The 56,613-nt window shown below is 72.7% G+C and carries 49 protein-coding genes, 1 tRNA gene and 1 pseudogene (1 of these 51 only partly in view); 34 read left to right on the forward strand and 17 right to left on the reverse strand.

Annotated elements, in window-relative coordinates:
- The first annotated feature begins 297 nt into the window (after nucleotides 1-297).
- From ACERUN_RS11425 to ACERUN_RS11450, 6 genes are all read left to right on the forward strand, one after another.
- Nucleotides 298-1,494: an SPFH domain-containing protein gene (locus ACERUN_RS11425; protein ID WP_370290082.1), complete on the forward strand. Its 1,197-nt coding sequence runs from the start codon at nucleotides 298-300 to the stop codon at nucleotides 1,492-1,494.
- 1 nt (nucleotide 1,495) lies between these two features.
- Nucleotides 1,496-2,758: a TFIIB-type zinc ribbon-containing protein gene (locus tag ACERUN_RS11430; RefSeq protein ID WP_370290084.1), complete on the forward strand. Its 1,263-nt coding sequence runs from the start codon at nucleotides 1,496-1,498 to the stop codon at nucleotides 2,756-2,758.
- The gene (locus ACERUN_RS11435; protein WP_370290086.1) at nucleotides 2,755-3,063 is read left to right on the forward strand and encodes a hypothetical protein; all 309 of its coding nucleotides are present in this window, start codon (nucleotides 2,755-2,757) and stop codon (nucleotides 3,061-3,063) included. The genes ACERUN_RS11430 and ACERUN_RS11435 overlap by 4 nt, the downstream gene beginning before the upstream one ends.
- A gap of 114 nt (nucleotides 3,064-3,177) precedes the next feature.
- Nucleotides 3,178-3,891, forward strand: a complete 714-nt coding sequence (gene pyrH, locus ACERUN_RS11440; RefSeq protein WP_370290088.1) for a UMP kinase — start codon at nucleotides 3,178-3,180, stop codon at nucleotides 3,889-3,891.
- 108 nt (nucleotides 3,892-3,999) lie between these two features.
- Complete coding sequence (gene frr, locus ACERUN_RS11445; protein ID WP_370290273.1) at nucleotides 4,000-4,554, forward strand: ribosome recycling factor; 555 nt, start codon at nucleotides 4,000-4,002, stop codon at nucleotides 4,552-4,554.
- Nucleotides 4,555-4,592: 38 nt separating this feature from the next.
- Entirely contained in the window at nucleotides 4,593-5,501 is a 909-nt protein-coding gene (locus ACERUN_RS11450) for a phosphatidate cytidylyltransferase (protein ID WP_370290089.1), read from the forward strand.
- Nucleotides 5,502-5,530: 29 nt separating this feature from the next.
- Here the strand turns inward: ACERUN_RS11450 and ACERUN_RS11455 are convergent, their stop codons facing one another.
- Entirely contained in the window at nucleotides 5,531-6,412 is an 882-nt protein-coding gene (locus ACERUN_RS11455) for a tryptophan 2,3-dioxygenase (RefSeq protein ID WP_370290090.1), read from the reverse strand.
- Between the two features lie 47 nt (nucleotides 6,413-6,459).
- Here ACERUN_RS11455 and ACERUN_RS11460 point away from each other — a divergent pair, with 47 nt between their 5' ends.
- Both ACERUN_RS11460 and rlmN read left to right on the forward strand, forming a co-directional pair.
- The gene (locus ACERUN_RS11460) at nucleotides 6,460-6,831 is read left to right on the forward strand and encodes a hypothetical protein (RefSeq protein WP_370290091.1); all 372 of its coding nucleotides are present in this window, start codon (nucleotides 6,460-6,462) and stop codon (nucleotides 6,829-6,831) included.
- 64 nt (nucleotides 6,832-6,895) lie between these two features.
- Nucleotides 6,896-8,026, forward strand: a complete 1,131-nt coding sequence (gene rlmN, locus ACERUN_RS11465; protein WP_370290092.1) for a 23S rRNA (adenine(2503)-C(2))-methyltransferase RlmN — start codon at nucleotides 6,896-6,898, stop codon at nucleotides 8,024-8,026.
- 218 nt (nucleotides 8,027-8,244) lie between these two features.
- Here rlmN and ACERUN_RS11470 read toward each other — a convergent pair whose 3' ends face one another.
- Nucleotides 8,245-9,822, reverse strand: a complete 1,578-nt coding sequence (locus ACERUN_RS11470; protein WP_370290093.1) for an alpha/beta hydrolase — start codon at nucleotides 9,820-9,822, stop codon at nucleotides 8,245-8,247.
- Nucleotides 9,823-9,951: 129 nt separating this feature from the next.
- A complete protein-coding gene (locus ACERUN_RS11475) occupies nucleotides 9,952-11,721 on the reverse strand; it encodes a TIGR03767 family metallophosphoesterase (protein WP_370290094.1) in 1,770 nt (589 codons plus the stop codon).
- A gap of 158 nt (nucleotides 11,722-11,879) precedes the next feature.
- Here ACERUN_RS11475 and ACERUN_RS11480 point away from each other — a divergent pair, with 158 nt between their 5' ends.
- Nucleotides 11,880-13,148 (forward strand): glycosyltransferase family 4 protein, encoded by a 1,269-nt coding sequence (locus tag ACERUN_RS11480; protein ID WP_370290096.1) that lies wholly within the window; start codon nucleotides 11,880-11,882, stop codon nucleotides 13,146-13,148.
- 19 nt (nucleotides 13,149-13,167) lie between these two features.
- Here ACERUN_RS11480 and ACERUN_RS11485 read toward each other — a convergent pair whose 3' ends face one another.
- Nucleotides 13,168-14,136: an LOG family protein gene (locus tag ACERUN_RS11485; protein ID WP_370290097.1), complete on the reverse strand. Its 969-nt coding sequence runs from the start codon at nucleotides 14,134-14,136 to the stop codon at nucleotides 13,168-13,170.
- A 106-nt stretch (nucleotides 14,137-14,242) separates the two neighbouring features.
- Here ACERUN_RS11485 and ACERUN_RS11490 point away from each other — a divergent pair, with 106 nt between their 5' ends.
- From ACERUN_RS11490 to ACERUN_RS11520, 7 genes are all read left to right on the forward strand, one after another.
- Nucleotides 14,243-15,529, forward strand: a complete 1,287-nt coding sequence (locus ACERUN_RS11490) for an O-acetylhomoserine aminocarboxypropyltransferase/cysteine synthase family protein (RefSeq protein WP_370290098.1) — start codon at nucleotides 14,243-14,245, stop codon at nucleotides 15,527-15,529.
- Nucleotides 15,530-15,533: 4 nt separating this feature from the next.
- Complete coding sequence (locus ACERUN_RS11495; protein WP_370290099.1) at nucleotides 15,534-16,664, forward strand: homoserine O-acetyltransferase; 1,131 nt, start codon at nucleotides 15,534-15,536, stop codon at nucleotides 16,662-16,664.
- Between the two features lie 10 nt (nucleotides 16,665-16,674).
- The gene (locus tag ACERUN_RS11500) at nucleotides 16,675-18,150 is read left to right on the forward strand and encodes a M1 family metallopeptidase (protein ID WP_370290100.1); all 1,476 of its coding nucleotides are present in this window, start codon (nucleotides 16,675-16,677) and stop codon (nucleotides 18,148-18,150) included.
- Between the two features lie 134 nt (nucleotides 18,151-18,284).
- Nucleotides 18,285-18,455, forward strand: coding sequence for a hypothetical protein (locus ACERUN_RS11505; RefSeq protein ID WP_370290101.1), 171 nt, complete (start codon nucleotides 18,285-18,287; stop codon nucleotides 18,453-18,455).
- 53 nt (nucleotides 18,456-18,508) lie between these two features.
- Nucleotides 18,509-19,045 (forward strand): PH domain-containing protein, encoded by a 537-nt coding sequence (locus tag ACERUN_RS11510; protein WP_370290102.1) that lies wholly within the window; start codon nucleotides 18,509-18,511, stop codon nucleotides 19,043-19,045.
- 102 nt (nucleotides 19,046-19,147) lie between these two features.
- A complete protein-coding gene (locus ACERUN_RS11515; RefSeq protein ID WP_370290103.1) occupies nucleotides 19,148-20,113 on the forward strand; it encodes a co-chaperone YbbN in 966 nt (321 codons plus the stop codon).
- 16 nt (nucleotides 20,114-20,129) lie between these two features.
- On the forward strand, nucleotides 20,130-20,939 hold the full coding sequence (locus ACERUN_RS11520; protein ID WP_370290104.1) for an EI24 domain-containing protein: 810 nt from the start codon (nucleotides 20,130-20,132) through the stop codon (nucleotides 20,937-20,939).
- 10 nt (nucleotides 20,940-20,949) lie between these two features.
- On the opposite strand, the gene ACERUN_RS11525 is transcribed toward ACERUN_RS11520, so the two are convergent.
- The gene (locus tag ACERUN_RS11525) at nucleotides 20,950-21,840 is read right to left on the reverse strand and encodes a LysR family transcriptional regulator (protein WP_370290105.1); all 891 of its coding nucleotides are present in this window, start codon (nucleotides 21,838-21,840) and stop codon (nucleotides 20,950-20,952) included.
- A gap of 6 nt (nucleotides 21,841-21,846) precedes the next feature.
- Here ACERUN_RS11525 and ACERUN_RS11530 point away from each other — a divergent pair.
- Nucleotides 21,847-22,770 (forward strand): annotated as a pseudogene (locus ACERUN_RS11530) (EamA family transporter); the annotation flags it as partial.
- Between the two features lie 53 nt (nucleotides 22,771-22,823).
- On the opposite strand, the gene ACERUN_RS11535 reads toward ACERUN_RS11530, so the two are convergent.
- Both ACERUN_RS11535 and glgB read right to left on the reverse strand, forming a co-directional pair.
- On the reverse strand, nucleotides 22,824-23,615 hold the full coding sequence (locus ACERUN_RS11535) for an NUDIX domain-containing protein (RefSeq protein ID WP_370290106.1): 792 nt from the start codon (nucleotides 23,613-23,615) through the stop codon (nucleotides 22,824-22,826).
- 49 nt (nucleotides 23,616-23,664) lie between these two features.
- The gene (gene glgB / locus ACERUN_RS11540) at nucleotides 23,665-25,614 is read right to left on the reverse strand and encodes a 1,4-alpha-glucan branching protein GlgB (protein ID WP_370290108.1); all 1,950 of its coding nucleotides are present in this window, start codon (nucleotides 25,612-25,614) and stop codon (nucleotides 23,665-23,667) included.
- Nucleotides 25,615-25,738: 124 nt separating this feature from the next.
- Between glgB and ACERUN_RS11545 the strand changes: the two genes are divergently transcribed.
- The gene (locus tag ACERUN_RS11545; RefSeq protein ID WP_370290111.1) at nucleotides 25,739-27,013 is read left to right on the forward strand and encodes a multidrug effflux MFS transporter; all 1,275 of its coding nucleotides are present in this window, start codon (nucleotides 25,739-25,741) and stop codon (nucleotides 27,011-27,013) included.
- Nucleotides 27,014-27,027: 14 nt separating this feature from the next.
- Here the strand turns inward: ACERUN_RS11545 and ACERUN_RS11550 are convergent, their stop codons facing one another.
- Nucleotides 27,028-27,303, reverse strand: coding sequence for a hypothetical protein (locus ACERUN_RS11550; protein ID WP_370290112.1), 276 nt, complete (start codon nucleotides 27,301-27,303; stop codon nucleotides 27,028-27,030).
- A 374-nt stretch (nucleotides 27,304-27,677) separates the two neighbouring features.
- Between ACERUN_RS11550 and ACERUN_RS11555 the strand changes: the two genes are divergently transcribed.
- Nucleotides 27,678-28,376, forward strand: a complete 699-nt coding sequence (locus tag ACERUN_RS11555) for a hypothetical protein (RefSeq protein WP_370290113.1) — start codon at nucleotides 27,678-27,680, stop codon at nucleotides 28,374-28,376.
- Between the two features lie 50 nt (nucleotides 28,377-28,426).
- Here the strand turns inward: ACERUN_RS11555 and ACERUN_RS11560 are convergent, their stop codons facing one another.
- Genes ACERUN_RS11560 through glp form a run of 4 tightly spaced genes read right to left on the reverse strand, consistent with a single transcriptional unit; the run spans nucleotide 28,427 to nucleotide 35,052 of the window.
- Complete coding sequence (locus ACERUN_RS11560; protein WP_370290115.1) at nucleotides 28,427-29,830, reverse strand: phosphotransferase; 1,404 nt, start codon at nucleotides 29,828-29,830, stop codon at nucleotides 28,427-28,429.
- Nucleotides 29,827-31,593: a maltose alpha-D-glucosyltransferase gene (treS, locus tag ACERUN_RS11565; RefSeq protein ID WP_370290117.1), complete on the reverse strand. Its 1,767-nt coding sequence runs from the start codon at nucleotides 31,591-31,593 to the stop codon at nucleotides 29,827-29,829. Before treS ends, ACERUN_RS11560 begins: the two co-directional genes overlap by 4 nt.
- On the reverse strand, nucleotides 31,590-33,749 hold the full coding sequence (locus ACERUN_RS11570) for an alpha-1,4-glucan--maltose-1-phosphate maltosyltransferase (protein ID WP_370290118.1): 2,160 nt from the start codon (nucleotides 33,747-33,749) through the stop codon (nucleotides 31,590-31,592). Before ACERUN_RS11570 ends, treS begins: the two co-directional genes overlap by 4 nt.
- A gap of 22 nt (nucleotides 33,750-33,771) precedes the next feature.
- On the reverse strand, nucleotides 33,772-35,052 hold the full coding sequence (gene glp / locus ACERUN_RS11575; RefSeq protein WP_370290119.1) for a gephyrin-like molybdotransferase Glp: 1,281 nt from the start codon (nucleotides 35,050-35,052) through the stop codon (nucleotides 33,772-33,774).
- A 254-nt stretch (nucleotides 35,053-35,306) separates the two neighbouring features.
- On the opposite strand from glp, the gene glgP reads away from it, so the two are divergent.
- A complete protein-coding gene (gene glgP, locus ACERUN_RS11580; RefSeq protein WP_370290120.1) occupies nucleotides 35,307-37,898 on the forward strand; it encodes an alpha-glucan family phosphorylase in 2,592 nt (863 codons plus the stop codon).
- Between the two features lie 74 nt (nucleotides 37,899-37,972).
- Here glgP and ACERUN_RS11585 read toward each other — a convergent pair whose 3' ends face one another.
- Nucleotides 37,973-39,463 carry a S28 family serine protease gene (locus ACERUN_RS11585; RefSeq protein ID WP_370290121.1) on the reverse strand — a complete coding sequence of 497 codons (1,491 nt, stop codon included), beginning with the start codon at nucleotides 39,461-39,463 and terminating at the stop codon, nucleotides 37,973-37,975.
- Nucleotides 39,464-39,554: 91 nt separating this feature from the next.
- Entirely contained in the window at nucleotides 39,555-41,660 is a 2,106-nt protein-coding gene (gene glgX, locus ACERUN_RS11590; protein ID WP_370290122.1) for a glycogen debranching protein GlgX, read from the reverse strand.
- A 248-nt stretch (nucleotides 41,661-41,908) separates the two neighbouring features.
- Between glgX and ACERUN_RS11595 the strand changes: the two genes are divergently transcribed.
- The 13 genes from ACERUN_RS11595 (at nucleotide 41,909) to ACERUN_RS11655 (ending at nucleotide 51,218) form a co-directional block, all read left to right on the forward strand.
- Nucleotides 41,909-42,694 (forward strand): enoyl-CoA hydratase/isomerase family protein, encoded by a 786-nt coding sequence (locus tag ACERUN_RS11595; protein WP_370290123.1) that lies wholly within the window; start codon nucleotides 41,909-41,911, stop codon nucleotides 42,692-42,694.
- Between the two features lie 5 nt (nucleotides 42,695-42,699).
- Complete coding sequence (locus ACERUN_RS11600; protein ID WP_370290124.1) at nucleotides 42,700-43,068, forward strand: hypothetical protein; 369 nt, start codon at nucleotides 42,700-42,702, stop codon at nucleotides 43,066-43,068.
- 207 nt (nucleotides 43,069-43,275) lie between these two features.
- Nucleotides 43,276-44,076 (forward strand): electron transfer flavoprotein subunit beta, encoded by an 801-nt coding sequence (locus ACERUN_RS11605; RefSeq protein WP_370290125.1) that lies wholly within the window; start codon nucleotides 43,276-43,278, stop codon nucleotides 44,074-44,076.
- 19 nt (nucleotides 44,077-44,095) lie between these two features.
- Nucleotides 44,096-45,058: an electron transfer flavoprotein subunit alpha/FixB family protein gene (locus tag ACERUN_RS11610; RefSeq protein ID WP_370290126.1), complete on the forward strand. Its 963-nt coding sequence runs from the start codon at nucleotides 44,096-44,098 to the stop codon at nucleotides 45,056-45,058.
- A 223-nt stretch (nucleotides 45,059-45,281) separates the two neighbouring features.
- On the forward strand, nucleotides 45,282-46,583 hold the full coding sequence (locus ACERUN_RS11615; protein ID WP_370290274.1) for a phospholipase D-like domain-containing protein: 1,302 nt from the start codon (nucleotides 45,282-45,284) through the stop codon (nucleotides 46,581-46,583).
- A gap of 68 nt (nucleotides 46,584-46,651) precedes the next feature.
- The gene (locus ACERUN_RS11620) at nucleotides 46,652-47,902 is read left to right on the forward strand and encodes a glutamate-5-semialdehyde dehydrogenase (protein WP_370290127.1); all 1,251 of its coding nucleotides are present in this window, start codon (nucleotides 46,652-46,654) and stop codon (nucleotides 47,900-47,902) included.
- A gap of 75 nt (nucleotides 47,903-47,977) precedes the next feature.
- Nucleotides 47,978-48,628, forward strand: a complete 651-nt coding sequence (locus ACERUN_RS11625; protein ID WP_370290128.1) for a CDP-alcohol phosphatidyltransferase family protein — start codon at nucleotides 47,978-47,980, stop codon at nucleotides 48,626-48,628.
- Nucleotides 48,625-49,086: a hypothetical protein gene (locus tag ACERUN_RS11630; RefSeq protein WP_370290129.1), complete on the forward strand. Its 462-nt coding sequence runs from the start codon at nucleotides 48,625-48,627 to the stop codon at nucleotides 49,084-49,086. Before ACERUN_RS11625 ends, ACERUN_RS11630 begins: the two co-directional genes overlap by 4 nt.
- An 85-nt stretch (nucleotides 49,087-49,171) precedes the next feature.
- Nucleotides 49,172-49,336, forward strand: a complete 165-nt coding sequence (locus ACERUN_RS11635) for a hypothetical protein (RefSeq protein WP_370290130.1) — start codon at nucleotides 49,172-49,174, stop codon at nucleotides 49,334-49,336.
- Between the two features lie 13 nt (nucleotides 49,337-49,349).
- A complete protein-coding gene (nadD, locus tag ACERUN_RS11640; protein WP_370290131.1) occupies nucleotides 49,350-50,051 on the forward strand; it encodes a nicotinate-nucleotide adenylyltransferase in 702 nt (233 codons plus the stop codon).
- A 28-nt stretch (nucleotides 50,052-50,079) separates the two neighbouring features.
- On the forward strand, nucleotides 50,080-50,472 hold the full coding sequence (rsfS, locus tag ACERUN_RS11645) for a ribosome silencing factor (RefSeq protein ID WP_370290132.1): 393 nt from the start codon (nucleotides 50,080-50,082) through the stop codon (nucleotides 50,470-50,472).
- Entirely contained in the window at nucleotides 50,469-51,107 is a 639-nt protein-coding gene (locus ACERUN_RS11650) for a histidine phosphatase family protein (protein ID WP_370290133.1), read from the forward strand. Before rsfS ends, ACERUN_RS11650 begins: the two co-directional genes overlap by 4 nt.
- A 38-nt stretch (nucleotides 51,108-51,145) precedes the next feature.
- Nucleotides 51,146-51,218: transfer RNA gene (locus ACERUN_RS11655), tRNA-Ala, on the forward strand.
- Between the two features lie 56 nt (nucleotides 51,219-51,274).
- On the opposite strand, the gene ACERUN_RS11660 is transcribed toward ACERUN_RS11655, so the two are convergent.
- From ACERUN_RS11660 to ACERUN_RS11670, 3 genes are read right to left on the reverse strand one after another with little or no spacing between them, the layout of a single operon-like run.
- Complete coding sequence (locus ACERUN_RS11660; RefSeq protein ID WP_370290134.1) at nucleotides 51,275-52,582, reverse strand: DJ-1/PfpI family protein; 1,308 nt, start codon at nucleotides 52,580-52,582, stop codon at nucleotides 51,275-51,277.
- Between the two features lie 54 nt (nucleotides 52,583-52,636).
- Complete coding sequence (locus tag ACERUN_RS11665; RefSeq protein ID WP_370290135.1) at nucleotides 52,637-54,076, reverse strand: hypothetical protein; 1,440 nt, start codon at nucleotides 54,074-54,076, stop codon at nucleotides 52,637-52,639.
- Entirely contained in the window at nucleotides 54,073-55,761 is a 1,689-nt protein-coding gene (locus tag ACERUN_RS11670) for an arylsulfatase (RefSeq protein ID WP_370290136.1), read from the reverse strand. Before ACERUN_RS11670 ends, ACERUN_RS11665 begins: the two co-directional genes overlap by 4 nt.
- Before the next feature lie 206 nt (nucleotides 55,762-55,967).
- On the opposite strand from ACERUN_RS11670, the gene ACERUN_RS11675 reads away from it, so the two are divergent.
- A protein-coding gene (locus ACERUN_RS11675) for a formylglycine-generating enzyme family protein (RefSeq protein WP_370290137.1) crosses the window boundary here: on the forward strand, nucleotides 55,968-56,613 show its 5' portion. It continues 176 nt past the right edge of the window; 646 of the gene's 822 nt are visible here — the first part of the coding sequence; the start codon lies at nucleotides 55,968-55,970; its stop codon lies off the right edge, out of view.

A 56,613-nucleotide genomic window follows, 5' to 3' on the forward strand; every position in this document is an offset into this window, starting at 1 on the left:
GGCGGGGCCCCCCCCCCGGGGGGGCGGCCCGTCGGCGTTCGCGCCCGGGCGGGGATTCACCGGTGCACCGGTGAATCCCTTGCTTGTCGACCGAAGCTTCAGCCAAGAAGCACGAGATTCGGTCGAGTAGTACGCCGTGCCGGGTCGGCCGAGCCGCCGATTCAAGGGTCCCTTTGGGGATTCGCCCTGCCGCGGGGGCCGTGTCGGCGGTAGTTTGGGCGCGCGTCCGACCCGGGCGCGACCGACTCGCGCCAGCCGAGCATGCGGTGCTGGCGATCGTTCGAAGGAGAACCTGACGTGGGACTCATCCAGGCCGTCGCCGGCGCGATCGGCGGCACGCTCGCCGACCAGTGGGTCGACTTCTTCACCGTGCCCGACGGCATCGGCTCGACGGCGGCGGTCTTCCCCGCGGTGCAGCGCGGCCAGAACGCCGGCCGCGGCAGCAACACGCAGGGCTCCGACGGCGTGATCACTAAGGGCTCGAAGATCATCGTGCCGCAGGGCTACGGCCTCGTCCTCCTCGAGGACGGCGCGTTCACCGGGTTCGCGGCCGAGCCCGGCGCCTACGTGTGGGACTCCGACGAGGCCGCCTCGCAGTCGATCTTCACCGGCGGCGGTCTCGTGGACTCGATCGTCAAGCAGGCGTGGGAGCGCTTCAAGTTCGGCGGGCGCCCGTCGTCCCAGCAGAGCGCGCTGTTCGTCTCGCTCAAGGAGCTGCCGAACAACAAGTTCGGCACCCAGTCCGAGATCTACTGGGACGACGCCTTCCTCAACACCCAGGTCGGCGCGATCACCCGCGGCACCTACACGCTGAAGATCACCGACCCGCTCACCTTCGTGCGCAACTTCCTGCCCGCTGAGGTCATCAACGGGCGCAAGGTCTTCGACTTCACCGACATCGACAACCCTGCCGGCGAGCAGTTGTTCAACGAGGTCGTGGGGTCGCTGGCCCCGGCGTTCTCGATGTACACCAACGATCCGGCCAAGGGCAATCGCATCGCCAAGCTGCAGCAGGACAGCGTGGGCTTCGCCCAGTCGCTCTCGGCCGCCGTGGAGCAGAACTACCAGTGGCGCACCGATCGGGGCCTCGAGATCGTCAAGACGGCGATCATCTCCATCGAGTACGACGCCACGACCCGCGAGCTGCTGAAGAACGTCCAGCGTGCCGACGCGCTGTCGGGCGCTCGCGGCAACTCGAACCTGCAGGCCTCGGTGGCCGCCGGCATCGAGGCGGCTGGTGAGAATGCGGGCCCGGGCGGTCTGGTCGGCCTCGGCATGGCGGCCGGTGGTCTCGGCGTGGGCGGTCTCCAGCAGCCCGTCGCTCCGCAGCAGACGCCCGCCGCTCCCGCGGCTCCCGCCGCGCCGGCCGCACCCGCCGCTCCGGCGGCGGAGGACCCGATGGCTGTGCTCAAGCGGGCTAAGGAGATGCTCGACGCCGGTCTCATCACACAGGCCGACTACGACGCAGCGAAGGCGAAGGCGCTCGGTCTCTGACATGTCCACCGACGCCACCGACCCTCAGCCGCAGCAGCCGACCTTCGACGGGCCGCCGCTGTCGCTCGAGGAGGAGCTCGCCGCAGCACGCGCCGAGCCCGAGCCCGGACCCTCGATCGAGACCGTCAACGCCAGCCTGAAGGACGGCCTCAATCGCTGCCCGAAGTGCGGCGGCACCGACGTCCAGCTGAGGGCGTCGACCGGCATGCTGGTCTGCCTGTTCTGCCGCCACCAGTGGCAGGAGGCGCGGGTCGAGGAGGAGTTCGGGCTCGGCGAGGGCATCGACGACCTGCAGGGCACCGTGATCGCCAGCGGTGCGCGCGACATCGCCGCCGATGCCGAGCAGATGGTGACCTTCAAGTGCGACGCGTGCGGCGCGGAGGTGGTGGTCGACACCGCCCACGCCCTCAACGCGCGCTGCCACTGGTGCCGTCACACCTTCAACGTCAACCAGCAGATCCCCAACGGTGCGGTGCCGGACGCCGTCCTGCCCTTCAAGCTGACCAAGGACGAGGCCGTCGAGCGCATCCGCGCCTTCGCCGGCAAGCGCCGCCTCTTCGCCCACAAGCGGTTCAAGGCGGAGTTCACGCCCGAGAACGTGCTCGGCGTCTACCTGCCCTACCTGGTGGTCGACGCCCGCGCCGAGACCTCCTACTGGGGCACCGGCGAGGTCGAGACGCGGCGCTGGACGGAGAAGCAGGGCGACGACCGCGTCACCTACTACGCCGCCGACGTCTACCGACTGCAGCGTGAGGTCGCCTTCACCGTCGACGATCTCACCATCGAGGGCTCCTCGGCCCGCGCCGACTTCGGCTCGCAGACGACCAACAACATCGTCAACACCGTGCTGCCCTTCGACACCAAGAACGCCGTCAAGTGGAACGCCAGCTACCTCGTCGGCTACAGCAGCGAGAAGCGCGACCTCAACGTCGAGGGCCTGGCCCCCGTCCTCGAGGACCAGCTGCTCTCCATCGGCCGCTCCCAGGTCGAGGGCTCCCTCGATCGCTTCGACCGCGGTGTGCGCTGGGAGCAGGAGAAGATCGACGTCGGCGGCTCGCGGTGGGTCTCGATGTACCTCCCGGTGTGGCTCTACTCCTACCAGCAGAAGAGCGGCGGCATGCTGCACTACATCGCGGTCAACGCCCGCACGGGCGAGACCATGGGCAGCATCCCGGTCTCCCAGCCCAAGTTGATCCTGGCCGCGCTCACGATCGGCACGGTGCTCGAGGGTCTGGCCGGCGCGATCCTGGTGGCCACGGCATGAGCGCGGTCTCGCTGGTGCTGGTGCACCTGGCTCAGCTGGTCCAGCTCGTGCCGCTCGCCTCCGGCGACGGCGGCATCTGGCTGCTGGCCGCCGGCCCCGTCGGCGCGGTCGGCACCTACTGGCTGATCTACCGCTACTACCGCAACACCGACAAGTCGCACGCCTACGAGCGCGACACGCTCATCGAGGCCCAGCAGGTCACCGGCGGCGAGGACAAGATCGATCACATCGGTCGCACCCGCGACTCCGACATCGACGGTGACAACCGCCACTCCCACCGCCAGCGCGTGCAGCGCGTGCAGTGAGCCCGCAGCGGCGAGCGGGCGTCGTTCACCGGCCCCATCGGCTCGTGGACGACGCCCTGCCCGCCGCGCGCTGGTAGCCTCGCCTCGCCCGTCGCCAGCGATGAAAGGTTCCAGGTGCCCGGTTACCAGCGCGTGCTGCTCAAGTTGTCCGGTGAGGTCTTCGGCGGGGGCCGCGTCGGCGTCGACCCCGACGTGGTGCAGGCCATCGCCCGCGAGGTGAAGGCGGTCGTGGATGCCGGTGTGCAGATCGCGGTCGTCACCGGCGGAGGCAACTTCTTCCGCGGCGCCGAGCTCCAGCAGCGTGGCATGGACCGCGTCCGCGCCGACTACATGGGCATGCTCGGCATCGTCATGAACTGCTTGGCGCTGCAGGACTTCCTGGAGAAGCAGGGCGTCGACACCCGCGTGCAGACCGCGATCACGATGGGGCAGGTCGCCGAGCCCTACATCCCGCGCCGCGCGATCCGCCACATGGAGAAGGGCCGGGTCGTGATCTTCGGCGCCGGCATGGGCATGCCCTACTTCTCCACCGACACCGTGGCCGTGCAGCGAGCGCTCGAGAGCAGGTGCGACGTCGTCCTCGTGGCCAAGAGCGGTGTCGACGGCGTCTACAGCGCCGACCCGAACGTCGACCCCACCGCCACCAAGTACGACGAGCTCACCTACGACGAGGCCATCGGCAAGGGCCTGCGGATTATGGACCAGACGGCGTTCGCGCTGTGCGGCGAGAACAAGCTGCCCATGATCGTGTTCGGGATGGAGCCCGAGGGCAACATCCTTCGTGCGGTGCAGGGTGAGAGGATCGGGACGAGGGTCAGCGCCGGCTGAACGCCGCCGACCCGCCCGACGACCCCGACGACCCGCCCCCGGGCGGAGCCGCCGCAGCACCAGTACGCGACAGCAGCCCGCCCCCACCAGCACAGAGGAGACACGGTGATCAACGACATCCTTGCCGAGGCCGATCAGAAGATGGGCAAGTCGGTCGACGCGACCCGGGAGGAGTTCGCGACCATCCGTGCCGGCCGCGCCCACCCGAGCATGTTCAGCAAGATCATGGTCGACTACTACGGCACCCAGACCCCGATCCAGCAGCTGGCCTCCTTCACCGCCCCCGAGGCGCGCATCATCCTGGTCCAGCCCTTCGACGTCGGCGCGATCAACAACGTCGAGCGCGCCATCCGCGACTCCGACCTCGGCGTGAACCCCTCGAGCGACGGCAAGCAGCTGCGCTGCGTCTTCCCCGAGCTCACCGAGGAGCGCCGCCGCGAGTTCATCAAGCTCGCCAAGGAGAAGGGCGAGGGCGGCAAGGTCGCCGTGCGCCAGGTGCGCCAGAAGGCCAAGCAGAACCTCGAGCGCCTCGAGAAGGACGGCGAGGTCGGCAAGGACGACGTCACCGGCGCTGAGAAGAAGCTCGACGGCCTCACCAAGAAGCACACCGAGGCCATCGACGAGCTGCTCAAGCACAAGGAGGCCGAGCTGCTCGAGGTCTGACCTCGACACGCTCGCCCTTCGTCGGCCACGCTCATTCCATGACCTCGACCTCGTCGACACCGCCGTCGACCCCGCCGTCGGCGCCTCAACCGACCCCGGCCGCGAAGAACCACGGTCGTGCGGGTCGCGACCTTCCGGCGGCGATCACCTCCGCGGTCGTGCTGCTGGGATCGATCGCGGCGTCGCTGGCGTTCTGGAAGCCCGCCTTCATGGGCATCGTGGCCCTCGCGGTCGTGGTGGCCATCTGGGAGCTGCGCAAGGGCATGCTCGCCAAGAGCATCGACCTCCCGGAGCAGCCGCTCATGATCGGCGGCGTCGTGATGGTCGTCGTGGCCTACCTGCTCGGCCCCGCCGCGCTCGTCACCGCCACCGCCGTCACGGCCCTGGTGATCATGCTCTGGCTGCTGCGCCGCGGTGTCGACGGCTACGTGCAGACGGCCACGGCGTCGGTGTTCGCGCTGATCTACGTGCCGTTCCTCGGGTCGTTCGTCGCGCTCATGCTCGCCGAGGGCGACGACCTCGCCGGGGGCGGGCTGGGCGACGACGGCGTCAAGGGCATCATCGTCTTCATCCTCGTCACGATCGCCTCCGACATCGGCGGCTACGTGGCGGGAGTGCTGTTCGGCAAGCACCCGATGGCCCCGGTCATCTCGCCGAAGAAGTCGTGGGAGGGGTTCGCCGGGTCGGCGCTCGCCACGGTCGGTGCCGGTGTGGTGCTGGTGGTCTACCTGCTCGACGGCTCGTGGTGGATCGGCGTCCTGCTCGGCCTGATCGCGGTCGTCATGGCCACGCTCGGCGACCTGTGCGAGTCGGTGATCAAGCGTGACCTCGGCATCAAGGACATGAGCCAGGTGATCCCGGGCCACGGCGGCCTGATGGACCGCCTCGACTCGCTGCTCGCCACGATCGGCCCCATCTGGCTGCTGCTGCACTACGGCGTCTTCTGACCCCCGGCGCTGCCGCGCAGGGGTGCGCCTCAGAGTCGGTCGCGGATCGCCCACAGGTCGGGGAACAGCGGCTGCGTGACCGTGCTCCACAGGTAGGCCGCCCCGCTCGACCCGCCGGTGCCCGGACGGGCGCCGATGGTGCGCTCGACCATCTTCACGTGGCGGTAGCGCCACTCCTGCAGCCCCTCGTCGAGGTCGACGAGGCGCTCGGCCACCTGCGCCGGGCTGGCGTCGTCCACGTAGACGGCGAGGAGGGTGCTCTGGACACCGTCGTGCGGCGTCCACGGCTGGGCGACGTCGCGCTCGAGGGCGTCGGCGGGCACGGCGAAGCCGGCGGCGACCAGCAGGCGGAGGTAGGAGTCGAAGACCGAGGGGCGACTCATCGCGAGGTCGATGCGGGCCCGCTCGTCGCTGCCCTCCGGGTAGTGGACGACGACGCGCCGGTCGCGGCGCCCGAGCACGGCCTCGAGCTCACGGAACTGCGCCGACTGGAACCCGCTCGAGGCATCGAGGCGCCCGCGGAAGCTGGTGAACTGCCGCGGCGTCATCGTCTCGAGGACGTCGACCTGCGCCACCGCGACCTTGAGGATCGCCAGCACCCGGCCGAGGGTGTGCAGGGCCGCGGAGGCGTCCGCGCGCTCGAGGTGGCGCTGCAGCGCCGTGCACTCGTGGAGCATCTGCTTGAACCACAGTTCGTAGACCTGGTGGATGACGATGAACAGCAGCTCGTCGTGCTCCTCCGAGCGCGGCCGCTGGGCGCCGAGCACCTCGTCGAGGGCGAGGTAGGCGCTGTAGGTGAGCGCCGGGTGGGGGGAGGTGTCGGCGGTCGCGGCAGCGGCTGCAGGGGCGTCGGAGGCGAGCAGGAGCTCGGGGGAGTCGGAGTGCTCGGCAGGCCGTCGGTTCGGATCCACGGGTCAAGCATGGCCCGTGGCCCCGGGGTGGCTACCATCAACGCACCATGAACGACCTGATCGGGGCCCCCGAGGCCGACGAGGACGCGCCGAGCGCCGAGCGCTCCCGTCGTCCCGACTGGTTCCACCGGGGCCATCCGGTCTTCTTCCCGCTGGCCGGCTTCTTCACCGGCATGGTCGGCGTCATCGTCGTCCCAGGCACCTTCGCAGCCGTGCTCCAGGGCATCGCCGGCACCGACCGCGCCGAGCAGCTCTTCCCGTTCCTGCTGCTCGTGCTCGTCATCCCGATCGGCCTGATCGTGCCGCGGCGCACCCGGCGTTTCGGGCGCTACCTCCTGCTCGGCATGGTCTCGACCGTCGTCGTGGTCGGGGGAGTGGGCGCCGCGGTGCTGTGGTGGCTGCTCAACCACGGCGGCTGAGCCTGTCCGGAGGTCCCCGCGGGAGTTCGTGATCGGCCCGGCCTCAGTGGGATCATCGAGGGCGATGAACGACGACACCTCCCGAACCTCCCTCCCGCTCGTGCTGGAGGCGCCCCGTGGACGCCGCAAGCCGCCGCGCCACCTGGCCGACCTCACCCCGGCCGAGCGCAAGGAGCAGCTGAGCGGGATGGGGCTGCCCGGGTTCCGGGCGCGGCAGGTGGCCGCCCACTACTTCGCGCGGCTCGTCGACGACCCCGCGGAGATGACCGACCTCCCCGCGGCCCAGCGCGACGACCTCGTGGCGGCTCTCCTGCCGCCGCTGATGACGCCGGTGCGCACGCTGGAGGCCGATCGCGGCACCACGCGCAAGACGCTGTGGCGCCTCTTCGACGGCTCGCTGGTCGAGTCGGTGCTGATGCGCTACCCGGGCCGCACCACGATGTGCGTCTCGAGCCAGGCCGGTTGCGGCATGGCCTGCCCGTTCTGCGCCACCGGCCAGGGCGGCCTGCAGCGCAACATGTCCACCGCGGAGATCGTCGAGCAGGTGATCGCCGGTGCCCGCTCGCTCGCGCGCGGCGAGGTTCCGGGCGGCGAGGGTCGGGTCAACAACATCGTCTTCATGGGCATGGGTGAGCCGCTGGCCAACTACGGCGCCGTCGTGGGTGCGGTGCGCCGCCTCACCGATCCCGCGCCCGACGGCTACGGCATGTCGGCGCGTGGCATCACCGTGTCCACCGTGGGTCTCGTGCCCCGCATGCGCCAGCTCGCCGACGAGGGCATCCCGGTCACCCTCGCGCTGAGCCTGCACGCCCCCGACGACGAGCTGCGCAACACCCTCGTGCCGATCAACACCCGCTTCTCCGTGGCCGAGACCGTCGACGCCGCCCACCACTACTTCGAGCGCACCGGACGCCGGGTCTCGATCGAGTACGCCATGATGCGCGACGTCAACGACCACGCCTGGCGTGCTGACCTCCTCGCCGACGTCCTCAACGAGCACGGTCGCGGCTGGGTGCACGTCAACCTCATCCCGCTCAACGAGGTGCCCGGCTCGCAGTTCACCCGCAGCCGCGACGCCGACATGGACGAGTTCGTCCGCCGCCTCGAGGCCAAGGGCGTGCCCACCACCGTGCGCGACACCCGCGGCAACGAGATCGACGCCGCCTGCGGGCAGCTCGCGGCGCTGGAGGACTGACCCGCCCGGCGATCGCTGCGGTGCCACCCGCCTCGGCGGGTCGCTCCGTCGTCCACGCCCTCGCGCTGGCGCTCGCGCGCCCCGATGTAACACGCCGTCCACCGCTCTACCTGGCGCGAGTCAGTCGGCCGGAGCCCGATTTCGGGCGGTGGGCGACTGACACGCGCCGGGTAGTCAGGTGGACGGCGTGTTACATGCCGTGCCGACCCCGCGGCCGGTCAGCAGCCGGCGGCGGGGGTCACCTTGTTCACGTCGCCGTCGGCCCGCACGGACCCGGCGTCGGTGAGGCGGTAGGCGGAGCAGAAGCGGCGGCTGAGCAGGCCCGTGCGGTCGAGGGTGATCGGCGTCCACACGCCGTTGCCGGCGGGCTCGAGGTACGAGAAGCGCTCGGCGAGCAGCGGAGCGACGGGCGCGCCCTTGAGCCAGCGGGCCAGCCACGCCTGGGTGTAGACCGAGGTGAGCGCCTGGCCGTAGCGGCTGGCGGGCAGCACCAGCGGGATGTCAGTGAAGTCGAGGTGGGTCGAGGAGCGCGGGACGACGACCATCGTGTCCTGGCCGGCGCCGGTCCAGTTCTGGTAGCCGGGCTTCAGCTCGCGCTGCGGGTCGTCCTTGAGCGAGAGGCCGGGGGTGAGCGAGTTGGCGCCGAGGATCGCGGGCGCCACGGTGAAGCCGTACTCCGCGTGGACGCCGAGGGCCGGCACCTTCGGCGTGCTCGGCGGGATCGGCGCGGCTGCGTTGAGCAGGCCGCTGCCGCCCGAGCCGAGCTTGTCGAGCGCCACCACGGTCGAGACGCGCGGGTCGATCGACTGCACGTAGCTCACCGCGAACGCGCCGAGGGAGTGGCCGATGATCGCGAACTTCGCGGTACGCCCCGGGGCGGTGGGGCGGGCCAGCGGGGTGCGGTCGAAGGAGGGCCACAGCGGGTTGAAGGCGTCGACCTTCGCGCTGCCGCGCAGGGGGTTGGCGTAGGGCGCGGTGGGGGTGGAGAAGAAGAAGTCGGTGGCGTCGAGCGTTCCGTAGATGAAGTTCGCGGGCTGCTGGAACGGGACTCCCGGGCAGCCGCTGAGCTCGAGCGGCTTGGCGGCGGCGATGGGGAAGCAGAGCGGCAGGTTCGAACCGCTCTCGTGCGGGAGGGTCTCGCTGAGCCCCTGGCCCTGCACGTCGTACACGAGGACGACGAAGCCGCGCTCGGCGAGGTCCTGCCCGAGCCACGTGTACATGCCCGAGGAGCCCTGCACCGACCCCGGCGTGAGGACGACGCCCGGGAACGGCCCGCGCAGCACCTCCCCCGTGTAGGGGTCGCGCGCGCCCGGCTTCGGCGAGTAGACCGTGCCGCGCAGCAGCGCGCCGTAGCGGTTGGTGAACGCCACCTTCGTCTCGATGCCGCGGGTGCCGTTCCAGCCCGCGCGCAGCGGGTTGCCGACGTTGAAGCCGGGCACGAGCGCTCCACCGGTCAGCGACGGCCGGGTGGGGGAGGCGGCGAGGTTGCGCAGCGACTCGATCGAGCCGGCGGTCGACTGCTGCACGAGCGCCGGCAGGTAGGCGGGGTTCTGCAGCTGCCCGTTCGGTCCGGTGATGCGTCCGTAGGCGTCGGCCATCGCCTGCAGGTCGCTCGGCAGCCCGGTGAGCAGACCGGTCACCGGCGCCAGGGGGCCGAGCGGGTCGTCGGCAGCCCGGGCCGGCGCGGGCGCGCCGGCGAGTGCGACGGCGGCGCCGAACGCCACGATCAGCGCGGTCACTCGGCGGGCGAGTCGACGGCGCGCGGGGGAGCGGTCGGTCGGGCGGCGCAGGGTCATCGGTTCCTCACATCTGCCGGGGCACTGCTCGGGCATGGTGGAACGCGCTCGTACCGCGCTCCGGGGGATCAACGGTCGACGCCGACGCGCCGTTACGCGCGTCACAGTGTCACTGGGGCGACGGCGTCCTCAGGAGCGCGGATCGGCCACCAGCAGCTCGACGTTGCGGTCGGTCGCGGCGCCGAGGCCGAAGCCGTGGGCGTGCCAGTCGTTGGCGGCGAGCTCGCGCGAGAGGCCGGCCAGCGCGATGGGGTCGCCCGTGCCGGCGCCGGCCGAGACGGGCCCCTCGTGGTCGATCATCGTGGTGAAGATCGACAGGCTGCCGTCGCGGTTGTCGGCGATCTCGATGATGCGTGCCTGCTGCGGCCAGTCGATGTGCGAGGCCGTCGTGATCTCCCAGAGCCCGCCCCCGCCGGTGCGGGGCCGCGGTACCACGGTGTTGGTGTGGGTGTGGCCGTTGATCCAGGCGATGACCTCGCGGTGGCTCAGCAGCTCGGCGAGCACCGCCGACCCGGTCACCCGCTGCTCGAGGCTGCCGCCGGTGGCCACCAGCGGGTTGCCCATCGTGGACGACGTGTGGTGGCTGAACACCATCACCGCCTTGCCCTGCGAGGAGGCGAGCAGGTTCTTCAGCCAGGCGAACTGGGCGGGGTCGAGCGAGCCGTCGGCGTAGCCGTTCGGGTTGACGGTGTCGAGCACGACGAAGCGGAACGATCCCTCGTCGAAGGAGTAGTAGGCGGTGCCCTCGCGGCGGTTGACGTCGGTGAAGCCGTGTCCGAACGGGGCGCCGCCGAGGGCGAAGTGCTGCTCGACGACCTCCTGGCGGGTGAGCAGGCGTCGCTCGGCGTCCGCGCTGACGAAGCGGATGCCGAGGTTCAGGCCGCCGCCGAGCAGGTTGTTCAGCAGGCCGGTGAGCAGCGCCGCCGGGTTCGCGAGGAGGTCCTCGAAGAGCTGGGCGGGGTTGATCCCGGCGGGCGGCGAGACGATCTTGAGGTTGCCCGTGGCGATCGCGTTGAGCTGCAGGGTGGTGGCCGGGAAGTTGCCCTGCACCAGGCCGTCGTGGTTGCCGAACACCGAGTACCACCGCATGTGGAGGCCCTCGGCGGTGAACGGTCGGCGGGCGGCGTCCAGGAGCCCGCGGACGACGGGGAAGCCGTACTTCGCGCGCGGACGGTCGACCGGGCGACCGAGCGGGTTGCCGTCGGGGTGCCAGTAGGCGGCGTCGTAGGTGAGGTAGTCGCCGTCGGCGACACCCTCCCAGCGCGCGAGCGAGCCGGAGTCGACGCGCACGCGGCCGCCGTTGAGCAGGTTGATGTTCCAGCGCACCTCGTTGGCCTGGGAGTTGTCGGAGTTGTCGCCGGTCTGGATCGCGAGCGCGAAGGGCTTGCCCGTGACCGGGCCGGACCCGATCCGGTTGACCGTGCGCACCATCGAGTCGGCCACCTGGCCGGTGAGCATCTCCTGCGGTCGGTAGGAGGAGGTGAACAGGCCGGTGGCCGGCAGGCCGCCCGGGTCGTCGAGCCGGTCGACCCATTCGAGGCGCAGGGGCGACTGCGCGTCGATCACGTGGATGTCGGAGAGCTGCACGAACGACAGCAGGCCGGCCCGCGCGGCGGCGCGACCGGGTGCGGCGGCGACGCCCAGCTCGGTGCGCACGACGTGGGCCTCGCCGGCGGCGGCCACCACCGGTCGGTAGCCCTTGGCGTTCGGGGTGCCGGTGGTGAGGGTGCGGGCGAGGGTGCCCACGGGTGCCGGCGCGCCGGCGGCCCTCGCCGCGGCACCTCCGGGTGCAGGGCCGGCCACGGCGGCCCGCAGGCTCCCGGGGACGGCGATGGCGGCGGCCGCGAGGCCTCCGGCGGTCAGGGCGCGGCGGACGAGGTCACGGCGGGAGAGCTCCACAAGTCCCTCACCCTACGAGGTGATCGGCGTCACGTCACGACTTTCGTCCCAGGACCGTCGCGTCGCGCTCGTGCGTCGTCCGACGTTCACGAAGGCGACGCCGAACACTCGCGCGAGCGTGGATCGTCGTTGCGGCCGCGCTCCTAGCGTCACTGACCATGGACCAGGTCCTCACGCCCCCGCGTCCCCTCGACCAGCTGAGCCTGCCCGGCGTCCTCTCCGTGGCCGCCCCCGGCTCCTCGCTCCTGCCTCCCGCGGTGTCGCTGCCCCCGGTGCGCCGCCTCCCTTCGGACGACGAACGGCTGCGCGTCCTGGTCGTGGCCGAGTCCTTCCTGCCGCAGGTCAACGGGGTCACCAACTCGGTGCGCCGCGTGCTCGAGCACCTCGCCGCGCACGGCCACCGCGCCGAGCTGGTGGCGCCGACCGGCCCCGAGCGCTACGCGGGCTTCCCGGTGCGCCGCGCGCGCGGCGCCAACCTGCCGTTCTACCCCGACTTCCGGGTGGGCCTCGAGACGCGTCGTCGCCTGCGCCAGGTGATCACCCGCTTCCGGCCCGACGTCGTCCACATCGCCTCACCCGCCACGCTCGGCTACCAGGCCGCCCGCGCGGCCGCCGAGCTCGGCGTGCCCACGGTCGCGATCTACCAGACCGACCTCGTCGGCTTCGCCGAGCGCTACGACCTGCCCGGCGGCGTGCGCGCCGCCGCGCGACTGACCCGGCGCATCCACACCCAGGTCGACCGCACGCTCGCGCCCTCGACCGCGAGCATCGAGCAGCTGCGCGACCTCGGTGTGCCGGAGGTGCACCGCTGGGGTCGCGGCGTCGACCTCGAGGCCTTCCACCCCCGCCACCGCGACGCGGAGCTCCGGCGTCGCCTCGCGCCCGACGGTCGCCTCCTCGTGGGCTACGTCGGGCGGCTCGCGCCCGAGAAGGAGCTCCACCTGCTCGAGCACCTCGCCGACGATCCGCGGCTGCGGCTGGTCGTGGTGGGTGGCGGCCCCGAGGAGGACCGGCTGCGGGCGCTCCTCGGCGACCGCGCCGACCTGCTGGGGCTGCTGCACGGCGACGACCTCTCCGCGGCCTACGCCTCTCTCGACGTGTTCGTGCACACGGGCCGCTACGAGACGTTCTGCCAGTCCGCCCAGGAGGCCCTCGCCTCGGGCGTTCCGGTGGTGGCCCCCGGCGCCGGAGGCCCCGTCGACGTCGTCGACCACGAGCGCAACGGCCTGCTCTACGCCCCCGGCGACGGCGCCGCGCTCGCAGCGGCCGTCGGCCGCCTCGTGGACGACGTGGCGCTGCGTCGACGCTTCGCCGCCGACGCCGTGAGCGCCGTGCAGACCCGCTCCTGGGCCGCGATCAACGACCAGCTGCTCGGCCACTACCGGGCGGTCGCGGCCGCTCGCGGGGGCGTCGACCGCGTCGCCTGATGCGACGGCCTCGGGCGACCTACGTGAGCAGCGCGGCCGCCTCGTCGACCGTGTCGACGAGGTGGATGTGCTCCTCCATCGCCCGACCGCTGGCCAGCGCCTGCAGCAGCGGCCACGCCGGGAGGGTGTGCGTCCAGTACGTTCGCCCCACCAGCACCATCGGAGCCACCGAGGACTCCTCGGCGTAGTAGTTCTCGCAGGCGTCCTGGAAGACCTCCTGCACGGTGCCGCCGGCACCGGGCAGGAAGACGATCCCGGCGTCGCAGATCTGCAGCAGGATCGCCTCGCGGATGGCGTTGCGGAAGTACTTGGCGATCGCGGTCGCGAACAGGTTGGGCGGCTCGTGCCCGTAGTGCCACGTGGGCACCCCCAGCGTCGCTGTCGGCTCGGTGTCGGCGGGCGCGAGGGCCAGCGCCTCGCGGGCGGCGGCGACCCACGCGTCCACCGAGGGGTGGAAGTCGGGCACCCGCGCCAGCGTGCGCACGGCCTCGGTGACCGCCTCCTCCACCCCCTCCTCCGTGGACGACGCCCGCGCCAGGCGGGCGCCGAGGTTCGCGGCCTCCATCGCCCCGGGGCCGCCGCCGGTGGCCACCGTGTGGTGGCGTCCGAGCAGGGCGCCGAGGCGGGCGGCGTCGGAGAACACGACCGTGCCCCGCGAGGCGGCGTGCCCGCCCATCACGCCGACCAGGGAGCGGTCCGTCGTCCACGCCTCGAGGGCGGCATCGATGGCCTGGTCGTGCAGCACCTGCGCGAGCGCGGCGGCGGGGCCGCAGCGGTGCAGGGCCCACTGGTGGGCGCGACCGTCGAGCGAGTCGGCCCACGCGGGGGCGTCGTAGAGCTCGTCGACGGTGTAGAGGCCGGTGCGCTCGATGTCGAGGCCGCCCAGCCGCTCGAGGGCCGCGGCGGCCGCGCCGGCACGCGAGGCGATGTCGGCCTCCGACGCCGCCCGGGCGTCGACGACGAGGCGGCGGGTGCGCACGGATCTCACGGCACGGACGGTAGCCGACGGGGGGATGCCACAAGTCAATCAAGTTGATACGGTTTGTCGGGTAACGCGGATCGCGCCCGCGACGCCCACGGATCAGGAGAGCCCGATGACCTATCGCCCCGAGACCCTCGCCGTGCACGCCGGCCAGGAGGAGCCGGACCCGGCCACCAACGCCCGGGCCGTGCCGATCTACCAGACCACCTCCTACGTCTTCAACGACACCGACCACGCGGCGAACCTGTTCGCGCTCGCGGAGCCCGGCAACATCTACAGCCGGATCATGAACCCGACGCAGTCGGTGTTCGAGGAGCGCCTGACCCAGCTCGAGGGCGGCGTCGGCTCACTCGCCGTCGCCTCGGGGTCGGCCGCCATCACCTACTCGGTGCTCAACCTGACCTACGCCGGCGACAACATCGTGGCGATCTCGACCCTCTACGGCGGCACCTACGCCCTCTTCGCGCACACGCTGCCGCAGTACGGCATCGAGGTGCGCTTCGTGGACCCGGAGAAGCCCGAGGACCTCGCCCGCCACGTCGACGACCGCACCAAGCTGGTGTTCGCCGAGACGATCGGCAACCCGAAGGTCAACGTGGTCGACATCCGTGCCTGGGCCGATGCCGCCCACGAGCAGGGTCTGCCGCTGGTGGTCGACAACACCGCCACCACCCCCTACCTGGCGCGGGTCTTCGACCACGGCGCGGACATCTCGGTGCACTCGGCCACCAAGTACATCGGCGGCCACGGCACCTCGATCGGCGGCATCATCGTCGACTCGGGCAACTTCGACTGGGCCGCCCACGCCGACCGGTTCCCGGGCCTGACCGGTCCGGACTCGGCCTACCACGGGGTGGTCTGGACCGAGGCGGTCGGCAACCTCGCCTACATCATCCGCGCCCGCACGGTGCTGCTGCGCAACACCGGCGCCGCTATCGCGCCGCTCAACTCCTTCCTGTTCCTGCAGGGTCTCGAGACCTTGCACCTGCGCCTGGAGCGGCACAGCGAGAACGCGCTGAAGGTCGCGCAGTACCTGCAGGACCACGACGCGGTGGCCTGGGTGAACTACCCCGGCCTGGAGGGCGACGCCTACCGGGCCGTGGCCGACCGGATCCTCACCGGTCGCGGCTACGGCGGGCTGGTGTCCTTCGGGCTGAAGTCCGGGCGCGACGGCGGCAAGCGCTTCATCGAGTCGCTCGGCCTGTTCAGCCACCTGGTGAACATCGGCGACGCCAAGTCGCTGGCGGTGCACAACGCGAGCACCACCCACTCGCAGCTCACCGCCGACGAGCTCGAGGCGGCCGGCGTCCCGGAGGACCTCGTCCGTCTCTCGGTGGGCATCGAGAACATCGACGACATCCTCGCCGACCTCGACCAGGCGCTCACCGCGGCGAAGTGACCAGGTGAGCGGCGTCGGAACCGTCACCACCCAGCGGGCCGTCGTCACCGGCGACGGCCCGCTGCGGCTGGCCTCCGGGGCCGAGCTCGCCCACGTCGAGGTGGCCTACGAGACCTACGGGCGGCTCAACGCTGCCCGCGACAACGCAGTGGTGATCTGCCACGCGCTCACCGGTGACGCCCACGCGGCCGGCCTCCACGAGGGGGCCGGACGCCCCGGCTGGTGGGACGGTCTCATCGGCCCCGGGCGGGCGGTCGACACCGATCGCCACTTCGTGGTGTGCGCGAACCTGCTCGGCGGCTGTGCCGGCACCACCGGGCCGTCGTCCACCGACCCCGAGACGGGCAGGCCCTACGGCCCCGACTTCCCGCTGCTCACGATCGGCGACCTGGTCACAGCGCACCGGCGGCTGCTGGACCATCTCGGGATCGACCGGATGCGCGCGGTGGTGGGCGGCTCCCTGGGCGGCATGCAGGCCCTCGAATGGGCGCTGCAGGAGCCCGAGCGCATCGAGCGTGCGGTGATCGTGGCGGCCAGCGGTGGGCTCACGGCGGAGAACATCGCCTTCTCCGCCGTCGCGCGCGCCGCGATCCTGGAGGACCCGGACTTCCGGGGCGGGCGCTACCTCGAGCAGGGCGTGAGCCCGCGCCACGGGTTGAAGGTGGCGCGGATGATGGCGCACATCACCTACGTGTCGGCGCGCTCGCTCGAGGACAAGTTCGGGGTGCGCCGGGCCGATCCCGCCGCGCCGCCGCGGCTCGACGCCGACTTTGAGGTCGAGCACTACCTGCAGCACCAGGGGGAGTCCTTCCTGCGGCGCTTCGACGCGTGGAGCTACCTGCACCTGACGCGGGCGATGGACTACTTCGATCCCTTCGCCGCCCACCCCGGGGTGCGGCCGACGACCCGGTTCCAGCTGATCTCCTTCGACTCCGACCGCCGCTTCTCCACCGAGCACTCGGTGCGCCTGCGCGACGAGCTGGCGGCTCGCGGGGCGACGGTGGAGCACGCGGAGGTCGCCTCGCCCTGGGGGCACGACTCGTTCCTGCTCCGTCCGCCCGGCTACCACGAGCTCGTGCGCGCCCACCTCGACGGTGTGCTCGACCCCGCCCGCCCGACGTCCGCCCTGACGTAGGCTGCCGACCGTGCGTCGTCGCCTCGGTCTCGCAGCCCTCCTGCTGCTGCTCGTGCCCGCCCTCTCGGGCCTCCCCGCGGCAGGTCTTAGCCCTCTCGCGCCCTCGGCGCTGGCCGCGGAGCGGACGCCGGTGGCGGGCAGTGCCAACGGCCCCGACCCGTACTGGCCCCTCGACGGCAACGGCGGCACGGACGCGCGCCACTACGACGTCCGCGTGGCCTACGACTTCGCCCGCGGCGTGCTGCGGGGGCGCACGGTGGTGTCGATGCGCGCGACCCGCGACCTGTCGAGCTTCCACCTCGACCTCCTGCTGCCGGTCACCGCGGTGAAGGTGAACGGCGTCGCCGCCCGCTTCTCCAAGCCGAACCGTCACGAGGTCCGCATCGTCCCGCGCCGCTCGCTCCCGGCCGGGCGGACCTTCACTGTGCAGGTCGACTACCGCGGGCGGCCCGCCCCGCTGGCGTACGCCGGCGAGAGGAACTGGCTGGCGGACTCCCGCGAGGTCGTGAGCATGAACCAGCCGCACATGGCGCCGTGGTGGTTCCCGAGCAACGACCACCCCACCGACAAGGCGGCCTACGACGTGCGCGTCACCGTGCCGCGCAGCAAGGTCGTGATCAGCAACGGCCTGCGGGTCGGGCGCACCGTCACCGGCGCGAACGCCACCACCCACTGGCGCACCACCCAGCCGATGGCCACCTACCTGGCCTTCTTCGCCGCCGGCGACTTCGCCGTGGAGGCCTCGCGCACCGCGGCCGGCATCCCCTCCATCCACGCCGTCTCACGAGCCCTGCCGGCCGGTGCTCGGGCGAGCGCGCTGCGGGCCCTGCGCCGCACCCCGGCGATCACCGACTGGCTCGCGAGCCGCTTCGGGCCCTACCCGTTCGTCTCGACCGGTGGCCTCGTCACCAGCCTGAACGTCGGGTTCGCGCTGGAGAACCAGACCCGGCCCACCTACCCCGGCTCCCTCGGCGCCGTCGGCGACGACCTGCTGGTGCACGAGCTCGCCCACCAGTGGTTCGGCGACAGCCTCGCCGTGCGCCGCTGGCGCGACATCTGGCTCAACGAGGGCTTCGCCACCTTCGCCGAGCGCCTCTACGACGCCGCCCACGGCGGCCCGAGCGTCGCCGCCTGGGTGGACGACGCCTACACCTCGCGCTGCACGGTGCCGGACGACACCTTCTGGACACTGCGCCTCGACGACCCCGGTGCGGCGAACATCTTCGACACGGCCGTCTACGAGCGCGGCGCCCTCGCCCTCGGTGCGCTGCAGAACCGCATCGGGGCGGCCGCGATGCAGGACCTCCTCCGCGCGTGGGCGACCACGCACCGCAACGGCAACGTCGACGCCGCCCAGTTCGAGGCCTTCGCCGCGGCCCGCACGGGTGAGGAACTCTCCGGCTTCTTCGACGCCTGGCTGCGCGGTGGTCGCCCGCCGGCCGTCACGGCCGACAACGGCCTGCGCGCCGCCTGCCCCGTGGGCTGAGCCCCGCCCGCGCCCCGCCCGCGATCCCGCCGGACGGCGCGCCTGCGTCGTCCTCGCCGACGTCGCTGCCATGCTGAGGAACTGCACTGTGCCCCGGCCGACCTGCGGCCCCGGATGCGATGGAGCCCTCCACCATGAACACCAAGAAGCTGCTCGGACTCGCGGTGGTCGCCTTCCTCGTGTTCTGGATGTTCACCGATCCCTCCGGACTGGCCGACACCTCGAAGTCGGCCGCCGACAGCGGCTGGACGCTCACCCAGGACGCCTTCAACGGCATCATCGACTTCGTCGGGGCCCTGAACTGACCACCCGCTCGCGGGGATGACGGTCACCGACAGGTCGCGGGAGGAGCACTGAGATGGGCTTCGTGAGCGATGTGGTCGACCGGCTCGGCGATCCGCGGATCGGTCGCCACCTGCTGCGCGAGGAGGGCGAGGTGGTGGTCGACGAGGTGATGCACCACTGGTTCGCCTACCTGCGCCCGGCAGCCGAGGGCGGGCTGGCGCTGCTGCTCCTCGTCGCCAGCTGGTTCGTGCCGATGGCGGTGGCCTGGGTGCTCATCGGCGCTGCCGTGCTCCTGATGGTGCGCGCCGCCTGGGGCTGGTTGGCGGTGCTGCGCGATCGCTTCGTCATCACCAACATGAGGGTGTTCCGCGTGCACGGGGTGTTCTCGCAGAGCCTGGCCACCATGCCGCTCAGCCGCATCCTCGACATCTCCGTCTCGAAGCCGCTGCACGGCCGGGTGCTGGGCTTCGGGCACTTCTGCTTCGAGTCGGCCGCCCAGGAGCAGGGGCTGCGCGACATCCGCTACGTCGGTCGCCCCGACGAGCGCGACCTCGCCATCCAGCGGGTGGTGCAGCGGGCGGGCCTGCGCGGTCCGCGCGTGCCCAACTGAGCCGGGCCGGGCCGGGCCGGGCCGGCAGGGCCGGCCGAGCACGGCGTTCCCACGCCCCAACCTCCGCGCGGGCCGACCCGGGCGCCTTCGTAGGATGAGGCCATGACGCAGCAGCCGTTCTCCCGTCCCGGTGCGATCGACCTGTCCGCGCTGCGGCGCCCGGCGTCGCCGTCCCCGTCGCCCGCGGCGGCACCGCCCGCCGGGGGCGCCGCGTCGTCCGCTGGTGGTGCGGGCGGCGCCTACTCGGTGGCCGTCGACGAGGCCAACTTCCAGGACGTGCTCGAGGCCTCGATGACCGCCCCGGTCGTCCTGGTCTTCCACTCGCCCTCGCGCTCGCCCGAGAGCGACCAGCTCGCGCACGACGTCGCGCTCGTGGCCGAGGAGTACGACGGCCGCTTCCTCGCCGCGACCATCGACGTGGACGCCGTGCCGCAGATCGCGCAGGCGATGCAGATCCCGCAGGTGCCGCTGATGCTCGTCATCCTCGACGGCCGCCCCGCCACCCAGCCGATCCCCGGCGCTGCGCCGATCGACGACATCCGCGCGCTGTTCAACCAGCTCGCCCAGCAGCTCACCGCCCAGGGCATCGCCGGACGCCACCAGCCGCACGCGCTCGGTGCGTCCGCCCCGGTGGCCGAGGGGGAGGAGCCCGAGGTCGACCCGCGCTACGCCCCCGCGCAGGACGCCCTGGCGGCCGGCGACATCGACACGGCCGTGGCCGAGTACCAGCGCCTCGTCGACGCCAACCCCGCCGACCACGAGGCGGCCGCCGGCCTGGCGATGGCCAAGGTGCTGCAGCGCACCCAGGGCGTCGACCTCAACGCCGCCCGCGCCGCCGCGGCCGCCGCGCCCGACGACGTGGACGCCCAGACGATGGTGGCCGACCTCGACATGCTCGGCGGCCACGTGGAGGACGCCTTCGCCCGCCTGGTCGAGCTCGTGCGTCGCACGGCCGGCAAGGAGCGCGATCGTGCGCGCGAGCACCTGCTCGGACTGTTCGCGGCCGTGGGCAACGACGACGCCCGGGTGCTCAAGGGACGCCAGGCGCTCGCCTCCGCGCTCTACTGAGCCCCACCGCGCTCGCATGACCAGCCCGCCGCCGTACCCGCCCCCCGTCGGCGTGCGCGACCTCGGGTTCGCCCGCGGGGCGGGCTTCCTGGGGCAGGGGCTCCGGCTCTGGCGCACCCGGCCGCGCCTCATGCTGCTCGGCCTCGTGCCGGCCCTCATCGTGGCGGCGCTCGTGCTCACGGCCCTCGTGCTGCTGGTGATCTACGCCGACGACGCGATCGCCGCGCTCACCCCGTTCGCCGACGACTGGCCGGGGCTGTGGCGCGGTCTGCTGCGGGTGGGGCTGCTGCTCGTCGTCCTCGTGGGGGCGGGAGTGCTGGCGATGGTCACCTTCACCGGCCTGACGCTCGCGGTGGGCGACCCCTTCTACGAGCGGATCTGGAAGGACGTCGAGATCTCCCTCGGCGGCACGGTGCCCGAGCACGGGGTCGGGTGGGTCCGCGGTGCGCTCGACGGTCTTGTGCTCGTGGGCGCCGGGATCCTCACCGCCGTCCTGGTGTTCGTCTGCGGCTTCCTGCCCGTGGTCGGCGCGGTGGTCGGGTTCGTCCTGGGGCTGGTGCTCTCCGGGCGCCTGCTCGCGGCCGAGCTCATCTCGCGCCCGCTCGAGGCGCGCGGGCTCGACCGCGCCGCGCGGGCGCGGCTGCTGCGCCCCCACCGCGGGGCGGTGCTCGGCTTCGGGGTGTGCGTGCAGGCCTGCTTCCTCATCCCCTTCGGAGGCATCGCGGTCATGCCGGCCGCGGTCGCCGGTGCCACCTACCTCGCGCGCGCGGTGCTCGAGGCCGACCCAGCCGGTGCGGCCGGCGGCGCTCCCGTCGCGAAGGTCTGAGCCCGGCGCCTCACGCCTCGGCGAGCGCGCGGAGCACAGCGGCGACAGCGGGGGACTCGGCCATGGTCCGCCGGTGCAGGGCGTCGACCAGGCGCACGGGCACCGGATCGACGACCTCGACCGCCACGAGGTCCGCGCCGAGCGGCGCTCGCCCCAGGCGCGGGACGAGTGCCACCCCGAGGCCCGCCCGTACCAGGGCCAGGTGGGAGTCGAACTCGGCGGAGGTGTGCGCGATGCGCGGCACGCCGCCGGTTCCGTCGTACATGCGGTGCAGCCACTGACGACAGATCGAGCCCTCGGGCGTGGCGATCCAGGGGGTCTCGCGCAGGTCGTGCGGACTCACCCGTCGCCGGGCGGCGAGGGGGTCGTCGCGGTGCACGATGAGGTCGGCGACGTCGTCGGCCAGCGGCGTGCGGACGACGTGCTCGGGCACCGCGAGCGCCACGCCGCCCCAGCGGTGCACCACGCCGATCTCGACGTGACCGGCTGCGACGAGGTCGACGGTGTCCCACGGCTCACGCTCGTCGAGCACGAGATCGAGGTCGGGGTGGGCGTCGCGCAGGCGTCGCGCGATCGGCGCCACGAGGCCGCGCACCGCGGTGGAGAAGGCGGCCAGGCGCAGTCGCCCGGTGACGACGCCCGCGCGCTGCTGCAGCCCGGCCTCCAGTGCCTCGAGGTCGTCGAGCACCCGCTCGCCGGCGTCGACGAGGTGCCGCCCGTGCCCGGTGAGCATCACACCGCGCCCCACCCGCTCGAGGAGGGGCACGCCAGTCTGCCGCTCGAGCCGCTTCACCTGCTGCGACACCGCGCTCGGCGTGAAGCCCAGCGCTCCAGCCGCGCCCACCACGGATCCGTGGGTGGCCACCGCGCGCAGGGCGCGCAGCGCCTCCAGATCGATCATGAAGCGATGCTACCGAATCAACGGAACATCTATTCGCTGGTGCTTCATCGTCCTCGGCATCAGGCTGGCCCGGTGACCCGCCGTGACCAAGCGCTCGCCGCCCTCGTCGCCCTCATCTGGGGCGTCAACTTCGTCGTGATCGACGTCGGCATGGGCGACGTGCCGCCGCTGCTGTTCCTGGCCGCCCGCTTCACCGCCGTCGTCCTGCCCGCGGTCTTCCTGGTGCCGCGCCCCACGGTCGGCTGGCAGGTGGTCGTTGGTGTCGGTCTGACGATGTCGCTCGGCCAGTTCGGCTTCCTCTACCTCTCCCTGGACACCGGGATGCCGCCCGGCCTGGCCGGGCTCGTGCTGCAGGCGCAGGTGGTGCTCACCGTGGTGCTGGCGGCCGCGGTGCTGCGGGAGCGGCCGACCGCCGGGCAGCGCGCGGGCGTCGTCCTCGGGGTGGTGGGGTTGGCGGTGGTGGCGCTGGGGCGCGGCGGGCACGTGCCGCTCGGCGCGCTCGCCCTGTGCCTGGCCGGTGCGGCCATGTGGGCGGTCGGCAACGTGATCGCCCGCGCGTCGGGCAGTCGGGCGCAGGCGGTGCCCGCGCCGGCGCGGGCGGCGAGCGGCCTGTCGCTGACCGTGTGGTCGGCACTCGTGGTGCCGGTGCCGCTGGTGCTGCTGTCGCTCGTCGTCGACGGCCCGTCGGCGCTCGGTGACGCCGCGCACGCCTTCGGCCCGGCGGCCGCGCTCTCGACCCTCTACACCGCCGGTCTGGCCTCGCTCGTGGGCTACGGCATCTTCAACGGGCTGCTCGCCCGGAACCCCTCCGCTGCGGTCGTGCCCTGGATCCTGCTGGTGCCGCCGGTGGCGATCACCTCGGCGTGGCTGCTGCTCGGCGAGCGACCCTCGGTGGGCGAGCTGGTGGGCGGCGCCATCCTCGTCGCTGGCGTGCTGGCGGCCTCACGTCCGCCGCGCGGCACGGTGCGGCCGAACGGTGGGGCTCAGCGCCCCGACTCGGTGTACGCCGGCCCGCGGCCCTCGAGGCTCGCGAGCGCGGCCCGCACGCGACGCGCGGTGAAGTCGGCGGCCCGCTCGTCGACCTCCTCGAGCGTCAGGAAGGCGGCCGAGCGGATCTCGCGGGCCTGAGGCACGATCCGCTGCACCAGGTCGGCGGGGTGGGTGCCGCCGTCGAAGACGAGGCACACGGCGTCGTCCCACCCGCCCCACGGCGGCAGCCAGTCGGTGAGCACCAGCGGGCCCGCTTCGATCTCGAGGCTCAGCTCCTCCTCGACCTCGCGGGTCACCGCCAGGCGCGGCGACTCGCCGACCTCGATGACACCGCCGGGCAGGTCCCAGTCGGCCTTGTAGGTGAGCTCGCACAGCAGCACCCGCGGGCCCTCGGAGGCGGGGGAGTCCTGGCGCACCAGCATCTGGCCGATGCCGCGCTTGCGGGGCAGGAAGGAGTTGAGGAGCGCGCGGAAGCCGCCTGGCTCGTGCACCGGCACGTCGTCCACGAGCCGGCCGTAGACCACGAGGTCGCCGCCGGTGCCGCGCTGGACGCCCTCGCGGCGCAACCCCGACCACGTGGCGATGCGCTGGGCCTGCTCGTCGTCCGCGGGCACCTTGACCTCGACCCGCTCGTGCTCGGTGAGCGCCTCGGCGACCTGGCGGCGGACGACGTCCACCGCTGCCTGCCAGCCGCGCTCGACGAGGTCGGGGGACCAGGTCAGGCGGGCGATGCCGTCGTCGACGGTGCGGTGGCTGACCTCGGGCTCGGCGGGCTGGTGGGTCACACCTGAAACCCTAGAGGACCGGTGGGAGATGCCTCCCCGGCCCGAGGTGTCAGGACGACGTCGCGGGCGCGGACGGTGCCAACAGCCACAGCGTCGCGAGCGGCGGCAGCACCAGTCGGGCGTAGGCGGGGCTGCCGCCCGGGGCGCCGGCCTCCATCGGCCCGGCGGCCTCGGCGTGGACGACGCCCAGGTTGCCGACCCCGCTGCCGCCGTAGCCCTCGGCGTCGGTGTTCAGCACCTCCGCCCACTCGCCGGCGAGCGGCAGGCCGAGGCGGTAGTCGTGCGGCACGGCGGCGAAGTTGGTGACGCACACGAGGTCGGGGGTGCCGTCGAGGCCGCGGCGCACGAAGCTGAACACGTTGTGACCGGCGTCCTGCGCGTCGATCCAGGCGAAGCCGCCCGGCTCGTTGTCGCGCTGCCACAGCGCGGGCTGCTCGCGGTAGCGGTGGTTGAGGTCGCGCACGAAGTCCTGGACCCCGCGGTGCTCCGGGTGCTCGAGCAGCCACCAGTCCAGCTCGCGCGACTCGGCCCACTCCGAGGTCTGGGCGAGCTCGGTGCCCATCATCACCAGCTGCTTGCCGGGGTGGGCCCACATGTAGGCGAGGTAGGCGCGCAGTGTGGCGAACTGCTGCCAGCGGTCGCCCGGCATCTTGTTGATGAGCGAGCCCTTGCCGTGCACGACCTCGTCGTGGCTCAGCGGCAGCACGTAGTTCTCGCTGAAGGCGTAGACGAGCGAGAAGGTCATGCCGCCGTGGTGGTAGGCGCGGTGCACCGGGTCGTGCGCCAGGTAGCGCAGGCTGTCGTGCATCCAGCCCATGTTCCACTTGAACCCGAAGCCGAGCCCGCCCCCCGACGTGGCGCCGGTGACGCCCGGCCAGGCGGTCGACTCCTCGGCGATGGTGACGATGCCCGGCACCCGCTTGTAAGCGGTGGCGTTGAGCTCCTGCAGCAGCTGCACCGCCTCGAGGTTCTCGTGGCCGCCGAAGCGGTTGGGCGCCCACTCGCCGTCCTTGCGGCCGTAGTCGAGGTAGAGCATCGAGGCGACGCCGTCGACGCGCAGGCCGTCGACGTGGAACTCCTCGAGCCAGTACAGGGCGTTGGCCACCAGGAAGTTGCGCACCTCCGGCCGGCCGAAGTCGAAGATGTGCGAGCCCCACTCGGGGTGCCAGCCGCGGCGCGGGTCGGGGTGCTCGTAGAGGGCGGTGCCGTCGAAGCGCACGAGCGCCCACTCGTCGGTGGCGAAGTGCCCCGGCACCCAGTCGAGGACGACGGCGATGCCCGCCGCGTGCAGCGCGTCGACCAGGCGGCGGAAACCGTCGGGGTCGCCGAAGCGGGAGTCGGCGGCGAAGTAGGAGGTGACGTGGTAGCCCCAGGACCCGCCGAACGGGTGCTGCATCACCGGCATCATCTCGACGTGGGTGAAGCCGAGGTCGGCCAGGTAGGCGGGCAGGCCGTGCTCGGGGTCGGCGAGCTGGTCGTAGGTCCAGAACGACCCGTCGGGGTGGCGTCGCCACGAGCCGAGGTGCAGCTCGTAGGTGGCCATCGGCTCGGCGACGGGCTGGCGGCGGGCACGCTCGGCCAGCCACGCGTCGTCCTGCCACACGTGGGTGCTGGTGAACACGCGCGAGGCGGTGCGCGGCGGCACCTCGGCGTGCGCGGCCATCGGGTCGGCCTTCTCGCGCCACACGCCGTCGGCGCCCTCGACGAGGTACTTGTAGGCGGTGCCGTCGCCGACGCCGGGCAGGTAGGCCTCCCACAGGCCCGAGCCCCGCGGCGTCATGGGGTTCGCCGCGCCGTCCCAGCCGTTCATGTCGCCGATGACGCTCACCGAGCGGGCGTTGGGCGCCCACACCACGAAGCTCGTGCCGGTCACGACCCCGTCGGCGCCCGCGCGCGTGCGCGCGCCCAGCACCTGCCAGAGCTGCTCGTGGCGTCCCTCGCCGATGAGGTGCAGATCGACCTCGCCGAGCACGGATCCCGCTGCGTCGTCTCCCACCATCACTCCACCCTATGCCGATCCATGCCGATCCATGCCGATCCCGTCCGCTCGCCCCGGTGCCCCGGGGCGAGCCCTCCCATCCCCTCGGGAGGGGCGGCGACCACCCCGGTGGTGGGATGGGCGGGTGAGGACGACGGAGGGTGCGGCAGCCACCGGCGGCGGTGCCGGGGTGGCGCAGGCAACTGCAGGACGGCGACTGCTGGTCGTCGTCCCGATCGTGCTGGCGTTGCTGTCGATGATCGGGCCCTTCAGCATCGACACGCCCTTCCCGGCGTTCGAGCAGATGGGCGAGGACCTCGGCGCGGGCACGGCCTCGTTGCAGCTGGTCGTGAGCGCCTACCTGGCCGCCTTCGCCTTCATGAGCCTGGTGCACGGCCCGCTCTCCGACGCCGTCGGACGGCGCACGGTGATGCTCGGTTCGCTCGCGGTGTTCGTGGTCGCCTCGGTGGCGTGCGCGTTCGCGCCGAACCTCGCCTGGCTGCTCGTCGGACGCACCGTGCAGGGGCTGAGCGCGGGCGGCGCCACGATCGTCAGCCGCACCGTGGTGCGCGACCTCTTCGAGGGCGACCTCGCCCAGCGGCTGATGAGCCGGGTAGCCCTCATCTTCGGCATCGCGCCGGCGATCGGTCCGGTGCTCGGCGGCGCGATCCTGCAGGTCGGCCCGTGGCCGCTGATCTTCGGCTTCCAGGCCGCGCTCGGGGTCGGGCTGGCGCTGGCGGTGCTGCTCCTGCTGCCCGAGACCCACCCGCGCGAACGACGCACCCCACTGGTCCCGCGCGAGCTGCTGCGCTCGCTCGGAGCCGTGGCCCGCATCCCCGCCTTCCACCGCCTCGCGTGGGCCACCGGGTTCGTCTTCGGTGCCCAGTTCCTCTACATCGGCGGCGCCGCCGTCTTCGTGGACGACGTGCTGGGGCGCGGCGCGCTCGACTACTGGGTGCTCTTCGTGCCGATGATCGGCTCGATGATGGTCGGCTCCTGGCTGTGCGGGCGTGCCGCCGGCCGCATCCCGATCGAGCGCCTGATCACCCTGGGCCTGGCGGTGGCGCTCGTCGGCGCGGCCGTCGACGTCGCGATCGCCGCCTCGCCGCTCGGCGCGCAGCTGCCGTGGGCCGTGCTCGGTGTCAGCCTCGTCGCGCTCGGCAACGGTGCCACCTACCCGGCCTTCCAGCTGATGCTGCTCGACCTCGCACCCGAGCGTCTGGGGTCGGTCGTGTCGCTGTCGTCCTTCCTCGCGCTGCTGCTCAACGCCGTCACGTCCGTGGCGGTGGTGCCCCTGATCGGAGGGTCCGCGCTCGGGTTCGCGCTCGCGGCGGCGGTGGGCGTCGTCCTCGGGGCGGGGTTGTGGGGGTGGCAGCGCGCGCTGACGGCGCCTGCCGTCCGGATGTCGTCTCGGGTGTGAGGGAGTAGCGGCGTTCAACGCCTCGGTCGGCGTGGGCGACGCTTCGAGCGCATCATCCGCCAGCGACCGAGCGGCCCGGAGTGGTGCCACTGGGCCAGGTCGCGGACGAGGTGGTCGGGCAGTCTCAGCCCGGCCTGGCCCGCTTCGACCCGCAGGATGTCGACGGCGGTGTCGAGGTCGATGTGGCGCCGGTGGCGGCGGATCCGGGAGCCGGCATCGCGGACGACGGCGCGCAGCACCTGGAAGTCTCCCCATGGCGTCCACGGGTCGTCCGCGCCGCGCCGACTCACCTGCCCATCATCGCGACGCCGCGGAGACCGCGCCAGAGCGTGGGCGGGGCGAACCGGTCCCACGCCGCCGTCCGAGGCGGTTGAATGCCGCCATGCCCCCTCTCGGCCCCCGTGTTCTCGTCTCGACCCTCGCCCTCGGGCTGAGCGCCACGCTGCTCGCTGGGTGCTCCGGTTCTCCCTTCGGCTCCGCGGTGGACGAGCCGTGGCACACGCCGGCCACCACCGGCGCTCCCTCCGCGGACGACGGACCCGCGCTGGACGCCGACGGTCGGCCGCTCGGTCTTCCTGGCCGACCCCGGTACGCCGCCGGCGACGGCATCGACCTGGGCGTCGTGCCCGGCTCGCGGGCGGAGGCCAAGCGTGCGCTCGCCAGGGTGGCCGCGACGTTCCGGCGCGAGAACACCGGCTTCTTCCGGCTGAGCGAGCCTGGAGTGCCGGACAGCGAATTCGCCTCCGCCATCTGGGAGATGAGCGGTCGGCGCGCGGAGACGACCTACCTCCTGGATGACACCGAGTTGACGCTGCGCTCCTCGCCCCGCGACTTCTGGGTCTCGACCCGATCCGACGGCCAGGCCGTGTGGAGCGAGAAGTGCTGGCTGCACCTTGCCCTCGAAAGTGTCGAACAGGCGCCGGCGGTACGGCTCGCGCTGAGGGCCCGCGCCCTCGGCACGTCCCGGGTCAGCGCCGGTGACGTGGTCGCTGACGTGCGGCTGGTCGACGTCGTCGACCTGATCTTCCCCGCGGTGTCGCAGGAGCTCGGGCCGACGTTCCGCACCTCGCGGCGCGAGGTCTCGGCGATCCTCTCCCTGGACGCCGACGGTGTCCTGTCCGAGATCCTGGTGCCGCTGCGCGAGGTGGTCGACGCCGCGGGATCGCCACGGCTGAACCGGGTCTTCGACGACGAGCTGTACCTGGGCGAGCTCGAGGTGTACTACTCCGACTTCGGCACTTCGCTGGTGGCCGAACCACCGCCGGCCGACGCGGTCGTCGAGGTATCGCCGGCCGAGGCCCGCAACCCCGAGGCCGCCTGCATCGCGGCAGGGAAGGAACCCAAGCCGCGCGTTGCCAGCTGAGGGCGGGACGCGGGACGCGGCCCCGTTGATCGTCCGCCCCACTCGGCGTTTCAGCCGGCGGTGAGCCGCGCGATGCCCGCGAGCGGGATCGAGAGCCACGTGGGCCGGTTGCGTGCTTCGTAGACGCACTCGTAGACGGCCTTGTCGACGACGTAGGCGGTGAGGATCGCGCGGTCGACCTCGCCGAAACCGCCCTCGCCGCAGTAGGCGGCGAGGAAGGCCTTGCGGTTGCGCCGCGCCCACTCCTTGGCGCGCACGGCGCGCTGCAGCAGCACGTCGGGGTCGTCGTCCGCGAGGGAGGCGGCCACCGCGTGCGGGGCGTAGTCGAAGGAGCGGGTCAGGCCCGCGACGTCGCGCCACGGCGCGTCGGGCAGCAGCCGCTCGGCGAGCGTCTTGGCCGGCTCGCCCTCGAAGTCCACGAGCTTCCACGCCGCGGTGGTGCGCAGCGTCTGGCCGAGGTGGAGGTCGCCGTGCACGCGCTGGGTGGCGATCTCGCCGAGGTCGCCGAGGGCGGCGAAGACGGCCTCGGCCGCCGCGGCGTGCTCCTCCAGCTCGGGGACGACGGAGGTCGCGTGCCGCAGCCGATCGGTCATCGTGGCCGCGAGCTCGTGCCCGGGCACCGAGGCCGTCGGGAAGGACTCGCGCAGCTGGGCGTGGATCTCGTGCAGCGCCTCGCCGAGTCGCGCCGCCTCGGCCGCGAAGTCGCCGCCCACCTCCTCGGCGTGCAGGTCGGCCTCGGCGAACAGGTTGCGCACGCTGGCCAGCGCCAGGCCCCAGCCGTCGCTGGCCGTGCGCAGGAACTGCTGGAGCATGCCGAGCTGCACGTCGCCGTGCTCGATCCACCCGTAGAGGCTGGCCACGTGGGTCGAGCCGGCCTCGGTGAGAACGCGGTGGATCGCGATGTCGGGGTTCTCGCCGGGGGTGAGCTTGCGGAAGAGCTTGAGCACGGCGTCCTCGCCGTAGAACACCGACGAGTTCGACTGCTCGCCGCTGAACGGGCTGCCGGTGGCCTCGAGGTCGAGGTCGTGCCCGGGCACCCGCACGAAGCGGAGGCCGTCGGGCGTCTCGGAGCCGTCGGCACCGAAGGCCTGCAGCAGCAGGGCCGTCGCGTCACGGTCGTGCACCGCGTCGTAGGCCACGCCCGGCGTGCCGTCGGCGCGCACGACCGGACCGACCAGCGCGTGCTCGAGGCGCTCGACCGGGGCGTCGTGCAGCGCCAGTGGCAGCTGGTAGTGCTCGACCTCGTCGTCGGGCGCGCCGAGGTAGCGCACCTCCACCACCCACAGGACGACGCTCCCGCCGCCCAGCTCGCCCAGGCGCTGCACGGGGCCGATCGCGAAGTCGCGACCCTTGCCGCCGAACCAGCGCGCCGCCGCCAGGTGCTCGTGCAGCGTGGCGTCGTCGGGCCGGTCGACCGGCCGGTCGACCTGCTGCTCGTTCTCCGGCGTGCTCACAGCACGGGCCTCCCCGTCGTGTCGGGATCGGTGAGTCGGAACCAGTAGAAGCCGTGACCGCTGAGGGTGAGCAGGTAGGGCAGCTCGCCGATGCGCGGGAAAGGCACGCCGCCGAGCAGCTCGACGGGCACCCGGCCCTCGAAGCGCCGCAGGTCGAGCTCGACGGGCTGCGGGAAGCGGGAGAGGTTGTTGACGCAGAGGATCACGTCGTCCTCGGCGCCTGCCTCGCCGGTACCCACCAGCTCGCGCACGTACGACAGCACCGTGGGGTTCGAGCCGCCGAGGTCGGCGAAGGTGCCGAGGCCGAAGGCGTCGTGGCGGCGACGGATGTGGATCATCCGCCGCGTCCAGTGCAGCAGCGAGGAGGGGTTCTCCAGCTGGGCCTCCACGTTGACCGACTGGTAGCCGTAGACGGGGTCCTGGATCGTCGGCAGGTGCAGCTTGCCCGGGGTGGCCGAGGAGAAGCCGGCGTTGCGGTCCGGCGTCCACTGCATCGGGGTGCGCACGCCGTCGCGGTCGCCGAGCCAGATGTTGTCGCCCATGCCGATCTCGTCGCCGTAGTAGAGCACCGGCGAGCCCGGCAGCGAGAGGAGCAGGGCCGTGAACAGCTCGATCTGGTTGGTGTCGTTGTCGAGCAGCGGGGCCAGGCGGCGGCGGATGCCGATGTTGGCCTTCATGCGGGGGTCCTTGGCGTACTCGCCCCACATGTAGTCGCGGTCCTCGTCGGTGACCATCTCGAGCGTCAGCTCGTCGTGGTTGCGCAGGAAGATGCCCCACTGGCAGCCGTCGGGGATGGGCGGGGTCTGCGCCATGATCTCCGAGATCGGGAAGCGCGACTCGCGACGCACCGACATGAAGATGCGCGGCATCACCGGGAAGTGGAACGCCATGTGGCACTCGGTGCCGATCACGCGGCCGTCGGGCTGCTCCTCGGGGCCGAAGTACTCCACCACGTCGGCCGGCCACTGGTTGGCCTCGCACAGCAGCACGCGGCCGGGGTAGTGCTCGTCGACGAAGCGGCGGACCTTCTTCAGGAAGTCGTGGGTTTCGGGGAGGTTCTCGCCGTTGGTGCCGGGACGCTCGTAGAGGTAGGGCACGGCGTCGAGGCGGAAGCCGTCGAGGCCCATGTCGAGCCAGAAGCGCATCGCGTCGATGATCGCCTCGTGCACCGCCGGGTTGTCGAAGTTGAGGTCGGGCTGGTGGTGGAAGAAGCGGTGCCAGAAGTACTGCCCCCGCACCGGGTCCCACGTCCAGTTCGACGGCTCGGTGTCGACGAAGATGACGCGCGCGTCGGCGTAGAGGTCGTCGGTGTCGTTCCATACGTAGAAGTCGCCGTAGGGGCCCTCGGGGTCGCTGCGCGAGGCCTGGAACCACGGGTGCTGGTCGCTGGTGTGGTTCATGACGAAGTCGATGATCACGCGGATGCCGCGGGCGTGCGCGGCGTCCAGGAAGGCGTGGAAGTCCTCGACGGTGCCGATCTCGGGGAGGATGCCCGTGTAGTCGGCCACGTCGTAGCCGCCGTCGCGCAGCGGCGAGGAGAAGAACGGCGGGATCCAGAGGCAGTCGACGCCCAGCCACTGCAGGTAGTCGAGCTTCTCGACCAGGCCGCGGAAGTCACCGGTGCCGTCGGCGTCGGAGTCGCGGAACGAGCGCACCAGCACCTCGTAGAACACCGCGGTGCGGAACCACTCCGGCTCGTCGTTGAGCACCCGGCTGCCCCCCAGGGGCGCGGCGGAGGGTGGACGGGTGTCGGGGGTGCTCATCGGGGGCTCCTGATGGTGAGGACGTGGGCGGGCACGGCGGGATCGAGGCGCACGTAGTCGTGCTCGCCCCACGTCCAGTCGGCACCGGTGATCTCGTCGTGGACGGCGAAGCTCGCCCCCGGCGGCAGGCCGAGCGCCGTGAGGTCGAGGTGCACCATCGACTCCTGGGCCTGGTGCGGGTCGAGGGAGAGCACCACGATCACCCGGTCGTCCGCGTCGCCGGCGGCGGATCGGGCCGTCTTGGAGAAGCACACGATCGAGGTGGAGTCGACCGCGTGCAGGCGCAGGTTGCGCAGCTGCTGCAGTGCCGGGTGGGCGCGGCGCACCTCGTTGAGACGGGTGATCCACTCCCGCAGGCCGTGGTCGTCGGCACGGTCCCAGTCGCGCAGGCGGATCTGGAACTTCTCGGTGTCGAGGTACTCCTCGCTGCCCGGGCGCACCGCGACGTTCTCGCCGAGCTCGTAGCCGGCGTAGACACCCCAGCTGGGGGAGGCCATCGCCGCGAGCACGGCGCGGATGCGGAACGCGCCCGGGCCGCCGTACTGGAGGAACTCGTGGAGGATGTCGGGGGTGTTGACGAAGAAGTTCGGGCGCACGCGGTGCGCCGACTCCTCGGCGACCTCGCGCAGGTAGTCCTCGATCTCCTCCTTCTCGGTGCGCCACGTGAAGTAGGTGTAGCTCTGGTGGAAGCCCACCGAGCCGAGGGTCTGCATCATCGGCGGCTTGGTGAACGCCTCGGCCAGGAAGATGACGTCGGGGTCGGTGGCGCGCACCCGGGCCAGCAGCCACTGCCAGAAGTCCACCGGCTTGGTGTGCGGGTTGTCGACGCGGAAGATCCGCACCCCGTGGGCCATCCAGTGGCGCACCACCCGCTCGACCTCCGCGGCCAGGCTCGCCGGGTCGTCGTAGGGCAGGGCGTCGAAGTTGAGCGGGTAGATGTCCTGGTACTTCTTCGGCGGGTTCTCCGCGTAGGCCACCGAGCCGTCGGCACGGGTGGTGAACCAGTCGGGGTGCTCGGCCACCCACGGGTGGTCGGGGGCGCACTGCAGGGCGAGGTCGAGGGCCACCTCGAGGCCGTTGGCCCGGGCGGTCTCGACGAAGGCGTCGAAGTCCTCGATCGTGCCGAGATCGGGGTGGACGGCGTCGTGCCCACCGTGACGGCTGCCGATCGCCCACGGTGATCCGGCCCAGTCGGCCGGGATCGGCTCCCCGGCGGGCAGCACGGTGTTGTTCGGGCCCTTGCGGTTGACCTCGCCGATGGGGTGGATCGGCGGCAGGTAGACGACGTCGAAGCCCATCGCGGCCACCGCCGGCAGCCGCTCGGCGGCCGTGCGCAGGGTGCCGCTCACCACCTCGCCGGTCGTCGGGTCGAGGCGGGCGCCCTCGGAGCGGGGGAAGAGCTCGTACCAGCTGCCGAAGAGCGCGCGGGGCCGGTCGACGTGCACGGGGAACGGGCCGACGGTGCTCATCAGGTCGCGCAGCGGGTGGGCGCGCAGGATCGTGGCGACCTCGGGCGACTCGAGCTGGGCCAGGCGCGCCTCGACCGGGCGGGCGTCGTCCTCGGCGGCGGCGACGGCGGCCTCGAGCACCGCGCGATCCGCCTTGCCGGCCTTCGTGCGAGCGGGGATGCCGGCGATGACCCGCTGGAGCAGGAGCACACCCTCGGCGAACATCAGCTCGACGTCGATGCCCGCGCGGATCTTGATGCCCGCGGCGTGCTGCCAGGTGGCCACGGGGTCGGACCACGACACGACCTCGAAGGACCACGGGCCCTCGGCGTCGGCGCTCACCCACGCCTCGTGGCGATCGACCGTGTGGCGATCGGCCGGCGGCAGCAGGTTCATCCGCGACGGCGGGCGGGCCACGCCGTCGGGGCCGACCAGCACCACCTCGGCGCCGAGCCGGTCGTGGCCCTCGCGGAACACCGTGGCGCGCACGGGGAAGGGTTCGCCCACGACGGCCTTGACCGGCAGCAGCGAGGAGCCCGGCCCGAGGTCGATCACGGGCGTGACGTCGACGGCCGGGATCCGGCCCAGACGCGACGGCGCGGCGCCGGCGGCGGGCGCCGGGGCGGGTGCGGCGGACGCCGCGCGAGCACCTCGTCCCGACGGGCCGGTGCTGCGCGCGGGGGTGCGGTCGACCTTGCCTCGAGACATGCCACGAACCTAGCCCGCGCGGCTAGCCCGTGGCCAAGTCCCACACGTCGACGAGGTCGCCGGCCGCCAGCGGGGCGCCGTCGGCCGGCAGGTCGATCAGCGCGTCGGCGCCGGCGAACCAGCCGAGGAAGCCCGACCCGGGCGGACCCCACGGCGTGACGGTGGGCTCGGCGCCGGCGCCGGTGCCGGCGGAGCGGTCGAGGCGCGCGCGGCGCAGCTGGCGTCGTCCACGCATCGGGGTGAGGGGCTCGTCGAGGCCCGCGAGGCGGGCACGGACGACACGTCGCGCCGGGTGCGGGTGACCGACGGCGGCCCGCAGGGCGGGGCGCACGAACACCTCGAACGAGGTCAGGGCGCTGACGGGGTTGCCGGGCAGGCACACGACGGTGACGTCGCCGCCGGGGTGGGGCAGCGTGCCGGAGCCCTGCGGCATGCCCGGCTGCATCGCGACCTTCGCGAACTCGATGCCGCGCGGGCCGAGGCCGTCCTTGACGACCTCGTAGGCGCCGGCGCTGACCCCGCCCGAGGTGAGCACGAGGTCGATGTCGCCCCCGGCCACCGCCTCGTCGAGCAGCCCGAGGAAGGCGTCGACATCGTCGGCCGACCACAGCACCCGCACGGCCTGGCCGCCGGCCTCCTCCACGGCGGCGGCCAGCAGCGCGCCGTTGGCGTCGCGGATCTGGCCGGCTGCGGGGTCGGGGTGCTCGGCGAGCTCGGAGCCGGTGGAGCACACCAGCACCCGCGGACGACGGCGCACTGCGACCTCGTCGACACCGAGCGCCGCGAGCACGCCGATCTGGGCGGGCCCGAGCAGCGCGCCGGCCGTGAGGACCGTCGCACCGACCTGCACGTCGGACCCGGCGGGGCGCACGTACCTTCCGACCTCGCGGGCCGCGCTCACCCTCACCTCGTCGGTGCCGCCGTCGGTCGCCTCGACCTCGACGACGGCGTCGGCGCCGCGGGGCAGGGGAGCGCCGGTCATGATGCGCAGCGTGCGCCCGGGGGCGAGGTCGGCCACCGGCGCGCCGGCCGGGACGTCGCCGTCCACCGGGAGCACGGCGGGGGAGGCGTCGCTCGCGCCGGCGATGTCGGCGGCGCGCACCGCGTAGCCGTCCATCGCGGAGTTGTCGAAGGCGGGCAGCGGCTCGGGGGCGACCACGTCGGCGGCGAGCACGCGACCGCGCGCCGCGGTGAGCGCGACCTGCTCGCTGGGCCAGGCGCTCGGCCCGCCCGGATGGCGACCAGCCAGGAGGTCGGCGACGCGCTGCTGGTGCTCGGGCACGGGGCGGAGATCGGCGCTCATCGCGAGCAGCCTACGGCGGCGCCCCGCCCGGCGCCTCGTGTCGTGCCCCTCGGCCGGCCGGGACCCGGCCGGCCGAGGGCGGAAACGGACAGACGAGGCAGCCCCATGACTCCGCCCCGTCCGTCGACACCCCCTCAACGCGGTGCCCGCCGCGCGGGTTATGCGCTGCCCGGCTATCGGTCGATAAACAGGGCTTTGGTCCCAGTTCGCCGGAACCCTTGGAACGATCCAGAAGCGGGCGCTACGGTCAGCGCATGCGTGCGATCCGACGGTTCACCGTCCGCCCCGTCCTGCCCGCCTCGCTCGCCGCGCTGGGTGAGCTGGCCGCCAACCTGCGCTGGTCGTGGCACCACCCCACGCAGCAGCTGTTCGCCGCCGTCGACCCCGAGCTGTGGACGACGCTCGGCCGCGACCCCGGCCGCCTGCTCGGCGAGGTGCCGGCCGCCCGGTGGGCCGAGCTCGCCGCCGACGACGCCTTCGTGGCCCGCGTGGCCGCCGCCCGCGCCGACCTCGAGGACTACCTCACCGGCGAGCGATGGTTCCAGCGCGCCAGCGCCGCGGGCGCGCCGGTCGAGGGTGCGTGGCCGCGCTCGATCGCCTATTTCTCGCCCGAGTACGGCATCACCGCCGTGCTGCCGCAGTACTCCGGCGGACTCGGCATCCTGGCCGGCGACCACCTCAAGGCGGCCAGCGACCTCGGCGTCCCCCTCGTGGGCGTCGGCCTGTTCTACCGGCACGGCTACTTCAAGCAGGCACTCTCGCGCGAGGCCTGGCAGCTCGAGAGCTACCCGGTGCTCGACCCCGACGGTCTGCCGCTCACCGTGCTGCAGGAGGCCGACGGCTCCCGGGCGCTGGTGCGCCTGGCGATGCCGGGCGGGCCCGACCTCATCGCGCGCATCCTCGTGGCCCGGGTCGGCCGCGTGCCGCTGCTCCTCCTCGACGCCGACATCGAGGACAACCCCGAGCAGTACCGCCTGGTCACCGACCGCCTCTACGGCGGCAACACCGAGCACCGCCTGCGCCAGGAGCTGCTGCTCGGCGTCGGCGGCGTGCGGGCCCTGCGCGCCTTCTCGCGCATCACCGGCGCCCCGGAGCCCGAGGTCTTCCACACCAACGAGGGCCACGCCGGCTTCCTCGGCATCGAGCGCATCCGCGAGCTGCTCGAGGCCGAGCCCGACCTCGGGGTCGCGGCCGCCCTCGAGATCGGTCGCACCTCCACGGTGTTCACCACGCACACCCCGGTGCCGGCGGGCATCGACCGCTTCCCGCGCAGCCTCGTCGAGCAGTACCTCGGCGACGCCGGGACGACGCCGGGCGTGCCGGTGGGCGACGTCCTCGCGCTCGGCGCCGAGGACTACGAGGGCGGCGACCCGGGCGTGTTCAACATGGCGGTCATGGGCTTCCGCCTGGCGCAGCGCGCGAACGGCGTCTCGCAGCTGCACGGGCACGTCAGCCGCGGCATGTTCAACGGCCTGTGGCCCGCCTTCGACGAGGCGGAGGTGCCGATCACCTCGATCACCAACGGCGTCCACGCCCCCACCTGGGTGGCCCCCGAGATCGTCGCGCTCGCGGCCGCCCAGGGCGCCGACCCCGACGGCGACGACTCCGAGGCGTTCTGGGCCGCTCTCGAGCAGGTGCCTGCGCGTCAGGTGTGGGACACCAAGCGCACCCTGCGCACCCGCCTCGTGGACGACGCCCGCCGCCGTCTGCGCCGGTCGTGGGCCAAGCGCGGCGCCACGCCGGCCGAGCTCGGCTGGGTCGACGAGGCGCTCGACCCCGACATCCTCACCATCGGGTTCGCGCGCCGGGTGCCGTCGTACAAGAGGCTCACCCTGATGCTGCGCGATCCCGAGCGCCTGCGCGCGCTGCTGCTGCACCCCGAGCGGCCGGTGCAGCTGGTCGTGGCGGGCAAGGCCCACCCGGCCGACGACGGCGGCAAGCGGCTCATCCAGGAGCTCGTGCGCTTCGCCGACGCCGAGGACGTGCGCCACCGCATCGTCTTCCTGCCGAACTACGACATCGCGCTCGCCCAGCCGCTCTACCCCGGCTGCGACGTGTGGCTCAACAACCCGCTGCGCCCCTACGAGGCGTGCGGCACCTCGGGCATGAAGGCCTCGCTGAACGGGGGGCTCAACCTCTCCATTCTCGACGGCTGGTGGGACGAGTGGTACGAGCCGGAGTTCGGCTGGCCGATCCCGTCGGCCGACGGCATCGACGACGCCGACAAGCGCGACGACCTCGAGGCGGCCGCGCTCTACGACCTCATCGAGCACGAGGTGGCGCCCCGCTTCTACGACCTCGACGGCGAGGGCGTGCCCACGCGCTGGGTCGAGATGCTGCGCCACACGTGGTCGTCGCTCGGCCCGAAGGTGCTCGCGACCAGGATGGTGCGCGACTACGTCGCCCGCCTCTACGCACCCGCCGCCGGCTCCTCGCGCGCGCTGGCCGCGAGCCCGGACGGGGCGCGTGGCCTCGCCGGCTGGAAGGCGCACGTGCGCGGCGCCTGGGAGCACGTGCGCGTCGAGCACGTCGAGGCCGGCGGCGTGAGCGACGTCGCCGAGGTGGGCGCCCAGCTCACCGTGCACGCCTACGTGGCCCTCGGCGACCTGCGCCCCGAGGACGTCGCGGTGCAGGTCGTGCACGGCCGCGTGGACGCCGAGGACGACCTCGTCGCCGCACACGTGAGCGGCACCGAGCTCGTCGAGAGCTACGAGGGCGGGCGCCACCGCTTCGACGCCGCCGTGCCGCTCGAGCGCTCGGGCCCGTTCGGCTACACCGTGCGGGTGCTCCCACAGCACCCGCTGCTCGTCGCTCCCGCAGAGCTCGGGGTCGTTGCCCTGCCCTGACGGCCCTGGACACAGATCAGGTGAGGCCCGCCCCACCCCGCCTCGCTGTGCGGGGTGGGGCGGGCGTCCCGATGTCAGCGACCGGGCGGTCGGAGGTAGTCCGGCGCCCGGTCGAGAGCAGCTCGACGCACGGGACGGGCGTCACCGGCGGTGGCGCGGACCGCCGCGTCGGTGCTGCCCAACCCGGCCCAGCGCTGGATCCGCGCGATCACCGCGGAGCGCTCGGCCTCCGGCAGCTGCGCGATCCGGGCGCCGTGGGTGCCGCCGGCGACCACGTGCACGGAGCACTCGCGGCGCTCGGCACGGCGTCCGCAGTCGAACGCCTCGGCGCTCCACGGGTCGTTGCCGCCGTAGACGTAGAGCATCTGCGTGGAGCGGGTGCGCACCCAGCGGTCGATGTCGGGCATCGCCCGACGGTCGAACCGGATCGGGCGCAGCGAGGCGTCCACGAAGTTCGCTCCGCCCCATCCGCCGGGGTGGCGGAGCACCCCGCGCAAAGGCCGCTCGTAGGCCTCGTACCAGCCGAGCTGGTAGGCCGCCTGGTAGTAGTACGCTCGGCTGTCGCGCAGCCCGAGGTCGAGGTAGCCGGTGAGCGGCACGACGCCCTGCGTCCAATCCCACACCTGCTCGTTCGAGGCGCCGGGGCCGGGCACGTCGGCGCACGCCGACTGCGGGGAGTACTGCCAGAAGGTGAAGTAGAGGTCGACCACGGCCGTCTCCATGCCGCGGTCGATGCTGCCGAGGATCGTGGCGGTGTCGCCCGTGGCGGCCGCCTCCTGCTCGGTGCGCGCGAGGAACCACGCGCGGTCGCGGCCGAGGATGCGTCGCTGCACGGCGGTGAGCGCGGCCCGGCAGGCGGGATCGGTGCCGACGCGGGCGAGGAAGCGGTTGTAGGCGTCGTGGTCGTTGTCGACGTCGTTGGGCGCCACGTACGGGATCGTGCCGTCGACGTCGCCGGGGTAGAAGCGCCGGTGGTAGGTGGCGGTCATGCCGCCCTTCGAGCCGCCCGTGGTCAGCCAGTGGGCGCGGTAGAGCCGCTGGAACGCCCGGATGATCGCGTGCTGGTCGGCGGCGGCCTGCCGGATGGTGAGCTGCCTCGGCCAGTCGGGCCGCTCGGGGATGGACGGTGCGAAGAAGCGGTACTCCATGCTCAGCTGGTTGCCGTCGACGATCTGCGTCGGCTCGCTGCGACTAGGGTTCTGCGACACGTAGTAGCCGCTCGTGTACATCACCATCGGGCGGGCGACGTCCTTGTGCAGCAGGGTCAGCCGCTGTTCGAAGGTGCCGCGCGAGGGATGGCGGTGGTCGACCGGTTGACGGAAGGTCAGCCGGAAGAACCGGTACCCGGCGGGCGCCGTGGCCTCGGTGACCGAGGTGACGCCGGGCAGGGCGGCGACCTGCGCGGCGATGTCGGTGTCGCTGGCGGGGGCCTGCGGCGCAGCGTGCCGCACGGCCGGGCCGGAGGGCGCGGAGAGTGCTGGAGCGCCGAGCGAGCCGGCGAGTGCGCCGGCCAGCGTGGCGCCGAGGAACGTGCGTGCGAGGGCACGCCGGACGGGTCGTGACATTCGATGACCTCCCGAGATGGCTGTCACTGGACGCCTCAACCTAGCCCCCTCCTCCGACGGAGGATCGATGCGTCGTCCGGCATCGCCGGGCTCAGGTGGCGGCGGTGCCCTCCTGCATGACGATCACCGACCGCGCGGCGAGCGTGATGATCTCGCCGACGGCGACGCGTCGTCCGGTGGGCAGGTCGGGGTCGGTCGACACCACGACCGTGCCGGCGTGCACCCAGTCGTTGTCGGGCAGGTGCACCTGCACGTCGTCCGCGCCGGCGTGGAACCAGATGAGGAACGAGCTGTCGATCTGCTGCTCGCCGCGCGGGCCGGGGGAGCGCAGGGGGCCGCCGGAGACGAAGACGCCGATGGTGGCGAGGGCGGGGTCGTGCCAGTCGCCGTCGGTCATCTCACGCCCGCTGGGGTGCAGCCAGGCGAGGTCCTTCGGGCCGCCGACCATCGTGGGGCGACCCTCGAACCAGTGGCGCTGGCGCAGCGCCGGGTGCTCGCGGCGCAGGCGCAGCGCTGCGCGGGTGACCTCGTAGACGTCGAGCCAGGCGTCGTCCGCGCGCCAGTCGAGCCACGAGATCTCGTTGTCCTGGCAGTAGGCGTTGTTGTTGCCTCGCTGGGTGCGCCCGCGCTCATCGCCGGCGGTCAGCATCGGCACGCCGTTCGACAGGCACAGCGTCGCCATCAGGTTGGCGGCCTGGCGCCGCCGCAGCGCACGGATCGCGGGATCGTCGGTCTCGCCCTCGACCCCGTGGTTCCAGGAGCGGTTGTCGTCGGTGCCGTCGCGGTTGTCCTCGCCGTTGGCCTCGTTGTGCTTGCGGTCGTAGGTCACGAGGTCGCGCACGGTGAAGCCGTCGTGGGCGGTGATGAAGTTGACCGAGTTGTAGGCCGAGCGCCCGTCGTCGGCGTACAGGTCGGAGGAGCCCGCCAGACGGGTCGCCACCTCGTGGACGCCGCTCGCGTGCCCGCGCCAGAAGTCGCGGATCGTGCCGCGGTACTGGTCGTTCCACTCCACCCACGGTGGCGGCATCCCGCCGACGAGGTAGCCGTCCATGGAGGTGTCCCACGGCTCCGCGATCAGCTTCACGTGGCGCAGCACGGGGTCCTGGCCGATGGCCACGAGCAGCTTGCAGGCCATGTCGACGCCGATCGAGTCCGGGCCGGCGGTGCGGGTCAGGGCCGACATGAGGTCGAAGCGGAAGCCGTCGACGTGCATCTCGGTGACCCAGTAGCGCAGCGAGTCGAGGATCAGGCGCAGGGCCAGCGGGTCCTCGGAGTTCACCGTGTTGCCGCAGCCCGTGACGTCCCAGTAGGTGTCGTCGAAGCCGCCGTCCGCGACGGGGACCCGGCGGTAGAAACCGCGGTCGTCGAGCCCGCGGAAGGAGTAGGTAGGCCCGTCGGGCCCGCCCTCGGCGGTGTGGTTGTAGACGACGTCGAGGATCACCTCGATGCCGGCGGCGTGCAGCGAGCGCACCATCTCCTTGAACTCGCGCACCTGCTCGCCCCGGTCGCCGGAGGAGCAGTAGGCGGCGTCCGGCGCGAAGTAGCTGATGGGGTTGTAGCCCCAGTAGTTCACCGCTCCCCGCTCCACGAGCGCCGGCTCGGAGAAGAACTGGTGCACCGGCAGCAGCTCCACGGCCGTCACGCCGAGGTCGTGCAGGTACTCGGTGACCACGGGGTGGCCCAGCCCGGCGTAGGTGCCGCGCAGGTGCTCGGGGATGCGGTCGTGCAGCTTCGTGAAGCCCTTCACGTGCAGCTCGTAGACCACCGTGTCGCGCCAGCGGCGCTGGATCGGTCGCTCGCCGCGCCAGTCGAAGGCCGGGTCGACCACCACGCTGCGCGCGTCGCCCACCGTGCCGCTCACGGCCTGGGCGTAGGGGTCGAGCAGCACGAGATCGCTGTCGAAGCGCAGCCCCTCCTCGGGCGTGTAGGGACCGTCGACGCGGTAGCCGTAGCGGGTCCCGGGGGCGAGGTCGGGCACGGCGCCGTGCCAGATGCCGAGGGACTGCTCGGTGAGCGGCAGCCGTCGCTCGCCCTCGCCCGGGCCGTCGTCGAAGAGGCAGAGCCACACGCCGTTCGCTCGCGGTGCGTAGACGGCGAAGTTGGTCGCCTCCGGCGTCCACGTCGCCCCGAGCGGCCAGTTGCGGCCCGGCCACAGAGGTGCGCGCTCGCCCAACGACCGCCAGATGCCCAGGCTCATCGCCCCATTGTGTCGGAGCGGGCACGGGGCGTCGCGGGCGGCCGGACCCGTCGTCCACGGGTGCCCACGGCGTGCCCACGGCGTGCCCACGGCGTGATCGCGTGTCCGTGGACGGCGGGTCCGGTACCCCTGTTGTGCGAGGGACGGCACAATGCACACCACCAGGCACACCACCTGACGACCGGCCGCGATCGGCCGGGCGCTCCATCACGGGATCAGGAGCCATCACGGGCATGGGAAGGGAAGCGATGACTGCGGAGTTCGTTCGCCTCGAGGTCGCCGATGGTGTGGGCACCATCCGGCTCGACCGACCGAAGGCCATGAACGCCATCAGCCTCCAGGTGCAGGACGAGCTGCGTGCTGCAGCCGCCGAGGCCACCGAGCGCTCCGACGTCCGCGCCGTGGTGGTGTGGGGTGGCGAGAAGGTCTTCGCGGCCGGCAACGACGTCAAGGAGATGGCGACGATGTCGTACACCGACATGGTCGATCGGGTCGATGCGCTGCAGGGTGCGGTCAACGCCGTGGCCCGCATCCCCAAGCCGGTCGTCGCCGCCGTCAACGGCTACGCCCTGGGCGGCGGGTGCGAGCTCGCGCTGGCCGCCGACCTCCGTTTCGCCGCCGACAACGCCGTGCTCGGCCAGCCCGAGGTGCTGCTCGGCATCATCCCCGGCGCGGGCGGCACCCAGCGTCTCCCGCGGCTCGTCGGACCCAGCCGGGCCAAGGACCTCCTCTTCAGCGGCCGGTTCGTCAAGGCCGAGGAGGCCCTCGCGATCGGTCTCGTCGACCGGGTCCTGCCGGCGGCCGAGGTCTACACCGAGGCGCTCGCCTGGGCGGGCCGCTTCGCCACCGCCGCCCCCTACGCGCTGCGCGCGATCAAGGAGTCGGTCGACCGCGGCAGCGAGAGCGACCTGGAGACGGGCCTGCAGATCGAGCGTCAGGCCTTCGCGGCCGTCTTCGCCACCGAGGACAGCCGCACGGGCATGCGGTCCTTCATCGACAACGGGCCTGGCAAGGCCACCTTCGACGGACGGTGAGCGAGATGAGCGACGAGACCACCGACAGCACCGAGCGCGCCGCCGACGGCGGGCGCCGTCGTCCCCACGTGGACGCCACGCGACTGCGCGACCTGATCTCCCGAGCGCTGTGGACGGTGTTCGTCCTCATCGCCCTGGTGCTGGCCACCGCCGCGTTCAGCTACGCGCTGGAGGCGAACCCCGACAACGACCTCGTGCGGCTGGTGCGCGACCTCGGCGACACCTTCGACCTCGGGTTCTTCGACCTCGGCAACCCCGTGAAGGCCTTCTCGGGCACGAACGCCGCGGTGAAGACCGCGCTGTTCAACTACGGGCTGGCCTCGGCCGCCTACCTGGTGATCGGGCGCGCCCTCGAGCGCGTCATCCGACCCTGATCCGATCGGCCTGCCGGTCAGCCCACCGGCAGTCCGCGGGCGTCTCGCGCAGCCGTGTGAGGTAGTCCACTGACGGGTCGTTCCCGCGGTTCGTGACCGGACGGTAACCTAACAAATTGCTGTCCTTCATGGACCACAGCTGTTCCCGTTTCCCGAGCCGGGGTGCGGGCTCACGAAGCACAGGAAGGGGCCGGTCCGGCCACAACCATGACACTCTCCAACATCGTCGTTCTTGTGAAGTACGTCCCGGACGCCACCGGCGACCGGAAGTTCGAGTCGGACAACACCGTCGACCGCGTCGGTGTCGACGGTCTGCTGTCGGAGCTCGACGAGTACGCCGTCGAGCAGGCCCTGCAGATCAAGGAGAAGCGGGCTGACGAGGACATCACCGTCACCGCGCTGACCGTGGGTCCCCCCGAGGCCGAGGCCGCCGTGCGCAAGGCCCTGCAGATGGGTGCCGACAAGGCCGTCCACGTCGTCGACGACGCCATCGCCGGCTCGGACGCCGCCGCCACCTCGCTGGTGCTCGCCAAGGCCCTCGAGAAGATCGGCAGCTACGAGCTCGTCATGGGCGGTCTGGCCTCCACCGACGGCGGCATGGGCGTCGTCCCCGCGATGCTGAGCGAGCGCCTCGGCCTCCCGCAGGTCACCCTCGCCGCGGTCGTCGAGACCCAGGGTGACCAGGTCCGCATCAAGCGCGACTCCGACACCGCCACCGAGGTCATCGGCGGCACGCTGCCGCTCGTGCTCTCGGTCACCGACCAGACCGGCGAGGCGCGCTACCCCTCCTTCAAGGGCATCATGGCCGCGAAGAAGAAGCCGCTGGAGACGCTGACCCTCGCCGACATCGGCGTGGACGCCTCCGAGGTCGGCGCCGGTGCCGCGTGGACGACGGTGGCCACCACCGCCGCCCGCCCGCCGCGCACCGCCGGCGAGGTCGTGAAGGACGAGGACGGCTCGGGCGCTTCGGCGCTGGTCGACTTCCTCGCCTCCAAGAAGTTCATCTGAGCGGGGGAGAGAGAAACCCATGTCTGAAGTCCTGATTCTGGTCGACCACGTCGATGGCGCGGTCCGCAAGCCCACCTACGAGCTGCTGGCCATCGCCAAGCGCATCGGCTCGCCCTCGGCGGTGTTCATCGGCGGTGCCGATAAGGCTGACGCCGTCGCCGAGGCCGTCAAGGGCTACGGCGCCGACAAGGTGTACGTCGTCGACGACGCCGAGGTGAAGGGCTACCTCGTGGCCCCCAAGGCCGAGGTGCTGCAGCAGGTGGCCGAGAAGGCGCAGCCCGCCGCGATCCTCATCCCCGCCTCGGCGGAGGGCAAGGAGATCGCCGCCCGCCTGTCGATCAAGCTCACCTCGGGCCTGATCACCGACGCCGTCGACGTCAAGGTCGAGGGCGACGAGATCGTCACCACCCAGTCGGTGTTCGCCGGCAACTACACCGTCGACTCCAAGGTCACCACGGGCACCCCGATCATCGCGGTCAAGCCCAACGCGGCCGCTCCTGAGCAGGAGGCCGGCGCCGGCGCCGTCGAGCAGTTCGCCGTCACCATCTCCGACGCCGCGAAGACCGCCCAGATCGTGGCCTCGCAGCCGCGTCAGGCGACCGGTCGCCCGGAGCTCACCGAGGCCGCCATCGTGGTCTCGGGTGGCCGTGGCACCGGCGGCGACTTCACCGCCGTCGAGGGCCTCGCCGACGCGCTCGGTGCCGCGGTCGGCGCCTCGCGTGCCGCCGTCGACTCGGGCTGGAAGCCGCACACCTTCCAGGTCGGCCAGACCGGCAAGGTCGTCTCGCCGCAGCTCTACGTGGCCAACGGCATCTCGGGTGCGATCCAGCACCGTGCCGGCATGCAGACCTCGAAGACCATCATCGCGGTCAACAAGGACGAGGAGGCGCCGATCTTCGAGCTCGTCGACTTCGGCGTCGTGGGCGACCTCCACGCCGTCCTCCCGAAGGTCACCGAGCAGGTCGAGCAGCGCAAGGGCTGATCGTTCCGGCTCACCGGTTCGTCCCTCGCGGGGCGTCGTGCTCAGCACGGCGCCCCGCGCGGCGTTTTCCCGGCAGTGCCCATGACACGGACGGCGGTGCCTCGCGCCGTGACAGCCGGGGCCGTCCACCGCCCGTCACCGAGCTGTGACCCGATCGTCGGCGTGTCGCCACGCGGCCGGTGTTGGCGAGTAAAGGGACGTGGGTTAGGTTTCGCCGGTGAGGATGCTCGTGGCAGCCGGACTGTTCCTGATCACCGTCGTGGCCGGCGGTGTCCCCGCCGTCCCGTCCTCGGCCTCCGCGGCCGCCGCCGAGTCGGCCCGCGTGGCGGCGCGCGCCGACACGTGGAGGCCCCCGGTGGGGCCGGCCTTCAACAGCCCCAACGCCAAGGCGGCGTCGTCGCGGCTCGTGATCCTCAAGCGGATCAACGACGCGATCCGGCATGCCCCGCGCGGCTCCGTCATCCGGTTCTCCACCTACAGCATCGACCGCGCCGACACGGTCAAGTACCTCGGCCAGGCCCACGCCCGCGGCGTGAAGGTGCAGATCGTCGTCAACGACAACGTCAGCTCGCCGGTGCAGCTGCGCCTGCAGAAGCGCCTCGGTCGCAGCGCCAAGAACTCCAACTTCATGATCATCTGCAAGGCCGCCTGCCGCAACAACGCCCGTGGCGGCAACCAGCACATGAAGACCTACTCGTTCAGCAAGACCGGCGCGTCCGACTACGTGATCATCAACAGCTCGGCCAACCTCACCGGCGGCGCCGTGAACGGCCAGTGGAACGACTCCTACACCGTGGCCGGCAACAAGGCGCTCTTCGACAGCTGGGTCAACATCTTCCGCCAGCAGAGCCTCGACCGCGCCGCGTCGCCGCGTCGGGTCAGCTACCGCTCCGAGACGCTGTCGGTGCACTACCAGCGCGTGAAGGCCGGCCAGCCGAACACCCGCGAGACCGTGTCGGTGGCCAAGGCCGCTTCCAGCGGCGATGCGCCCCTCGACCGCGTCAACCTCGTCTCCTGCCGCGCCAAGCCCGGCTTCGGCGCTGGCGGGCGCACCGTCATCCGCGTGGCGATGTACGCCTGGTACGGCACCCGCGGCGAGCGCATCGCTCGCGCCCTGGCCAAGCGCAAGAGCGAAGGCTGCCAGGTCGCCGTCATCGGCTCGGTCGTGTCCAACACGGTCGTGGGCATCCTGCGCAAGGGCCGCATCCCGGTGAAGGCCGCCGACTGGGACTTCGGCCAGAAGCTCGCCACCAGCGGCAAGGGCATGGTCTACGGCCCCCGCTGCTACATGCACCTGAAGTTCATGACCCTCTCGGGCACCTACAAGGGCGCCGGCACCGCCGTCACCTTCACCGGCTCGGAGAACTGGTCGGCGCCCTCGCTGAGCAGCGACGAGGTCACCTACGAGATCCACGACCGTCGCGTGGCCGCGCAGTACACCGACAAGTGGAAGCGCATGTGGGCCAGCAACAGCGCCACCCACCCGGTCTACCGCGAGCCCAAGACCCGCCCCTGCAAGGGCTGAGCCGAACCCACGATCACGAGGCAGGACGCCGCACCAGCGGCGTCCTGCCTCGCCGTATCCTGAGGCCCATGACCGCCGAAGCCGACGTCCGCGAAGTCGCCGAGCGCGCCCGCGTCGCCGCCCGTTCGCTCGCCGTCGCTACGCGTGAGCGCAAGGACGCCGCCCTGCAGGCCATGGCCGACGCCCTGCTGGCCGAGACGCCGCGCATCCTGGCCGGTAACGACGAGGACGTCGCCCGCGCGGAGGCCGACGGCACGCCCGCCAACATCATCGACCGGCTGCGGCTCACCCCCGAGCGGCTCGAGGCGATGGCCCAGGGGCTGCGCGACGTCGCCGGGTTGGCGGACCCCGTGGGCGAGGTCGTGCGCGGGGGAGTGCTGGCCAACGGTCTCGAGCTGCGCCAGATCCGCGTGCCTTTCGGCGTCGTCGGCATGATCTACGAGGCCCGGCCCAACGTCACCGCCGACGCCGCCGGCATCTGCTTGAAGTCCGGCAACGCGGTGCTCCTGCGCGGCAGCTCGTCGGCGCGCAGCAGCAACGCCGCCATCGTCGCCGTCCTGCGCGACGCGCTCGCGACGGCGGGCCTGCCCGAGGACGCCGTGCAGCTGGTGCCGGGCGACACCCACGACAGCGTCAAGGCCCTCATGCGCGCCCGGGGACTGGTCGACGTCCTCATCCCGCGCGGCGGCGTCGGCCTGATCCAGTCGGTGGTGCAGGACTCCACGGTGCCCGTCATCGAGACCGGGGTGGGCAACTGCCACGTGTACGTCGACCGCGCCGCCGACCTCGACAAGGCGCTCGCCATCGTGCTCAACGCCAAGACCCACCGCACGAGCGTGTGCAACGCCGCCGAGTCGCTGCTGGTGCACGCCGAGGTGGCCGAGGAGTTCCTGCCGCGGGTGGCGACCGCGCTGCAGCAGGCCGGCGTCACGATCCACGGCGACGCCGCGTTCGCCGCCCTCGACGGCGTGGTGCCCGCCACCGACGACGACTGGGACGTGGAGTACCTGAGCCTCGACATCGCCGCGCGCGTCGTCCACGACCTCGATGAGGCGATCGACCACATCCGCCGGCACTCGAGCGCGCACACCGACGCGATCGTCACCGACGACCAGCGCGCGGCCCGCCGCTTCATCGCCGAGGTCGACTCGGCCGCGGTGCTCGTCAACGCCTCGACCAGGTTCACCGACGGCGGCGAGTTCGGCTTCGGCGCCGAGATCGGCATCAGCACGCAGAAGCTGCACGCGCGGGGGCCCATGGGCCTACCCGAGATGACCTCGACCAAGTACGTCGTCATCGGCGACGGGCACGTGCGCTGAGCGTGCACCTCCACGTCGCATCGGGCGCGGGCCCGATTCACTCCTCGTCCGCCCGCTACAGGTAGGTTGCCAGCCATGGCAGGCTCCCCGGACCGCATCTACGCCGATGCATCGGTCGAGAGGCTCTTCACCGGGGCCACCGTGATCACCTTCGTGCGCACGATCCTGACGCTGGCGATCGCGGTGTGGGGCGCCTACGAGGCCAGCCTCACGCTGCTGGTCGTGGGCCTGGTCGTCTACTGGGTGGGCGACAGCATCGACGGCGAGTGGGCGCGTCACTTCGACTGCGAGACCCGCACGGGTGCCGTGGTCGACATGATGTGCGACCGGCTCAGCTGCGGCGCGCTCTACGTCGGCCTGATGTGGCTGCAGCCCACCGGCTGGCTCAGTGATGAGCCGATGACGTGGATCGGCATCCCGATCGCCATCTACCTCTTCGAGTTCATGGTGATCGACATGTACCTGTCGCTCGCGTTCCTGGCCTGGCCGATCCGCAGCCCCAACTACTTCGGCGTCATCGACCGCCGCATCTACCTCTGGAACTGGTCGCGGGTCGGCAAGGCCGCCAACTCGGGTGCCTTCGCCGTCATCCTCCTGGCCACCGGCTGGGTGTGGCTCGGCATCGTGATTGCCGTGGCGCTGCTCGCGCTCAAGTGCGTGTCGCTCAAGTGGCTGCTCGACCTCGGCCTGCCCGTCCCCGAGCGCGAGAAGGCCGCCGCGGCATGATCCTGTGGCTGACGACGTTCGCCTTCAGCGTCGCGTCCGCCCTGCTGCCGTTCCTCCCCATCGAGGTCTACATCGTCGGCGCCGGGGCCACCCAGGAGGGCACCGCCACCGCCATCGGGCTCGGCATCGCCGCCGGTGCGGGAGCAACGATCGGCAAGGTCGTCTGGTACGAGGTCGCCCGCCGCGGGGTCGAGTCCGCCTGGGCGCAGAAGAAGCTCGGCAACTCCAAGGTGCGCGCCGGCTACGAGAAGTGGCTGGGGCGCATGCAGGGTCGCCCCTGGTACGCCGCGGGCGTGATGTTCGTGGCCGCGAGCGTCGGCATCCCGCCGCTGCTGGTGATGGCGGCCGTGGGCGGCCTGCTGAAGATGCCGATGTGGATCTTCGTGCCCACGGTGTTCGTCGGCCGGTCGATCCGGTTCTCGCTGCTGTTCCTCGGCGTCGACTTCGCCATCCACTGAGCGGGCGCCGCGCCCGGCGGCGGTCGTCGTCCGCGCGGAGGGTGCGTGAGCGGTGAGGAGTCGGCCGTTGGCTACGATTGGGGGCATGGCCAGCCAGATCAGCACCCTCGCCCTCACCGTCGTCCGTGCCGCCGAGGAGGGCGGCGAGGGCGGCGTCAACCCGTGGCTCGTCGGGGCGGGCACGCTCGCCTTCCTGCTCTTCCTCCTGATCGCGCTGGTGTGGTTCGGCGGCGGCCGCGAGCACAGCTGATCGAGCCGGGCTCATGACGGCGTCGGCCGCCGAGCGGCGTCGTCGCATCGGGGTGATGGGCGGCACCTTCGACCCCATCCACCACGGCCACCTCGTGGCAGCCTCCGAGGTGCAGAGCTGGTTCGACCTCGACGAGGTCGTCTTCGTGCCCACCGGCCGGCCGTGGCAGAAGGCCGATCGCGAGGTCTCGGCCCCCGAGCACCGCTACCTGATGACGGTGATCGCCACGGCGGCCAATCCGCGCTTCACCGTCAGCCGCGTGGACGTCGACCGCGACGGCCCGACGTTCACCATCGACACCCTGCGCGACCTGCGCCGCGAGCGTCCGGACGCCGATCTGTTCTTCATCACCGGTGCCGACGCGCTCACCGACATCTTCAGCTGGCGCGACGCCGAGGACGTGTTCTCGCTGGCGCACTTCGTCGGTGTGACCCGTCCCGGGGCCGAGATGGACCCCGCGACGTTGGCGAAGATCCCGCCCGACCGTGTGACGATGGTCGAGGTGCCGGCGCTGGCCATCTCCTCCACCGACTGCCGTCAGCGGCAGCGGGCGGGGCAGCCGGTGTGGTACCTCGTGCCGGACGGCGTGGTGCAGTACATCACCAAGCACGGGCTCTACGCGGAGCCCGCGCCTGCTGATGCCGCCGATGCCGCCCCTGCCGGCACCCCCGACCAGCTGTCCCGACCCGCGCCCCACGGCGCGACCACGAACTAGCACCGCACTATCGCGAACCCGGAGACCCATGACCGCCACCGACCACGCCGTCGAGCTCGTCCGCACCGCCTCGATCGCCGCCGCCGACAAGCTCGCCACCGACCAGCTGGCCTTCGACGTCAGCGAGCAGCTCGCGATCACCGACGCCTTCCTGCTCGCCTCGGGCGCCAACGACCGGCAGGTGCGCGCGATCGTCGAGGAGGTCGAGGACCAGCTGCGCGAGCAGCACGGCGCCAAGCCGGTGCGCCGCGAGGGTCACCGCGACGGCCGCTGGGTGCTGCTCGACTACGGCGACGTCGTCATCCACGTGCAGCACACCGAGGAGCGCCAGTTCTACGCCCTCGAGCGCCTCTGGCGCGACTGCCCGGCCATCGAGCTGCCGCTCGAGGTCACCGACCCCGCCGCCGCTCGCCAGCAGTGACCGGCCCGCGGCGCCTGGTGCTCCTGCGCCACGGCCGCACCGACTGGAACGCCTCCCACCGCATCCAGGGCCAGCAGGACTCCCACCTGGACGACGTGGGGCTGGCGCAGGCACGCACGGTGGCGCCCGCGGTGGCGGGGATGTCGCCGTCCCTGCTGTGGAGCAGCGACCTCGCCCGAGCGCACCGCACGGCCGAGGAGGTGGCCGCTGCCACCGGTCTGCCTCTGCGCACCGACGTGCGCCTGCGGGAGTTCGGCCTGGGGGAGTACGAGCGCCTCACCCACGACGAGCTGCGCGCGCAGGACCCCGCCGGCTTCGAGCGCTTCCGTCGCGGCGCGTGGGAGGACATCCCCGGCGCCGAGCACCCGCGCGAGGTGGCCGAGCGGATGGTCGCCGTCCTCACCGAGCTGGCGGGGGCGCTGGACGACGGTGCGACCGGCGTCGCGGTCTCGCACGGGGCTGCGATCCGCACCGGCCTCGTCGCCTTCCTCGGCTGGCCGCTCGAGACCGCCCGCACGCTGCGCGGCATGGGCAACTGCGGCCGCGTCGTCCTCGAGCAGCGCGAGGGCGGCGACTGGGCGCTGACGTCGTACAACCTGCCCCCCGATTTCACCTCGCCGACCGCCGTCGGCTAATGTTCTGCGAGTCGATCCGCCCCGGCGGTGAGACGGATGGGGCTGTGGCGCAGCTGGTAGCGCATCTGCATGGCATGCAGAGGGTCAGGGGTTCGAGTCCCCTCAGCTCCACAAGAGGAGCCGCCTTCGGGCGGCTTTCTTGTTTTTCCACACGGCCGGCCGGGCGCTCACGGGGTCAGCCGGTCCACGACCGCGCTGGCGTCGACACCGTTCGCCACGAAGACCTGGTAGGTGCCGTCGCCCTGCCGGACGCCGACGACCCGGCGAGGGTCGTGGCCCTCGAGGACCCAGGTGTCGACCTGCTCCGGATTCGACGGGAAGTAGGCGCCCCGCGGACTGTCGCCGCCGTCACTCAGGCGGCGTAGTCGGCGCGCCCCAGCGGTCGTGCGTCCGCGGCCACGACGCCGGCACCGCGGTAGACCTCGCCATCGATGCGCAGGAGCAGGTTGCAGTCGCTGGAGGCCTCGCCGCTGGAGTTGCCGCAGCCAGCGGACAGGAGGATGAGCGGGACGACGGCGAGCGAGCGGTGCACGGCAACCTCCAGGTCGATGGTCCTCTCCGTCGTGGGACGGGGGTGACTCTTTATTGGTTCCGGGATGAAGTGCCGGCCGCCGTGCGTCGCCGTCGAGGACCGAAGCCGCCGCGCTGTCATCCGCGCCCAGGCCCTCAGCTCCAGCCCCTTCGGGGGCTCGACGACCAGCCGCCCCCGCGTCAGCTCGATCCCGGCGCCCGCCCCGGTTCCGCGCGGCCCTGATGGCCCCCGCCCATCCGATGCGCCCGAACGCCGCCATCTCCTTCACCAGCCCGGCCGGCTCGTTGCGCGCGAGGTAGGCGAGCTCGCGGCCGACGAGGGCGGCCATGCTGCGGCGGGTGGCGGCCCCGGCGTCCGCGAGGCTCGGTGCGGTGTAGGGCGGTTCGGGGTCGTACTCGATCATCGCGGCTGCGGCGCGGGCCCGGGCCGATCCGGCGATCTCGCCGAGGAGCCACAACGCGAGGTCGATGCCGGCCGAGACGCCGGCGCCCGTGACGACCTTGCCCGCGTGGACGACGCGCCGATCGCCCACCGGCACGGCCCCGAAGGCCGCGAGTGCCGGCACCTCCGCCCAGTGGCTGGTCGCGGGCAGGCCGTCGAGGATGCCCGCCGCGGCAAGCGCGACGGAGCCGGTGCATACCGACGTCGTCCACGTGGTGGTGCGGTGCACCTGCCGCAGCCAGGCCGTGATGTCGTGGTTGAGGGCGGTGCGGGCCGAGGCGGTGCCGGATCCGCCGATCAGCACGATATCGGGTGACGGCGTCTCGGCGAGGGAGTGGGTCGCGGCGATGAGCAGCACGCCGGTGTCGGCGACCACCGGCCCCACCTCGGCGGCGACGAAGCGGATCTCGGCGCCGGGCAGGAAGCGGAGCACCTCGTAGGGGCCGATGACGTCGAGGGCGGTGAAGCCGGGGTAGAGCACGATCGCGATCTGCATGGACATGGGCCCTCTTCGGGTGCGGTGCCGCGGCACGCGGCGACGTCGACCCAGCCTGCCTCAGTCCGCCTGCGGCCGCACCGCCACGAACCCGGTGACCGTGCCCTGCAGCAGGGTGCGATCGGGAAGGATCGTGCCGACCAGCTGCAGGGTGTCGGCGAGCGGACCCTGCCCCAGCGGCTGGGAGCTGAGCAGGCGACCGTCGGCCGGTGAGACGCGGGCGAGCGCGTAGCGCTGGGCGCCGTCGCGCGTCACGGTGTACACGACGCCCTCCGCGCGGGAGTAGCGCGGCACGGCCGACGACTTCAGCCCCGTGGTCCAGCGGGTGCGGCAGCCGCCGCCGGGCGCGACGTCGACCCGGGTGAGTCCGCCCGCGATCGGCGCAGAGGCCGGCTGCGACGGGCCGTCGGCGCCCGCGGGGTAGGGGTAGCCGTAGGTGCTCGCCACGATCACGCTGCGGCCCACGCCGATCGGGGAGTTCTCGGTGCCCGAGGCGCCCGCGCGGAAGAGGGGCTGGCGGCACAGCAGGCGGCCGGAGGCGGCCTCGAGGACCAGGAGGTTCTCGCGGGGCGCCGCGTTGTCGGTGATCGCCACCCACTCGGCGCCGCGGCGAGGGCCGAAGAAGGTCGGGGTGGCGCCGCTGCCGTGGCTGAGCTTGCCGGGCTTGCGGGCCGGTCCGCGCGCGTAGGCGCGACGCCAGGCGACACGAAGCCCGCCGTTCGTCGTGGGCGAGACGAGGTACAGCGCGCGATCGGTCGTCACGGCCGCTCCCTGAGGGCCGTTGGCGATGCTGTTGGCCACCTTCTCGCCGATCCTCAGCTGCCGCAGCGCGATGCGTCCGGTGCGCGGCTCGACGTAGCCGACCCGGGCCTTCTCGGTGGCGAACCAGATCCGCCCGTCGTAGCCGGGCGACACGCTCACCACCGCGTCGCACGCCTGACCGCCGCAGGCCCGGCGCAGCGCCGCACCCAGCGGGAACCGGTCGGCGATGCGCAGCCGCCAGGTGCCGGCGGGGCCGCCCCGGTCGTGCGCGATGCGGACGACGTCGCCCGATGCGCCGTCCACGGTGACGAGCCGGTCGGCGCTGTCGAGATAGGCGTAGACGCCGCCGAGCAACGACCCCGCGCTGAGGTGCAGCCGTGCGACGGGACGCAGGGTGGTGCGATCGAGCAGGTTCACCGTGGGCGCGCGGTCGAGGTACTCGGTGCACATGGCCAGCGGCATCCGGTCGCGTCCGGCGAGGATCGTGGGGCAGACCGAGCCCAGGAACACGCTCGCCGCCGGCTGCGCGTCGGCGCCCGGCCCCGCGAACGGCGTGGCGTCGGAGGCGCCCGCATCCCCGTGCATGGACGACGTGCCGTCGGGTCCCACCCAGCGATTGGCCGGCATCGACGGACCGACGAGCCCGCCGCTCGGCGCCGCCTGCGAGGTGGCGGCCCAGGCGGTGATGCCCAGCGCCGAGGCGAGGACGCCGACCAGCGCCCGCCGCGCGCGCCTCATCGCCGCACCCGCACGGCCCGCCCGGTCAGCCGCGGCCGGTAGCGCAGCCGCCGCTTGGGTGCGGGGGAGTGCGCCGAGCGCAGGTAGGCCTGCAGCCGGCGCGCGACGGCCGGGTTGAGCGCTGCCACGTTGCGCCTCTCGGCCGGGTCGGCGGCGAGGTCGTAGAGCTCGAAGAGCGCCTGGTTGTCGGCGATGGTCGGGGTGCGCCCGGGTGCGTGGCGCACCGCCTTCCACCGCCCCCACCGCACCGCGGTGGTGTAGACCAGCTGCGCCGGCGGGCCGCCGTCCAGGTTCTGGTCGGTGTTGGGCGGGCGCTCGAAGTAGAGCGGTGGGTGGGCGCGTCGTCCGGCTGGCCGCTCGCCGGTGATCCACGGGCGCACCGAGACGCCGTCGACGTCGGCCGGCGGGGTGACCCCGGCGATGTCGGCCAGTGTCGGGAGGAGGTCGACCGAGCCCCACGGGCGGTCGGCCACCGCCCGGCGGTCCGCCTTCACCACCCCCGGACCCCAGGCGATGAGCGGCACGCGGATGCCGCCCTCGTAGAGGCTGTGCTTGCCGGCGCGCAGGCCGCCGTTGGTGCGCCACAGCACGTCGGCCAGCCCGGAGGTCGGCGACGGCGTGAGGACGTCGGTGCACCGGCCCGAGCCGGCGAGCGCGTGCTCGTTGGGGGTCGGGCCGTTGTCGCTGGTGAAGACCACGAGGGTCTTGTCGTCGAGCCCGTGGCGCTTCAATCGGTCGATGATGCGGCCCACGTAGGTGTCGAGCAGGGTGTACTGCGCCGCGTAGGCCTTCATCTCCGGCGTCCAGCCCACCTTGTCGTCGTAGGCGCGGGTGTCGGGTACCTCGTTCGGGAAGTGGACGAGCTGCGGGGCGTAGTAGAGGAAGAACTCGTCGTCGCGGTGGCGGTCGATGAAGGAGAGCGCGCCGTCGAGGTGCACCTGGGGCGCGTAGGTGCCGCGCTGCTCACCCTCGTTGCCGCGCAGGCGGAAGCGGCGGTTGTCGCTCCACAGGAAGTCGGGCCAGTACTGGAAGGCGTGCTCGGTGGTGACCATGCCGACGAAGCGGTCGAAACCCTTCTGCAGCGGGTGGCTCGGGTCGCGGCGGTTCGCCACCGCGAAGTTCCCCCGGCCGACGTCGGCCGGCTGGTGGATCCCGCAGGCGAGGCCGAGCGGGTTCGGCGTCACGAGGTCGTCGTCGCCGAAGCCCCACTTGCCGAAGACCCCGGTGCGGTAGCCGCCGGCACGCAGCACCTCGGCGATCGTGGTGTCGCCCCGCTCCAGGCGCGGCTGCTCGCCGGTCGTGCGGAAGGCGTTGCTGCGTACCCGGGTGTGTCCGGCGTGCATGCCGGTCAGCAGCGTGGTCCGCGAGGGCGCGCAGACGCTGGCCCCGGAGTAGCCCTGGGTGAAGCGGATGCCCTCGCGGGCGAGCCGGTCGAGGTGGGGGGTGCGCACCACCTGCTGGCCGTAGGCGCCCAGTGCGCCGTAGCCGAGGTCGTCGGCGAGGATCACGATGATGTTCGGACGACGCGTGCGGGTGGTGGGGCGAGCGGAGCTGCGAGAGGGGCCGGCGGCCGCGGCGGCGGCCGGGCCTTTGGTGGCACCGGCCGTCGCCAGGGGGAGGCCGGCGGCGACGGCCCCGCCGAGCAGGGCGCGGCGACGCAGAGCGGAGTCGTGGGAGGGGAACACGTCCCGCCAACGACCCGAACACGATAAAGTCACTAGAAATTGGTGTGATCGCGCTCTCGGCGCGGCGACGAGAGGATGGTCGGGTGGGGGAGTGCTGCGCGCCGGGACGCCGGTCGGACGGCTCGGCAGAGCCCGGACCGATCCAGGCGACGGGTCCGTCGCGCGCCGTGTCGGCGACGGCGTCGACGCGTCGTCCGCGAGGGCTCGTGGACCTGCCGGGCGGTCGCTTCGCGATGGGCTACGACGGCCCGCTCGCCAATCCCGGCGAGGGCGAGGGCCCGGTGCGCGAGGTGGAGGTGGCTCCCTTCTCGATCGGGGCCACCACGGTGACGAACCAGCAGTTCGCCACCTTCGCCAAGGCCACCGACCATGTCACCGACGCGGAGCGCGAGGGCTGGTCCTTCGTCTTCCACCTGCTCGTCGCCGATCCCCGCGCCGAGCGCGGGCGCGTGGCCGGTGCGGAGTGGTGGGCCGCCGTCGACGGCGCGGACTGGCGCCACCCCGGAGGCCCGGGCAGCGACGTGCGCCGCCTCGCCGCGCACCCCGTCGTCCACGTGTCGGTGCACGACGCCGAGGCCTACTGCGCCTGGGCCGGTGGGCGGCTCCCGAGCGAGCAGGAGTGGGAGTACGCCGCCCGCGGCGGCCTCGAGGGCGCGATCTACCCGTGGGGCGATGAGCACCCGGACGACGCCCGCGCCCGCCGCGCGGTCATCTGGGAGGGCGAGTTCCCGCACCGCCATGCCCGCGGGCGCGACGCGGTGGGCACGCAACCGGTCACCTCGCTGCCGCCCAACGGCTTCGGCCTGCACCACGCGGTGGGCAACGTGTGGGAGTGGACGAGCAGCTGCTGGG

Source organism: Nocardioides sp., from assembly GCF_964229035.1.
Lineage (GTDB): Bacteria > Actinomycetota > Actinomycetes > Propionibacteriales > Nocardioidaceae > Nocardioides.

Bases quoted from the DNA above. Each gene is read 5' to 3' on its own strand.
- ACERUN_RS11430 (WP_370290084.1), top strand. From the start codon at position 1,496: ATGTCCACCGACGCCACCGACCCTCAGCCGCAGCAGCCGACCTTCGAC.
- ACERUN_RS11435 (WP_370290086.1), top strand. From the start codon at position 2,755: ATGAGCGCGGTCTCGCTGGTGCTGGTGCACCTGGCTCAGCTGGTCCAG.
- ACERUN_RS11450 (WP_370290089.1), top strand. From the start codon at position 4,593: ATGACCTCGACCTCGTCGACACCGCCGTCGACCCCGCCGTCGGCGCCT.
- ACERUN_RS11460 (WP_370290091.1), top strand. From the start codon at position 6,460: ATGAACGACCTGATCGGGGCCCCCGAGGCCGACGAGGACGCGCCGAGC.
- rlmN (WP_370290092.1), top strand. From the start codon at position 6,896: ATGAACGACGACACCTCCCGAACCTCCCTCCCGCTCGTGCTGGAGGCG.
- ACERUN_RS11470 (WP_370290093.1), bottom strand. From the start codon at position 9,822: ATGACCCTGCGCCGCCCGACCGACCGCTCCCCCGCGCGCCGTCGACTC.
- ACERUN_RS11480 (WP_370290096.1), top strand. From the start codon at position 11,880: ATGGACCAGGTCCTCACGCCCCCGCGTCCCCTCGACCAGCTGAGCCTG.
- ACERUN_RS11490 (WP_370290098.1), top strand. From the start codon at position 14,243: ATGACCTATCGCCCCGAGACCCTCGCCGTGCACGCCGGCCAGGAGGAG.
- ACERUN_RS11505 (WP_370290101.1), top strand. From the start codon at position 18,285: ATGAACACCAAGAAGCTGCTCGGACTCGCGGTGGTCGCCTTCCTCGTG.
- ACERUN_RS11510 (WP_370290102.1), top strand. From the start codon at position 18,509: ATGGGCTTCGTGAGCGATGTGGTCGACCGGCTCGGCGATCCGCGGATC.
- ACERUN_RS11515 (WP_370290103.1), top strand. From the start codon at position 19,148: ATGACGCAGCAGCCGTTCTCCCGTCCCGGTGCGATCGACCTGTCCGCG.
- ACERUN_RS11520 (WP_370290104.1), top strand. From the start codon at position 20,130: ATGACCAGCCCGCCGCCGTACCCGCCCCCCGTCGGCGTGCGCGACCTC.
- ACERUN_RS11525 (WP_370290105.1), bottom strand. From the start codon at position 21,840: ATGATCGATCTGGAGGCGCTGCGCGCCCTGCGCGCGGTGGCCACCCAC.
- glgB (WP_370290108.1), bottom strand. From the start codon at position 25,614: ATGGTGGGAGACGACGCAGCGGGATCCGTGCTCGGCGAGGTCGATCTG.
- treS (WP_370290117.1), bottom strand. From the start codon at position 31,593: ATGAGCACCCCCGACACCCGTCCACCCTCCGCCGCGCCCCTGGGGGGC.
- ACERUN_RS11570 (WP_370290118.1), bottom strand. From the start codon at position 33,749: ATGTCTCGAGGCAAGGTCGACCGCACCCCCGCGCGCAGCACCGGCCCG.
- glp (WP_370290119.1), bottom strand. From the start codon at position 35,052: ATGAGCGCCGATCTCCGCCCCGTGCCCGAGCACCAGCAGCGCGTCGCC.
- glgP (WP_370290120.1), top strand. From the start codon at position 35,307: ATGCGTGCGATCCGACGGTTCACCGTCCGCCCCGTCCTGCCCGCCTCG.
- ACERUN_RS11585 (WP_370290121.1), bottom strand. From the start codon at position 39,463: ATGTCACGACCCGTCCGGCGTGCCCTCGCACGCACGTTCCTCGGCGCC.
- glgX (WP_370290122.1), bottom strand. From the start codon at position 41,660: ATGAGCCTGGGCATCTGGCGGTCGTTGGGCGAGCGCGCACCTCTGTGG.
- ACERUN_RS11595 (WP_370290123.1), top strand. From the start codon at position 41,909: ATGACTGCGGAGTTCGTTCGCCTCGAGGTCGCCGATGGTGTGGGCACC.
- ACERUN_RS11600 (WP_370290124.1), top strand. From the start codon at position 42,700: ATGAGCGACGAGACCACCGACAGCACCGAGCGCGCCGCCGACGGCGGG.
- ACERUN_RS11605 (WP_370290125.1), top strand. From the start codon at position 43,276: ATGACACTCTCCAACATCGTCGTTCTTGTGAAGTACGTCCCGGACGCC.
- ACERUN_RS11610 (WP_370290126.1), top strand. From the start codon at position 44,096: ATGTCTGAAGTCCTGATTCTGGTCGACCACGTCGATGGCGCGGTCCGC.
- ACERUN_RS11615 (WP_370290274.1), top strand. From the start codon at position 45,282: ATGCTCGTGGCAGCCGGACTGTTCCTGATCACCGTCGTGGCCGGCGGT.
- ACERUN_RS11620 (WP_370290127.1), top strand. From the start codon at position 46,652: ATGACCGCCGAAGCCGACGTCCGCGAAGTCGCCGAGCGCGCCCGCGTC.
- ACERUN_RS11625 (WP_370290128.1), top strand. From the start codon at position 47,978: ATGGCAGGCTCCCCGGACCGCATCTACGCCGATGCATCGGTCGAGAGG.
- ACERUN_RS11630 (WP_370290129.1), top strand. From the start codon at position 48,625: ATGATCCTGTGGCTGACGACGTTCGCCTTCAGCGTCGCGTCCGCCCTG.
- ACERUN_RS11635 (WP_370290130.1), top strand. From the start codon at position 49,172: ATGGCCAGCCAGATCAGCACCCTCGCCCTCACCGTCGTCCGTGCCGCC.
- nadD (WP_370290131.1), top strand. From the start codon at position 49,350: ATGACGGCGTCGGCCGCCGAGCGGCGTCGTCGCATCGGGGTGATGGGC.
- rsfS (WP_370290132.1), top strand. From the start codon at position 50,080: ATGACCGCCACCGACCACGCCGTCGAGCTCGTCCGCACCGCCTCGATC.
- ACERUN_RS11660 (WP_370290134.1), bottom strand. From the start codon at position 52,582: ATGTCCATGCAGATCGCGATCGTGCTCTACCCCGGCTTCACCGCCCTC.
- ACERUN_RS11665 (WP_370290135.1), bottom strand. From the start codon at position 54,076: ATGAGGCGCGCGCGGCGGGCGCTGGTCGGCGTCCTCGCCTCGGCGCTG.